This is a genomic window from Comamonas sp. wu1-DMT (assembly GCF_040187805.1).
GTDB lineage: Bacteria > Pseudomonadota > Gammaproteobacteria > Burkholderiales > Burkholderiaceae_C > Comamonas > Comamonas thiooxydans.
In genome coordinates this window covers 621430-678257 of record NZ_JBANEM010000001.1, presented here as the reverse complement: position 1 = coordinate 678257, position 56828 = coordinate 621430, and the positions used below count along the sequence as shown (strand labels likewise).

Genomic DNA, 56828 nt, shown 5'->3' with positions numbered 1-56828 from the left:
CAGAAGTCGCTGCGCCTCAAGCCCGAGGCGGCAAGCAAGCTGCTGGCGCTGGATTTGCGCAAGGACATGGATCTGGCACGCAGCCATTTTCTGCACCGTCTGAGACTGCTCGGCATTGACTGGGCGTTCGCGCCACCGATGCCCAGCGCAACCGGGGCACTTTCCGCGAAAGCTGGCAGCTGCAGTGGGAGCCCGAGCTGGCGGTGCGCATCATCGAGGCCAGCGTGCACGGAGCGACCGTGGCCCAGGCCGCCACGGCCAGGCTGCGCTCCAGCCTGACCCCCGAGACCTCGCTGCCCGAAATCGCGCAGGCCATCGATGATGCGCTGCTGGCCGATTTGCCGCAGCTGGTCGAGGCCCTGATTGCCACACTGGCCCAGCGTGCAGCCACCACGGGTGATGTGGCCCAGTTGCTGCAGGCCTTGCCGCCACTGGCCAATGTCTATCGCTATGGCAGTGTGCGCCAGACGGATACAGCCCTGCTGGCCGGCGTGATCGATTCGCTGATGCTGCGCGCCGCCATCGGCCTGCCTGTCGCCTGCATGGCCATGGACGAGGATGCTGCGGTCGCCATGAAGACCAAGGTGCTGGCGGCCCACGAGGCACTGCGGTTGCGCACCAGCAACGGCGAGGCGCAGCAAGCGGTGGATGCCTGGCGCCTGGCACTGCGCAGCTTGGCCATGGGGGATGCCGCAGCGGCACTGCTGCGCGGCATGGCTTGCCGTTTGCTGCTGGACGAGCAGTTGCTGGAAAGCGCCGAGATCGTGCGCCAGTTCAACCGCAATCTTTCACTGGGTGCGGCGCCCATGGATGTGGCGGCCTGGCTGGACGGTTTTCTGAACCAGCAGGCGCTGGTGTTGCTGCATGACGAGTCCATCTGGGGTGCTGTCGATGCCTGGCTCAGTGGTCTGGGCGAGGTGCAGTTTGCCCAGATTCTGCCGCTGGTGCGGCGTAGCTTCTCGAGCTTCAGCAATCACGAGCGCCAAAGCCTGGGCGACAAGGTCAAGCGAACGCCTGTGGGAGGCGTTGCGGCACCCGATCCTGCCGTAGGTGCTGCGGACGATGCCGCGCCCTGGGATGAGTCGCGTGCCTTGCTGGCCTTGCCCGTGCTCAATGAGTTGCTGGGCTTGAATCTGCCACAGGCGCTGATGGGGCAAGCCCAGGCAGCTACCGAATTTGATGCGGCCGCGGCCAAGGTGTGACGATGAAGCAAACAGCAAACTTGGCGACCGAGCCGCAACAGGAGTCCGAAGAGCTGCAGCCCACTACGCGGCTGCAGCGCTGGCGCATGGTGCTGGGTAGCCCCGCTGACGCCAGTTGCGGCGGTGTGACGGGCCGCTTGCAGGAGATGGACCAGGCGCTGGCCGCCTTGTATGAGGAAGACAGCAAGCTGGCATCGCGCAAGGGCGGACGCGGCAACTCCTCGCCTTCGGTATCGCGCTGGCTGGGCGATATCCGCAAATACTTTCCGAGCCAGGTCGTGCAGGTCATGCAGCGCGATGCCATGGAGCGCCTGAATCTGCGCGAGCTGCTGCTGCAGCCCGAGATGCTGGAGAACGTGCAGCCCGATGTGCATCTGGTGGCGGACCTGATTTCGCTGGGCTCGGTGATTCCGCAGAACACCAAGGCCACGGCGCGGCTGGTGGTGCGCAAGGTGGTGGACGAGCTGATGAAAAAGCTCGAGGAGCCCATGCGCAGTGCCGTGGCCGGGGCGCTGGATCGCAGCCAGCGCAACCGACGCCCGCGGCATGCAGAAATCGACTGGAATCGCACCATACGCGCCAACCTGCGCCATTGGCAGCCCGAGTACAAGACCATTGTTCCAGAGACGCTGATCGGTTATGGGCGCAAGGCGCGCCGCCCGCAGCGCGAGGTGATTCTGTGCATTGACCAGAGCGGCTCCATGGCTAACTCGGTGGTCTATTCCAGCATCTTTGGTGCGGTGATGGCCAGCCTGCCGGCCGTAGCCACCAAGCTGGTGGTGTTTGATACGGCCGTGGTTGATCTGACGGAAAAGCTCGACGACCCCGTGGATGTGCTGTTTGGCGTGCAACTGGGCGGCGGCACCGATATCAATGGTGCGGTCGGCTATTGCCAGGGACTGATCAGCGAGCCGCGCAACAGCATTCTGGTGCTGATCTCCGACCTCTACGAGGGCGGTGTGGAGTCGGGCCTGCTGCGCCGCGCCAACGAGCTGGTGGAAGCAGGCGTGCAGTTCATTACGCTGCTGGCGCTCAGCGACGAGGGCGCACCGGCCTATGACGCGGAACTGGCGGCCAAGCTGGCGGCACTGGGCGTGCCCTCGTTTGCCTGTACCCCCGATGCCTTTCCACAGCTTATGGCTGCGGCCATCCGTCGCGACGATGTGGCAGCCTGGGCGGCGACACAGGGCTTCAAGATCAGCAAATAAGAGGACTGCCCGAAGAAGGCTGCTTGTTGGGGCTCAGCCCGGCAGAACGACGCCGAGTTTGGCCAGCCTGGCGGCCATCACATCACGGCGGCGCGCGGCCTTGGCAGCGGTTTCGCTGACCGTTGCAATGGTCTTGGGGCCTTTGCCTGCGGCGGCCTTGACCAGCGCGGCCTTCTTGGCGGCCTCTGCGGCAAGTTTGCGGTAGCTGGCAATCAGTTCGGCATGAGCGATGGCTTGAGTCACAGGGTTTCCGTTCGATGAGGGCGCTCATTGTCGCTGCAAAGCCTTGGCCGTGCTGATCGCGTAGGCGATTGGCAACTTCCTGTCGCAATCGTGGCACGGTTTGCAGGCATGATGGCGATTTTGCAAACCAGCGGGAGAAGCGATGGCAGGTGCCGGCCTTTTGATGTTGCTAGACGATATTGCTAGCTTGCTCGACGACGTGGCCTTGATGACCAAGACCGCGGCAGGCAAGAGCACGGCAATTCTGGACGATGTGGCTACCCAGACCAAGGTTGCGGTGCAGAAGACGGCCGGCGTGCTGGGCGATGACCTGGCTCTCAATGCCGAGCAGGTCACGGGAGTGAAGGCCAACCGGGAGCTGCCCGTGGTCTGGGCAGTGGCCAAAGGTTCATTGATGAACAAGGCCATCCTGGTGCCGGCGGCGCTGTTGATCAGCGCTTTTGTGCCCTGGTTGATCACGCCCTTGCTGATGGTGGGGGGCGCTTTTCTGTGCTTTGAAGGCGTGGAGAAGATCCTTGAGCTGTTTCACAAGCATCAAAAGCATGATGCGCATGATGCCGTGGTGGATGCCGAGGAGGCGGCCCATAAAGGTGTTGCGCCTTCATCGGTGCGTGCCGCGCGTGAAAAGCAGATGGACCCGATGGAGTACGAGAAGCAGAAGGTCAAGGGGGCCGTGCGCACGGACTTTATCTTGTCGGCCGAAATCATGGCGATTGCGCTGGGTACGGTGTCCGCCAAACCCATCTGGGAGCAGGCCTCGGTGCTGATCGCTGTAGCTCTGGCCATCACCGTGTTCGTCTATGGACTGGTGGCCGGGATCGTGCGCATGGATGACGTGGGCGGCTGGCTGATGGCCAAGAGTAGCAGCACTGCCAAGGCCATGGGCCGTGGTCTGATTGCTTTTACCCCGTGGCTGATGCGCGGGCTGTCCATCGTGGGCACGGCTGCCATGTTCATGGTGGGAGGTAGCTTGCTGGCGCACGGCATAGAGCCGGTCGAACATTGGATAGAGCAGGTGATTGTGCCCACGGGCGGTATTGTTGCAGCGCTGGGACCGGTGTTGGTGCATGTGCTGGTTGGGGCCGTCATTGGCGGTGCGGTTGTGGTGTGCGTGGAGTTGTGGCACAAGCTGCGACCAGCCAGGGTGGCTCATCCGAATTGACGACTACCATCACTGCTGACGCAAATTTTTGCGCTTCATCAGTATCCTGGGCGGACGTGGCCGATGGGCAACGTCCGCTTTTTTCTTTGCGGTGTTGGTGTGCGGGTTGACCTGGGACAAACCCGTGTGGCAGTGGCTTTGTTTCAATGGATGCCAAGGGATGCAAAGCATTGCTCTCACCCAATTCTTCAAGGAAAGAACCCATGAAAAAGACTCTGATCGCGATTGCTGCTGTTGCCAGCGCCCTGACGGCCGGTACCGCTTTTGCCCAATCTTCGTTTGACGGCTCCAGCCCTTGGCAGGTTCGCGTGCGTGCTCTGCATCTGGATAGCGACAACGGTGGCGCTGCCGGAGACGCAGGCGTGAGCATCAACAACAAGTGGATGCCTGAGCTGGACGTGTCCTACTTCTTCACGCCCAACATCGCGGCAGAACTGGTGCTGACCTATCCTCAAAAGCATGATGTGCGCCTGAATGGCGGCAAGATCGGTTCGCTCAAGCATCTGCCCCCCACCTTGCTGGCGCAGTACCACTTCACCAACTTTGGGGCCTTCAAGCCTTATGTGGGGGCTGGCGTGAACTACACACGCTTCTCGAACGTGGACATCCTGGATGGTGCCGTGACCGTGAAGAAGAACAGCTTTGGCGGCGCGCTGCAGGTTGGCTTCGACTATGCGCTGGACAAGAACTGGTCACTGAACTTCGACATCAAGAAGGTGTATCTGGGTACCAAGATCACAGGTGCAGGCGTGTTTGAAAACACCAAGTTCAAGGTTGACCCATGGCTGGTGGGCGTGGGCGTGGGCTATCGCTTCTGATAGCTTCACGGCAAAGAGTGTTCTTGTCTGCGGCCTTCTTCCCGCAGGCGAGGCACGCACCGCAGGCTCTGCGGTGCATCGGAGTCAGCAGGTCGGCATGGCCTGATGACTTCGGAGGCTAGGGTGTATGTTTAGATCGGTATTCCGCCAGCGCGGGGTACCGATTTTTTTTGCTGAATTCTTTGACCAGTATTGACTTTGTCAGCATTGCTGCATGTGCATGCAGTAAAAGGATCGCTGGCTTCAGTCCTACTTCTGCCGATTGCCGGCCGCGCTAGGCTGAGGGTCTAAAGCAGGCTTGGCAGTGATGGCGCGGGCAATGGCTGCATCGCGCGATCAGCTCATCAGGAGGATCAGCATGCGCGCGACACCGGACAGGCAGGCAGCATCGATAGAGTTTGCATCACGCGCAGGGCGCATTCCATTGCCTCTGGCGTCCTCGTTGAGACCTCCACCGCTTCAGGACGAGGGTTGCAGCTTCATGGACGCGTATACCCCCCCCGACGCATCTGCGCTATGAGCTGGCGCAGGGGCTGATGCAGCGGCAGGCGCAGATTTCTCCCAAGTTCCTATATGACGCGCATGGCTGCGCCCTGTTTGAGCAGATAACCGAGCTGCCCGAGTACTACCCCACAAGAACCGAGGCTGCCATCATGGCTCGCTATGACCTGGAGATCGCCCAAGCCATGGCGGGTTGCCAGGTGTTGATAGAGCTGGGAGCGGGCAATTGCGAAAAAGTGCGGCGCCTGTGCCGCAGCGTGGGGCCGCAGCAGTTTCTGGGAGTGGATATTGCGGTCGAGTTTCTGCAGGCCGCTGTGGCCAGGCTGGAGCACGACTTCCCGCGACTTACGGCTCGTGCAGTTGCGGCGGATTTCACGGGGGACTGGCATTTGCCGTCAGGCGTGCCACAGACGCGGCGTGAGCTGTTCTATCCTGGCTCCTCGATCGGCAACTTCGATACGCAGCAGGCTTTGCATATGCTCGGACATATGCATTCACTTCTGGGGGGCGACGGCGGGCTGCTGATTGGCATTGATCTGCCCAAGCCGGTACCGGTTCTGATAGCCGCTTACGACGATGAGCAGGGCGTCACAGCCGAATTCAATCTCAATGTGCTCAATCATGTGAACCGTCTGCTGGGCAGCGATTTCAATCTTCAGGACTGGGCGCATGAGGCGCGCTTCGACAGCCGGACATCGCGGATAGAGATGCATTTGCGCGCCCGTCGCCCCGTCATGGTGTGCTGGCCTCAGGGCCTGCGCTATTTTGCTCAGGGCGAGACCATCCATACGGAGAACAGCTACAAATACCCGCTGTCCGATTTCCTCTCCATGCTGGCTTGCGCGGGATTTGCCGCGCCCAGGGTCTGGACCGATGAGCAGCAATGGTTTGCCGTCATTCATGCCCATGCCTGAAACCATGGCGCTGCCATTTTTCATGACACCTGCTGCCGGGGACTGGATAGTGCTGGCGCAGCAGTTCGAGCGGGTGAGGGCCTGCACGCAAAAGCTGGCTGCGCCCTTGTCTGCAGAAGATGCCTGCGTGCAATCCATGCCGGATGCCAGTCCTGCCAAATGGCATCTGGCCCATACCAGCTGGTTCTTCGAAACCTTTGTACTGGCCGTGCACCAGCCAGGGCATCAGGCTTTTGACGGCAGTTTTCGCATGCTATTCAACTCCTATTACCAGCAGGTGGGTGCACGCCATCCCAGAGCCCAGAGGGGCTTGTTGACCAGACCGGCTCTGGCGCAGGTCATGGCCTATCGCGCTGTGGTGGATGAGCAGATGCTGGCGCTGATGGCCGCCATGAAAGAGAAAAGTCCGACGACTCAGCAGGCCGTTGCTCAGCTCGTCGCATTGGGCTTGCAGCACGAGCAGCAGCATCAGGAGTTGATGCTCACCGATATCAAGCATTTGCTTTCTTGTCACCCGCTCTGGCCTGCTTATGCGTCAGATGGGGTGGCAGAGGAGAATTGCGTGCAGGCCTATGCTGATCTCACATGGCTGCCGCTTGAGGCGGGCATCTACAGCATGGGTCATGGCGGCGGCAGCTTTGCGTTTGACAATGAAATGCCTAGGCACAGTGTCTATGTGCAAGCTGCGCAGATTGCATCGAGGCCCGTGAACAATGGCGAGTTTCTGCGCTTTGTGCTGGATGGCGGCTACAGCCAGCCTCAATGGTGGTTGGCCGAAGGCTGGGACTGGTGCCAGGCCCAGCAACTGAGCCACCCCTGGTACTGGAGGCAAGCTGAAGATGCTGCGGGCTGGCAGGAGTTCAGCCTGTATGGCGTGACGGCTCTGCATGCACTGAGGCCTGCCTGCCATATCTCCTATTTCGAGGCTGATGCCTATGCGCGCTGGGCCGGTGCGCGCCTGCCGACGGAGATGGAGTGGGAGGTGGCAATGGGCAGGCTGGCCTGGCCTGCGTCCCGCTTCGGCGAGCCTGGCCGTCTGCACCCCGAGGTTGCAGGCACCCGTGCGGGAGCCGCAATCGGCCAGGTCTGGGAGTGGACGCATTCGTCCTATGCCGCCTACCCGGGCTTTCGTGTGGCTGAGGGGGCTGTGGGGGAGTACAACGGCAAGTTCATGGTCAACCAGTATGTGCTGCGCGGCGGCTCCTGCCTCACGCCTGCCGGTCATGCGCGGCTGACCTATCGCAACTTCTTTCCCGCAATGGCTCGCTGGCAGATGACGGGGCTGCGACTGGCGCGCGATGCCTGAAGTCGCGCGCCGGAGTCTCAGCCCGCTTCAGACCTGTTTCAACGCCTGGTTCAGGTCGGCCAGCAGATCGTCAATATGCTCAATGCCCACGGACAGGCGCACCATGCCTTCGGTCACGCCGGCCTTGGCCAGTTCGTCCGCATCCAGCTGACGGTGCGTGGTTGAAGCGGGGTGGGTGGCCAGCGACTTGGCATCGCCGATATTGACCAGGCGCGTGAACAGCTGCAAGGCGTCCAGGAAGCGTGCTCCGGCCGCACGGCCTTCGCTGCCCTTGAGGCTGAACGACAGAATGCCCGATGCGCGGCCGCCAGACTGTTTTTGCACGATGGCATGGTCGGGGTGGTCTTTCAGGCCTGCATAGCGCACCCATTCCACCTTGGGGTGTTTTTGCAGCGTTTCTGCAATCTTCTGCGTGTTTTCGCAGATGCGGTCCATACGCAGGGCCAGGGTTTCGATGCCTTGCAGAATCTGGAAGGCGTTCTGCGGCGAGATGGCGGCGCCCATATTGCGCAGCGGAACGACGCGGGCGCGGCCGATGAAGGCGGCGGGGCCCAGTGCTTCAGTGTAGACCACGCCGTGATAGCTGACGTCGGGTTCGTTCAGGCGCTTGAAGCGGGCCTTGTGCTCCGCCCAGGGGAACTTGCCGCTGTCCACGATCGCCCCGCCAACGCTGGTGCCGTGGCCGCCCAGGTATTTGGTCAGCGAATGCACGACGATGTCAGCGCCATGCTCGAACGGGCGCAACAGATAGGGAGAGGGCACGGTGTTGTCGACGATCAGCGGCACGCCGTGCCGGTGGGCCACATCGGCCAGAGCGCGGATATCGGTCACATTGCCCAGCGGGTTGCCGATGGACTCGATGAATACCGCCTTGGTCCTTGCATCGATCAGCTTGCCGAAGCTGGCCGGATCGCGCGGATCGGCAAAGCGCACCTCGATGCCTTGCTGCGGGAAGGTGTGGGCAAACAGGTTGTAGGTGCCGCCGTAGAGCGTGCTGGCCGACACGATGTTGTCACCCGTTTCGGCCAGGGTCTGGATGGCGGCGGTGATGGCAGCCATGCCCGATGCCACGGCCAGTGCGGCAATGCCGCCTTCGAGCGCCGCGACGCGCTTTTCCAGCACGTCGGTGGTGGGATTCATGATGCGCGTGTAGATATTGCCCGGGACCTTCAGATCAAACAGATCGGCGCCATGCTGGGCGCTGTCAAACGCGTAGGCCACCGTCTGGTAGATGGGCACGGCCACAGCCTTGGTGGTGGGGTCGGGGGAATAGCCGGCATGTACGGCGAGTGTCTCTATGCGCATGTGTGTGTCTCTTTGGCAAGTTATTCGAACGCCACAGCCCGGGCTTTGGCGTCATTGATTATGGGCAGGACGTTGACTCAGGAGAACGACCTAATGGCTATGTGCTTATGCCAGAGTGAAAGCGAGCGCTGTATTGGAATATTGGAGATACTTCTCGCCGGAGAATGGACGACGTTGAATTCACAGTTTCCTGCGCGGAGAACCTAAATTGGGCCAGCCTGCAGATTTGTACTTTGCCTTGATTGCGCCGGCTTGCGTGGTGTTGTTCGGGTTTGCCTTGTTGGCTTGCTGGTATGTGCAGCGCCGACAGCCGCGTGCGCTGTTCCTGCTCTGGCTGGTGGGCGGTTATGTGTTGCTTGCGACGGCTCTGGCTGCGCAAAGCCTGATGAGCAATGCGCAGCTGAGCCAGTTTGCAATCGCCACGGCATGTCTGTATCTGCTGGGGACCTGGTCGCTGGCGCAAGGGGTGTCCCTGAGGCAGGGGGCTGCAGGGGCGAGTGTGCCCTGCGGCCTGTTGATCGCTGTCGCCGCCCTGTCCGCGCTGTTCTATTTTTCCCGGATCGAGAATGATTTGTGGGTCCGCGTGCAGTGCCTGGCTCTGGCCATGGCCTTGCAGCTGGCCCTGGCCATGCCGGCATTTCTCAAGGCCGATTCGTCAAAGGACTGGCTGGAGCGTGGCGTGCGCTGGGCCTATGGGCTCAACGTCTGTTATGCCTTGTTCAGGCCGGCGGCCGTAAGTCTGTTGCCCGTTCACGAAGTGCAGGAGCTGACCCGATCTGGATACTGGTTGCTCACCCAGGCCATAGCGCTTCTGTTTGCGATGTGGTTTGCGGTAGGACTGCTGGCCTGCTCGGTCAGGGATGTGATGACGACATTGCGCGAAGAGCGCAACCGTGACTCTTTGACGCGCCTGCTCAATCGCCGCGCCTTCATGGAGGCCGCAGAGTCGCGCTTGGCCGATCAGCGGCTGGTGCCCTGGGCCGTGGTTGCCGTGGACATCGATCATTTCAAATACATCAACGACAACTGGGGCCATGCGGCCGGCGATCAGGTGCTACAGCAACTGGCACAGTTGCTGACTCAGCAGGTCAGAGACTGCGATCTGGTTGCCCGCTTCGGCGGAGAGGAGTTTGTCTTGCTGCTCTCCCGAGTGCAGCTGTTCGAAGCGCAAGCCATTGTGGAGCGTGTGCGTGAGCGCTTGCAAAGCCAGGTGCTCGGAGGATTGGCTGCGCAACTCAGGGTAACAGCCAGTTTTGGCATCGCTGCACTCAGTTCCGCACAGGATCTCGAGCAGGCACTGGCTCGGGCCGATGCGCTGCTATACCAGGCCAAGAAGGCAGGGCGGGATTGTGTCATGAGTTCTGCGCAGGACGAGAGCGAGCTGCAATGGAAAATGTTTGCCTGAATCCCGCTGTCGGGCGCAGAGTCTATGGTGCTTTGACGATTGGCTTCTTTTCGCGATCTGAGGGCTGAACGTTCACGACCTCGGACTCCTGGGGCCGCGTCGGGCAAGGACGGGTTGTGTGCTTTCCCAGGCGGGCAGGCGGGCATAGATCACGACCGGAGCATGGGCGTCATTGGCGGCATAACGCCGCTGGGCCGGGCTGAGTTCTGTGGCAGCCCAGTTGGAGGTGGTGGTGCGCTTGGACTTGCGAAAGCTCTGCTGGAGTACCAGCGCTGCGGCGGCGCGCACACCCACTGATGGGCCATAGCCTAGCCGCTTGAAGCGGCTGTCCAGATCCTGAATATTGATCAGCGGCGCCCCCAGCCTGCGGGGCAGGGAGTGTTTATCGTTATCGAGCCCGAAGCCGACCTTGCAGATATGTTCTGCAGCCAGCACCATGCGCGACACCTCCAGAGCCATGGGCCTATGCAGTTGCAGCAGCCAGACCTGACTGGCCGTGGCAAGCTGCACCAGATGAGGGCCGCTGTCTTGCTGGCCAATATTGAAGATGGGTTTGCTTTCCGTGTCAAAGCCGAGCACGGGCTCGGCATTCATGGCCTTGAAGGCGGCTTCAAATTCGGTTTCGGACTGCGGTATGTGGATTGCATGTTCGGGCAATTCCAGAAACGGAGGGAGCAGGGCACTTTCGTCCTTGCTGGGTGCAATCAATCGGGGCATGTCGGTGATTACACACCAGCTTCGTGCTTATCCCCAGAACATGTGGTCTGGCCTGTGGGTAAATATCGGAATAAATGCGCAAAGCCTTGACTGGCAAGGCTTTGCCTGTTGCGCCTAAAAAACAGGCAAACGATTCAGCGACGCTGAAAAACGGGCTTGCGCTTTTGCAAAAAGGCAGTCACGCCTTCGAGGCTGTTGCCTGAGCGGGCGCAGGCCAGCATGGCTTCGCGCTCGGCACTCAGTTGCTGCTGAAGATCTTGCCGATGTGCCGAGTCACAGAGGCTTTTGATGCCCGCCAGGGAGTTGGTGGGACCGCCGGCAAGCTCTTCGGCCAGCGCGGTTGCCGCCGTGAGCAGTTGTTCGGGCTCGTGCAGCTCGTCGACCAGGCCCATGCGCAGACAGTCCTCGGCCGCGACGGCGCGGTTGCTCATCAGAATGTATTTGGCCCTGGCAGCACCGGCACGGCGGGTGAGATAGCCCGATACACCAAGATCCGGGCTCAGGCCGATGGCGGAGTACCCTCCGCGCAAAAACATGTGACGGCTGGCCAGTACCAGGTCCGCACACAGTGCGAGCCCGATGCCGCCACCTCCGACAGGGCCTTGCACGGCACTGATGACTGGCAGCGGCAAGCTGGCCAGCTGATGCATGACAGGGTTGAGCAGATCAAGCATGGCGCCGATCAGCGGTGCCAGTCGCTCGCGATGTTCGCCAAACTCGCTGATATCGCCCCCGACGCAGAATTGCTTACCGCTTGCGGAAATGAGCAGGGCACCGATATCCGCGTTGCAGGCCCGCTCTACCACTGCCTTCAGGTTGTGAGCCATGGCCGTGCTGATCACGTTGCCCCGCTCGGGCTGGTTCAGGACCATATGACCTACGCCGTTACGAACTTCCCAGAGAACCAGATCAGACATCAGGTGACCTTTCTTTCATGATGGGCCCAGAACGGGGCCCGCAAGCTGGTTTTGAGGATCTTGCCTGCACCGGATAGCGGCATGGCCTCGACAAAGGAAACATCACGGGGACATTTGTAGCCGGCGATGCGCTCCTTGCAGAAATGGATCAGCTCCTGGGCTTCCAGGCTCTGTCCGGGCTTAAGCACGATGAAGACATGGACCTGCTCGCCCCAATGCTCATGGGGAATGCCTATGACGGCGCACGAGGCCACGGCAGGATGGGTGGCAATAACGCTCTCCACCTCGATGCTGTAGACGTTCTCGCCACCGGTAACGATCATGTCCTTGATGCGGTCCACGACAAAGACGTAGCCTTCGTCATCCATGCGGCCGCCATCGCCCGTATGCATCCAGCCATCACGGATGGCGGCTTCGGTTTCGGCGGGCTTGTTCCAGTAGCCCAGCATCACTCCGGGGCCCCGAACCACAATTTCACCGACCTCGCCACGTGGCACCTCCCGCCCTTCGGGATCGACGATGCGCACCTCGGTGCAGGCAGTGGCGCGTCCGGCGCTGCGGTGGCGGCCCTTGGCTCGGCCTGGCTCGCGGTGCATCTCGGGGGAAAGAATGGTGGCGATGGGGGATACCTCCGTCATGCCATAGGCCTGCACAAAATCCACGTCGGGGATGGTCCGCATGGCCCGGTCCAGCAGGCCCTCGGAGATGGGTGAGGCTCCATAAGCCATCTGACGCAGCGACTTCAGATCATATTTGTGCAGATCGGGGTGGTCCACCAGCATTTGAATCATGGTGGGCACCAGCAGCGTATCGGTCACGCCGGTGCTGGCGATGGCCTGCAGTACCGCGAGAGGATCGAAGCGCGGCACCATGACATGGCAGCCGCCTGCGGCGAACAGGGCATTCATGAACGCACCGTCAGCCAGATGGAACATGGGGGCTGCGTGCAGGCCAATGCTGCCTGCGCGCACGATCTGTGACGACACACCCGAAATGGCATTGGTATAGAGATTGCGATGGCAGAGCATGACCCCCTTGGGAGAGCCAGTGGTGCCACCGGTATAGAAGACGCCGGCCAGATCGTCGCCGCTGCGCATGGAGTCTTCAACCGGGCTGCTGTCTGCCACCAGCGCTTCATAGGAGAGCATGTTCTGCGGGGCAGGGCCATCGCCCAGATGGATCAGCGTCTGCAGAGAGCGGGACAGCTTGAGGAGCTCCGGTGTCAAAGGCGCAAAACTGTCATCCACCAGCAGAAGGCGGGTGTCGCAATCATCGAGGGAGTAGGCGATCTCGTTGGCGCTCCAGCGGATATTGATGGGGTTGACGGCCACGCCTGCCCAGTAGCAGGCCATGTAGTACTCCAGATACCAGTCTGAGTTGAGGCTCAGAATCCCGACCCGGTCCCCGGCCTGGGCGCCCAGCGCCTGCAGCGCACCAGCGAAGCGGGCGACCCGCTCCCCCAGTTGCGCAAAACTGCGTTTGCGACCGTTGTAGATGCTGGCTGTGGCATGGGGCGTCTGCTGCATGGCGCGACGCAAGCTTTGCGTGAGATACATGGCTGGTCTTTCTTGAAACAGAGAAAGCGATCAATGCGAGAGCTATTGGGCGAAAAGGCGTCTGGCGATCAGGTCCTTCATGATTTCGTTAGCGCCGCCGTAGATCTTCTGGATCCGGGCATCGGTGTACAGGCGCGCGATGGGGTATTCCTCCATATAGCCGTAGCCGCCGAACAGCTGCAGGCATTCATCCATCACCTTGCACTGCTGCTCGCTGCACCACCACTTGGCCATATAGGCGGCCTCGTTATCCAGAGTGCCGTCGAGCAGGCGCTGTATGCAGTCGTTGACAAAGCTGCGCACCACATGGGCCGTGGTGGCGCATTCGGCCAGCTTGAAGCGCGTGTTCTGGAAATCTGCAATCGTCTGGCCGAATGCCTTGCGTTGCTGGGTGTAGTCCACGGTCAGTGCAACAGCCATCTCGATGGCTGCAGCGGCGCTGACCCCCAGTAGCATGCGTTCATAGGGCAATTGGCTCATCAGTTGCTTGAAGCCTTGCCCCTCGGTGCCTCCCAGCAGGTGGCTGACGGGTATGCGCAGGTCTTCAAAGAACAGCTCGGCAGTGTCCGAAATATGTTGACCGATCTTGCCTAGCCTGCGGCCCACGCGAAAGCCGGGCAGGTTTTCCGTCTCCAGCACCACCAGCGATACGCCGCCGCTTCCGGCATCTCCGGTGCGCACGGCCACCACCAGCAAATTGGCCGTGTAGCCATTGGTGATGAAGGTCTTGGAGCCATTGATGACGTAGTGCTCGCCATCGCGCTGGGCCCGTGTGCGCATGGCCTTGAGGTCGGAGCCCACGCTGGGTTCGGTCATGGCGATGCCGGCCAGCAATTCGCCGCTGCAAAGCCTGGGCAACCAGCGCTGCTTTTGTTCCTCGGTTCCATAGGCCAGCAGGTAGTGCGAGGCGATGGTGTGCACGCTGGTGATGGCATGTACCTCGGCCTTGGTCAGCTCTTCCTGTACCACCAACTGATAGGCCAGATTGCCGCCACCGCCACCCCATTGCTCGTCCATCTCGGGCAGCAGAAAGCCATATGTGCCAAAGCCGCGCCAGATCTCGCGCGGCACGTAACCCTGAGCGCGCCAGGCGGGTACATGGGGTGCCAGTTCGCGCTCTATGTAGCGGCTTACCTGCTCTCTGAAAGCATCGATATCTGCATTCATCCAGGCATGTTGAAAGGGTTTGGGCAGCAGCATGTTCAGACCCCTGTCAGGCCGCCGGTACACATCAAGGTCTGGCCGCTGATGTAGTCCGACTCGGGTTGGCAAAAGAGGTAGACCGCACCCGCCGCTTCGTCGGGCGTGCCGGCGCGACCCAGGGGAATCGTCTGTTCCATGGCTGCCATCAGGCCGGGGTTCACGCCTACCTTGATGTCGCGGCCTTCGATGTGGGCCGTCTCGCCATTGGCAGCGGAGTTGGTCAGCCTGGTCTTGATGAGTCCGAATGCCACGCAGTTCACATTGACGTTCATGCGTCCCCACTCTTTGGCCAGCGTCATGGTCATGCCCGTGATTCCGGCCTTGGCCACGGAGTAGTTGGTCTGGCCCGCATTGCCGAACAGGCCCGCTACCGATGAGATATTGACCACCTTGCGCATGACGCGCTGGCCAGCTTCCAGCTCGGTCTTGGATAAGGTCCTGATAACAGGCTGGGCCGCACGCAGTATGCGAAACGGTGCCGTCAGATGGCAGTCGAGAATGGCGTACCACTGCTCGTCGCTCATCTTCTGGATGACGTTGTCCCAGGTGTAGCCGGCGTTGTTGACGATGATGTCCAGTCCCTGGTATTGCTGGACGGCGGCGCCAACAAAGCGCTCGGCAAAGTCGGTGTGGGTGACATTGCCCACGCAGGCAACGGCCTCGCCGCCCATCTCGCGTATCAGGGCCAGGGTCTCATTGGCGGGTTCGGCATCGAGGTCGTTGATGACCAGGCGTGCGCCTTCGCTGGCCAGCTTGAGGGCGATGCTGCGGCCTATGCCGCGGCCCGATCCTGAAACCAGGGCTACCTTGCCGTCGAGTTTTCCTGTCATTGCTGTCTCCTTGGGCGAATCAATACGTTCTCAGGGCAGGCTGATCCAGGCATCGCCCGCGATCTTGGTCTGGCCATGCTGGTTGCTGCTTTGCACCTCGACGCGGACGCTGCGGTCCGCATCGCGTTTTTCCATAACGCGGCCCGTGCACGAGATCGCATTGGCCAGATGGGTAATGCCCTGAAAGCGCACGTCGAAGCGGCGCAGCCTGGATTGCGGCGCCCAGTTGGTCAGCAGCCGCCCCAGCCAGGCCATGCCCAGCATGCCGTGGGCAAACACATCGGGCATGCCGGCCTTGCGCGCAAAGTCGGTGTCGATATGAATCGGGTTGTGGTCGCCCGAGGCTCCGGCAAACAAGGCCAGCGTGGTGCGGCTGATCGGGGGCAGTTCGAGGGTCGGCAGTGCATCTCCAACCTGGACCTTGTCGTAGCGAGGGGTGTTCATTGCCGGCCCTTTCTAGTTGCGAACCACGATGACGGAGCGCATCTCGGCCACCAACTCGTTGTCCTGATTGACAGCGCGCGATGACTTCACGACAAATTCCAGTGCGCCGTTCTTCTTGCTGTAGATGTCATCGATCCTGGACTGCACTGTGATGCGGTCTCCGGCGCAGGCGCTCCGGTGATAGCAGAAGCTCTGCTCGCCATGCAGGATCTTGGCGATCGGGATGTTCAGGGTTTGCAGGAGCAGGTCGGACGCGCCGCTGTCCATCTCCGCCGCAAACAAAAAGGTGGGGGGCGCGGGCAGGTCCGGGTAGCCCGCTGCGCGGGCGGCTTCCAGATCGGTATAGATGGCGTTGTTTTCACCGATGGCCTTGGCAAAGAAGCGCAGGCGGCTGCGGTCCAGGCTGAGCTCGGAAGAGGGCAGGGCATGCCCTATCCATTGGGTGTCAATCATTGGCCACTCCTTCAGACGCGCTCGTAGAGGGTGACCACGCAGGCGCCACCGAGGCCGAGGTTGTGCTGCAGCGCCAGGCGGGCATTGGCAACCTGGCGCTGATCGGCGCGGCCGCGCAGTTGCTGCACCAGCTCCGTGCACTGGGCAAGGCCGGTGGCGCCCAGCGGGTGGCCCTTGGACAGTAGGCCGCCCGAGGGATTGGTCACAAACTTGCCGCCATAGGTGTTGTCGCCGTCACAGACAAACTTTTCCGCGCCGCCCACAGGGCACAGGCCCAGGGCCTCGTAGGTCAGCAATTCGTTCTGTGCAAAGCAGTCATGCAGCTCCACTACGTCCACGTCCTGGGGGCTGATGCCGGCCTGTTCATAGACCTGGCGCGCAGCGTCCTGTGCCATGCTGAAGCCCACCACTTCGCGCATGTCGTGGGCCTCGAAGGTTCTGGGACTGTCCGTGGTCATGGATTGGGCGCGGATGCGCACGCTGTGGTCCAGGCCATGCTTGAGCGCATAGGCTTCCGACACCAGCAGGGCCGCCGCCGCGCCGCAGGTCGGTGGGCAGGCCATGAGCCGGGTCATGACGCCCGGCCACATCACGGGAGAGGCCATGACCTCCTCCTCTGACACCTCGGTGCGGAACAGGGCCAGGGGATTGCGCGCTGCATGGCGGCTGGCCTTGGCGCGGATCTTGGCAAAGGTGGAAAGCTGCGTGCCGTACTGATCCATATGCGCCTTGCCTGCTCCGCCGAAGTAGCGCAGGGCCAGTGGCACGCCGTTATCGCCGACCAGGGCATCGGTTTCCGCTTCGAATCGGTCAAAGGGGCTGGGCCGGTCGCTGAAGACCGAGCCCAGTGCGCCAGGGGTCATCTGCTCGAACCCCAGGGCCAGCACACAGTCGGCAGCGCCGCTGGCCACGGCTTGACGTGCCAGGAACAGTGCGGTGGAGCCGGTGGAGCAGTTGTTGTTGACATTGATGATGGGAATGCCGGACATGCCCACCTCATACAGCGCTCTCTGCCCGGCGGTGGAGTCACCGTAGACATAGCCCACATAGGCTTGCTGTACTGCGTCATACGCGAGGCCTGCATCTGCCAGCGCCAGGGACGTGGCGCTGGAGCCCATCTGGAAGTAGGGATCACTCTTTCCGGGCTTGGCAAATGGAATCATGCCTACGCCGGCAACAAACACATTGCGACTCATGGGGGCTCCTTGGGAAAGTGGCAAACAGGTGTTGGGCAATGAGAGCCATCGTAGGAATTACCGATGCGCAAACCCATTGCCGAGCGCATCTTTCGTATGTCAAAAGACCTCAATGTGATCTGTTCATGGCTGCTGCTTCCATCATTCCTTTCACGATCTCCATGGCGTTGGTGCGGGGTATTGCTGCCGGGGTGAGAAGACGCGGCCATGACTGCGAGGAGCTGCTGCTGCGTGCCGGCATAGCCCCTTTGCTGCTGGCGCAGGACGGCGCCAGAGTCACGGCAGACCAGTATGTGGCGCTGATGTGGCGAGTGGTGGAGATGCTGGGGGATGAGGCCATGTGCCAGTTCTCCAGACCGCTCAAGCGCGGCAGCCTGGAGCTGATTGCGCGTCAGGCCCTGTCAGGGCATGGAATGGAGACCGCGTTGCAGCGCATGTGCCAGGCCCATGCGCTGCTGCAGGATCAGGTGGATGTGCAACTGGTGCGTGATGGAGCGCTGGCGGGCATTGTGCTGCGCCCTGTGGGCGATGAGCCCTTGCCCAATTTCCTCTATGAGTTTTCCCTGCGCGTGCTGTGGCGGCTTACTGCCTGGCTGATGGGCGGAACGCTCAAGGTGCAGCACTTCGACTTTGCCTTCGGCCAGCCTGATTACGCCAACGACTACGGCGATACCTTTCCTGCGCCCTTGCATTTCGGTCTGCCGTTTTCGGCATTCTGGTTTGATGCGCGCAAGCTCGCCCGTGTCTGCAGTCGCGACGAGCAGGCACTGCAGACCTTTGTGGCCAGCTGGCCGGCGGCAGCCATCATGCCGCCGCGTACGGGAGAAGGTGTGGATGCCCGTGTGCATGCCCATTTGCTGCAGTCGCGTCCGCAGTGGGCGGGGCTGGAAGCCACGGCCGCCGAGCTGAACATGTCGGCCCCTACGCTGCAGCGCAAGCTGGCGGCTGCGGGCACCTCCTTTCAGGCCATCAAGGATGAGCTACGCCGAGACATCGCGGTCTCCCGTCTGGGAACCAGCAAAGTCAGTTTTACGGAGCTAGCGGCAGACCTGGGGTTTGCCGACGCAGCGGCGTTTCAGCGTGCCTTCAAGGGCTGGACGGGCAGCTCGCCAGGCCTTTACCGTGCCAGGCCGGTTGAGAGCTGATTGCTTGAAAACCCTTGCGTACAAGCCCTAGTTATTTTTGCAAATCAAATGATTGGTAAAAATAGCAAAGGCCGATATGCTGCGTCTCATGCAAACAAGTCATGAAGCAGTCATAGCAAAAAAGCGCGGTCGCGGCAGGCCACCCAAATCGGCCGATGAGCGCAATGAAAGCATGCGTCGTGGCGAGCTGGTGAAGGTCGCGGCGCAGCTGTTCAGACAGCGCGGATTTCACGGCACCAGCACACGCGACATCGCCGCAGCCGCAGGCATGCAGCCAGGCTCCCTGTTCTATTTTTTCGAGAGCAAGGAGGCCATCCTGCATGCGGTCATGCGTGACGGAATGGCGCAGGCTGCAGCGAGTCAGGCCGCCGCGCTCGATGGGCTGACAGCGCGTGCCAGCGGTGTGCAGCGCCTGCGGGCCCTGGTGCGCAATCACCTGCAGATCATGGTCGGCCCAGAGAGCGACTTTATCCCCGTCATGCTTTACGAATGGCGGCTGCTCAGCGAGGAGCAGCGTGTGGATGTGGGGGCGCAAAAAGACGAATACGAGGCGCAGTGGATGCCTGCACTGCAGGCGCTGCATCACACGGGAAAGCTCAAGGCCAGTCCCGAGATTGCGCGCCTGTTGATCTTCGGTGCGTTGAACTGGACGGCTCAATGGTTTACCGAGGGCCGCGGGCTGACGCTGGATGAGTTGACCGAGCAAGCCCTGGCCTTATTCATTGGAGAGCGCTGATGTACCGATCCGTATTCCGTGCCGCATTGTTTGCGGGGCAGGTGGTTGTGGTGACCGGTAGCGGCTCGGGCATCGGCCGCTGTGTTGCGCACGAGCTGGCATCCCTGGGCGCCACAGTTGCCTTGGTGGGACGCAATCAGGACAAGCTGGCTGCTGTTCAAGCCGAGCTGCAGCAGGCCGGAGTATCGGAAGATAGAGTCAGCCGGCACAGAGCGGATATACGGGATGAGGCTGCCGTCAAAGCCCTGGTGACCGAGGTTCTGGCCCGCCACGGGCGCATCGACGCCCTGGTCAATAACGCGGGTGGGCAATACATCGCACCTCTGGCCAGCATCGGAGCCAAGGGCTGGCAGGCCGTGCTGGACACCAATCTCACAGGCGGCTTCCTCATGGCGCGCGAATGCTTTGTGCAACACATGGCAGAGCATGGTGGCTCCATCGTCAACATGGTGGCCGATATGTGGGGCTCCATGCCGGGCATGGGGCACAGCGGTGCGGCGCGAGCAGGCATGGTCAGCTTGACCGAGACGGCTGCTGCGGAATGGGCGCCCCATGGCGTGCGTGTGAATGCGATAGCTCCAGGCTACATCGCCTCCAGCGGCATGGATCATTACCCACCCGAAGCGGCAGCCATGCTGCGCAAGATGCCCGCTACTGTGCCGGCGGGGCGCTTTGGCAACGAGGCCGAGGTTTCCGCCTCCATCGTGTTTTTGCTCAGTCCCGCAGCCAGTTTCATCAGCGGCACGGTGCTGCGCGTCGATGGCGCCCGTCCCCAGGTGCGCATGGGCATGGGGCCGGTGGCCGCCAGTGCCGAGGTGCAGCAACGCGGCGCAGTGCGTGCATTTGACGGCTTTTCTCTCTACCAGACTCCCAAGGTGTTTCAGTCATGAGCGTCTTTGCATCGCAATGGAATGCAGCCGGCGAGCAGGCGCAGCAGCGCCGGGCCGCCACGCTGGCGCGCATCGCCGCGCTGCGTGAGCTGGAGCAGCGCGCAGCGCAGGCATCGCAGCGCTCCAAGCCGCAGTTTGAAAAGCGCGGCCAGTTGCTGCCGCGCGAGCGCGTGGCCTTGCTGCTGGACCCGGGTGCCCCCTGGTTGCCGCTGTGCTCACTGGCAGGCTATCTGCAGGACAGGGCAGACCCTGAAAAATCCGTGCCCGGCGGCGGCATGTTGGCGGGCATCGGCTTTGTCAGCGGCGTGCGCTGCATGGTCGTGGCCAGCGACTCGGGCATCGAGGCGGGAGCCATCCAGGAAAAAGGCCTGGACAAGATGCTGCGCGTGCAGGAGATCGCGCTGCAGAACAAGCTGCCCTTTATTCATTTGGTGGAGAGTGCAGGCGCCAATCTCATGCGCTACCGCGTCGAGGGCTTTGTGATGGGCGGTGCCTTGTTTCGCAACCTGGCGCGGTTGTCGGCCGCAGGTTTGCCTGTCATCACCGTGCAGCATGGCTCGGGCACGGCTGGCGGTGCCTATATGCCGGGGTTGTCGGATGTGGTCATCATGGTGCGCGGTCGCTCGCGTGCCTTTCTGGCCGGGCCGCCCTTGCTCAAGGCGGCGACCGGTGAAATTGCGACCGAGGAAGAGCTGGGTGGTGCCGAGATGCACACCAGTGTCTCGGGGCTGGGCGAGTATCTCGCGGAGGACGACCGCCAAGCCCTGGGCATGGCACGCGCTGTGGTGTCTCAGCTGTCTCAGTGGAAAAGGCCTGAAGCGCTTGATATATCCAAACGGGAGGCTATTGGCTCAGGAATCGTCGAGCCGCTTTACCAGGCCGATGAGCTCTTGGGGCTGATGCCGGCACACCATCGCGAGCCAGTGGATATGCACGAAGTCATGGCGCGGCTGGTCGATGGTTCCGAGCTGCTGCTGTTCAAGTCCGGCTACGGTGCGGCCACGCTGTGTGCGCAGGCGCATATCGGGGGCCATGCCGTGGGCCTGATCTCCAACAACGGTCCCATCGATGTGGCTGGTGCCAACAAGGCTGCGCATTTCATCCAATGGATGTGCCAGCTCGGTCATCCCATCATCTATCTGCAGAACACCACGGGCTATATGGTGGGCAAGGACAGCGAGCAGGCCGGCATGATCAAGCACGGCAGCAAGATGATCCAGGCCGTGACCAATGCCACCGTGCCGCAGATCACCATCCAGTGCGGGGCCAGCTTCGGTGCGGGCAACTACGGAATGTGCGGCCGCGGCTATGCGCCGCGCTTTCTTTTCAGCTGGCCCGGCGCCAAGACGGCAGTGATGGGCGGCGAGCAGGCCGCCAGCACCATGCGTCAGGTCACCGAGGCCGCCATGGCACGCAAGGGGCTGCCTGTGGATGCCGAGCTGATGCAAAAGCAGTACGACCAGATCGTGGCCATGTTCGAGGCCCAGGCCGATGCGCTGGTGACCAGCGGGCTGCTGCTGGATGACGGCGTGATCGACCCGCGCGACACCCGCGAAGTGCTCTCGTTCTGCCTGCAGACCTTGCACGAAGCGCAGCAGCGCACGGTGCGCCCCATGCAGTTCGGGGTCGCGCGCATGTAGTGCCGCACCTTTTCCCTTTTCTTCCAAACAGGACTCGACGGAGACAAGCCATGCAATGGACCCATGAACATCTGGAAGTGCGCAAGACCCTCAAGCGCTATATCGACGAGAAGATCAATCCTCATGTCGATGAATGGGAGCAGGAGGAGATCTTCCCGGCGCACCAGGTGTTCAAGGGGCTGGGCGATCTGGGCCTGCTGGGCCTGACCAAGCCAGAAGCCTATGGCGGCTCGGGGCTGGATTACTCTTACAGCCTGATGATGGCCGAGACTCTGGGCCATATCCGCTGCGGCGGCGTGCCCATGGCCATTGGCGTGCAGACCGATATGTGCACGCCCGCACTGGCACGCTTTGGCAGCGATGCCTTGCGCGATCAGTTTCTGGCGCCCGCCATCGCGGGCGATATGGTGGGCTGCATAGGCGTGAGCGAGCCCGGTGCGGGCAGCGATGTGTCGGGTATCAAAAGCCATGCCCGCAAGGATGGCGACGACTACGTCATCAGCGGCCAGAAGATGTGGATCACCAACAGCATTCAGGCGGACTGGATGTGCATGCTGGTCAACACCGGCGATGGACCGGTGCACAAGAACAAAAGTCTCATCATGGTGCCGCTGCGGGAGGGCCCGCGCGGCAAGCTGACCAGAGGCGTGGAAGTGGCGCAGAAGCTGCGCAAGATCGGCATGAACTCCTCGGACACGGGCCTGCTGTTCTTTGACGAGGTGCGCGTGCCGCAGCGCTATCTGGTTGGGCAGGAGGGGCAGGGCTTCATCTATCAGATGCAGCAGTTTCAGGAGGAGCGGCTCTGGGCCTCGGCCAGCGGCCTGCTCGCCATGGAGGACTGCATTCAGCAGACCATCGAGTGGGCACAGCAGCGGCAGATGTTCGGCAGCACCCTGATCGATCAGCAATGGGTGCAGTTCAAGCTGGCCGAGCTGCAGACCGAAGTCGAGGCGCTGCGAGCACTGACCTATCGTGCCGCTCAGATATATATGGCGGGCCAGGATGCGCTGCAACTGGCCAGCATGGCCAAGCTCAAGTCGGGGCGGCTGACGCGTGAAGTGGCCGATACCTGTCTGCAGTTCTGGGGTGGCATGGGCTTTACCTGGGACAACCGCGTCTCGCGCCTGTACCGCGACGGGCGTCTGGGCTCGATAGGCGGCGGTGCCGACGAGGTCATGCTGGGCATCATCGGCAAGACCATGGGGCTGATCAAGCGCCAGGCGCACTGAGGAGCGGCGCATGACCCAGGTGCTTGAAATCGAACGTCTTCCCTTGGGCAGCGGCTTTGTGGAATGGTGGCGACTGAACTCGCCGCAAACCCGCAATGCACTGACTGATGAGGTGGTGCAAGCCTTGCGCGATCACGCCGCCAGAGCGCAGAAGGATTCACTGCTGCGCGTGGTGGTGCTGTTCGGCAACGGCGGGCATTTCTGCGCGGGTGGGAGCCTGGGAGGCTTTGCCAGCAGCATAGGCTCGCCGCTGCCTGCGGGCGCACAGGACCCGCTGGTTCAGGTCAACCGCGAGTTTGGTCATCTGCTGCAGCAACTGGCAGAGTTGCCCCAGTTGCTGATCGCTGCCGTGCAGGGCGCAGCCATGGGCGGCGGTGTGGGGCTGGTCTGCGTGGCCGACTGGGTGGTGGCGGATCAGCAGGCCGTCTTTGCCACACCCGAGGTGACGCTGGGCATTGTGCCCGCGCAGATCGCGCCGTTTGTGCTGCGCAGGCTGGGCGACGGTTCTGGGCGTCAATGGCTGCTGGGCGGTCAGCGCTGGTCCGCAAGCCAGGCGCAGGAGGTTGGCCTGGTGCAGACCGTGATCCAGGCCACAGACGCTGCCCATTGGCGCGAGCAGTTGCAGCATCAGCTTGAAATCTGCGTGCAGACCGCACCGCAGGCGGTGGCTGCCACCAAAAAATTGCTGGCAGCGATTGGCGGGCAAAGTCTGGATGCATCGCTGAACCAGGGCGCGCAGGTCTTTGCCAGTGCACTGCGCAGCGCTGAGGCAGGGGCGGGGCTCAAGGCCTTTTCCAGCAAGCAGCCCGCTCCCTGGACCTGCATTGCAGGAGGCACATCATGAAGCGCATTCTGATTGCCAATCGTGGCGAGATTGCGCTGCGCATCATGGCTACGGCCAGGCGCATGGGCATAGATACCGTGGCGGTGTACTCGGATGCGGATGCAGGAAGCCTCCATGTGCAACAGTCCACACAGGCCTATGCACTGGGCGGGCTGACATCGGCACAGAGCTATCTGGACATGCACAAGCTGCTGGCGGCTGCCAAGGCAACAGGGGCCGATGCCGTGCACCCCGGCTACGGCTTTCTCAGTGAGGATGCCGGCTTTGCCCAGGCCGTCCAGGAAGCGGGCCTGATATGGATTGGCCCGCCGCCGGCGGCGATTCGCCAGCTCGGCAGCAAGGCCGCCGCCAAGCAACTGGCCAAGGCCCATGGCGTGCCCTGTCTGCCGGGCTACGAAGGCGATGACCAGTGTGACGCGCGCTTTGCCGACGAAGCCGCCATGATTGGCTACCCCGTCATGGTCAAGGCCGTGGCCGGTGGGGGAGGACGCGGCATGCGGCTGGTGGAAAGTGCCCAGCAATTGCATGCCGCTCTGAACAGCGCACGTTCCGAAGCATTGGCTGGTTTCGGCAATGGTGACTTGCTGGTGGAGCGTGCCGTCATGCATCCGCGCCATGTGGAGGTGCAGGTGTTTGCCGACGGGCATGGCCATGTGATTCATCTGGGGGAGCGCGACTGCTCGGTTCAGCGCCGCCACCAGAAGATCATCGAGGAATCCCCCAGTCCGGCCGTCAATGTCGAGCTGCGAGAGCAGATGGGCAACTGCGCCGTGGCCTTGGCCAAGGCCGCAGGCTATGTGGGTGCGGGTACGGTGGAATTCCTGGTCGAAGGCCGGCAGTTCTATCTGATGGAGATGAATACCAGGCTGCAGGTCGAGCATCCTGTGACCGAGGCCTTGACGGGCCTGGATCTGGTCGAGTGGCAGATTCGCGTGGCGCGTGGCGAAGCCTTGCCGTTGACGCAGCAGCAGGTTCGGCTCGACGGCCACGCCATCGAGGTGCGGCTGTGCGCCGAAGACGAGAACTTTCAGCCACATGCCGGCGTGGTGCGGCATTTCTCGCCCCCCGAGGCTGCCATCTTCAGCCGCGCGCCGCTGCGCTTTGACCACGCATTGCACATCGGCAGCGAAGTCACGCCCTATTACGACGCCATGCTGGGCAAGCTGATCGTCCATGCGCCAACGCGGGAGCAAGCCATCGACCGGCTGATTCATGCGCTGGGCCGGCTCAGGGTGCTGGGCTTGCCGACCAACCGCGCCTTTCTGATTGAATGCCTGAACGACGAGGTGTTCAGGCGCGGTCAGGCTCTGATCTCCTATCTGGCGGGCGATGCGCCACGCTTGCAGCAGCAGCTGCGAGAAAAGGAAGCTCTGGCGCACCAGCACTGGGGAGCGCTGTGCGCCGTGGGCCAAAGGCCGGGGCCGCTGGCTTGCAGTTATGCCCAGTTGCGCAAGCTGCAGCACCGGGGCCGGACACAGGAGCTGACCCTGAGGCCCGAGACCGCACAAAGCTGGCTGCTGCAGTGGCATGGCGCCGAGCCTGCGCTGCTGCAGGTGGACGAGTTGTTGGGCGATGGCTGGCGAGCGAGATGTGAGGGCCTGACCCAAACCGTGCAGGCCGTGCAACTGCCCGCCGGGCAGGGCGGCTCGCGCTGGCATCTGCAGGCCGGCGGCGTGGACTGGTGGCTCGAAGATGTGAGCTATGCCCCGCCCGAGAATGCGGCAGCAGCGGGCCAGACTGCAGAACTGCGCGCGCCGTTCAACGGCCGTGTGGTGCAACTGGGGGCGGTGGCCGGGCAGGCGCTCAAGGCCGGCGATGTGGTCGTGGTCATCGAATCCATGAAGCTGGAGCACAGTCTGAGCGTGAAGGCCGACTGTCGGGTCGAGGCCGTGCTGGTCAATGCCGGCCAGCAGGTGGCGCCGGGTCAGGTGCTGCTGAAACTGGCGCCCATGTCTGGAGGTCCTGCATGACGGATGCTGCTGAACGTGAAATGCTCTATGACCTGGTGCGTCGCTTTGCGCGCGAGCAAATCGCCCCCCATGTCACGGCCTGGGACGAGGCGGGCGAGTTCCCGCGCCAGCTCTATCGCCAGGCCGCCGAGCTGGGGCTGCTCGGCATTGGCTACCCCGAGGAGCTCGGTGGTACTGCGGCTACACACAGCCTGCGCGCAGCTCTGTGGCTGGCGCTGTGCCGCTACGGCGGCAGTGGCGGCGTGCTGGCCAGTCTGCTGTCGCACAACATCGGCCTGCCGCCCGTGGTGGCTCTGGGTAGTGATGCGCTCAAGCAGCAGGTGGTGCCCGATGTGCTCTTGGGCCGCAAGATCGCGGCGCTGGCGATTACCGAGCCAGGCGGCGGATCGGACGTAGCGGCGCTGCGTACCAGGGCCAGGCGCGATGGCCACGAGTATGTGATCGAGGGCGAGAAGACCTTCATCACTTCGGGCATGCGTGCGGACTGGATCACGGTGGCGGTGCGCACGGGCGAGGAAAGAGGTGCATCCGGCATCTCCCTGATCCTGGTGCCTGGCGGCAGCGAGGGTTTGAGACGCAGCCCGTTGCACAAGATGGGCTGGCAATGCTCGGACACGGCCCACCTGTTGTTTGATGGCGTGCGCGTGCCGGCCAGCAATTTGCTCGGCGCCGAGGGCGAGGGTTTTCGCGCCATCATGCAGAACTTCAACGGCGAGCGCCTGGGCATTGCCTGTGGTGCACTGGGCTTTGCCCAGGCCTGCTATGACGAGGCGCTGGCCTGGGCCCAGCAGCGCCAGACCTTTGGCGTGACGCTCAATCAGCATCAGGTCATACGCCACAAGCTGGTGGACATGCAGCAGCGCCTGCGCAGTACCGAAGCCTGGCTCAACGCCGTCTGCGCACGTGCCGATGGCGGCGACAGCGGTGCGGATTGGGTGGGCGAGGTCTGCGTGCTCAAGAACCACGCCACCCAGACCATGCAGTTCTGCGCCGATACGGCGGTGCAGATTCTGGGTGGCATGGGCTTTATGCGCGGCACGCTGAGCGAGCGCATCTACCGCGAAGTCAAGGTGCTGACGATTGGCGGCGGCACCGAGGAAATCATGAAAGAGCTGGCCGCGCGCCAGTGGCGTATCTAGCGCGGCTGTTGCAGCGGCCTCAGCCGTTGCCGGGAAATTTGAGCGAAATCAGCCTGAAACGCTTGTGAATGAAGCGTTATCAGCTTCTATCCAAGGAGCGATATGTCCGACAAAGCCATTATTACCTGTTCCATTACCGGGGTACTGACCGATCCGAATCAGCATCATGTGCCCGTGACGCCAGAGCAACTGGCGCAAGAGGCGCGCCGAGCCTACGACGCAGGCGCATCGGTGGTTCATGTCCACTTCAGGCGCCAGGAGGAGGGCAAGGGTCATCTGCCCAGCTGGGATCCGGCAGTGGCCAGGGCCTGCGTGGATGCCATGCGTGCAGCCTGCCCCGAGCTCATCATCAATCAGACCACTGGCGTGGTCGGCCCCGACTACCAGGGACCGTTGGATTGTTTACGTGCCACGCGGCCAGAGATGGCGGCCTGCAATGCGGGCTCGCTCAACTATCTCAAGACCCGCAGCAATGGAAGCTGGGCCTGGCCGCCCATGCTGTTCGACAATCAGCCCGCCAAGGTGCAGGACTTTCTCGATGTGATGGCAGAGACCGGCACATTGCCCGAGTTCGAGTGCTTTGACGTGGGCATCGTGCGCTGCGTGGGCATGTATGTGGAAACCGGCATGTACCGAGGCCTGCCCGAATACAACTTCGTGATGGGGGTGGAGTCCGGCATGCCGGCAGACCCCGATCTGCTGCCCATACTGCTCAGGCTCAAGATCAAGGATGCGCCCTGGCAGACCACGCTGATTGGGCGCAGCGAGATCTGGCCCACCCATTTGCGCACAGCCGAGCTCGGCGGACATCTGCGCAGCGGACTGGAAGACACTTTCTATCTGCCCGACGGCAGCAAGGTCACATCCAACGCTCCGCTGATAGAGCAGCTGGCTCGCTATGCGCGTGATGTGGGCCGTGAAGTCGCCACTCCCAGGGAGGCCAGGCAGATGCTGCACCTGGCGGCCTGAATCGGGGAGAAGTCACAGATGAACGCTTGTACTCCTCCTCGGACCGTGGCGCAGGCACTGGCGCAGACCGTAGCCGACCATCCCCACAGGAATGCCTATATCGACCAGGGGCGCAGCTACAGCTGGCAGCAGGTGGATGTCATGGCCAGCGCCTGGGCTGCCCATCTGTCCTCGCTGGGCCTGCGACCCGGTGATCGCATCGGCATCATCCTGCCCAACGGTCTGCCCTGGGTGCTGAGCTATCTTGCGGCGGCGAAGACGGGGCTGGTCGTGGTGGGCCTCAGCGTCCGATACCGCGATGCCGAGCTGGACTTCATGCTGCAGGACAGCCAGGTCAAGGCCGTGCTTGCGCCGCGCGAGTTTGCCGGCTTCGACTACCAGAACACTCTGGCGCAGGCCCGTCGGCGTTTTGCGGCGCTGGAGCATCTGCTGTGGGTGGATGAAGGATTCGAGCAAGCGCTGCGGTCCGGCGCGAAAGCCTTGCATGAAGGCGACGGTCCTGCATCGGATGACCTGCTGATGATCATCTACACATCCGGCACCACGGGCAGGCCCAAGGCAGCGGGGCTGACGCATCGCTCTCAATTGGGCTCAGCGCTGGCGCAGCATGCGCATGTGAAGGCTGCGGCGGAGGATATGGTGCAACTGGCCATGCCGCTCAACCATGTGGGCGGCATTACCTGCGGCGTGCTGACCATGTTGCTGGCGGGCGGCTGCTGCGAACTGGTGCCCATGTTCAGCCCCGAATCCGTGTTGAGGATGGCGCAAAAGCGTCCGCCGACCTGGCTGGTGGGCGTGCCCACCATGCTGACGCTGCTGCTCATGCATCCGCTTCTGGCAGAGGTGGATATGAGCCGGCTGCGCCTGATTGTGGTGGGCGGATCGAATGTGGAGCCGGTGTTGCTGCAGCGGCTGCAGCAGCAGTTTCCGGGCGTGAACATCATGAATCTCTATGGTCTGTCCGAGACTTCCGGGGCCATCGCGATGACACCCTGGCAGGCGGATCAGCAAGCCCTGCTGCACAGCATAGGCAAGCCGCTGCAAGGGGCGCAGCTGCGCGTGGCCGGGGCCGATGGCGAAGAGCTGCGCAGCGGCGAGGTGGGGGAGCTGTGGTTTCGTGGTGCAGGGGTGATTCCGGCCTATGTTGGGCAGCAGCAGGACGAAGATGCTTTTGCCGGCGGCTGGCTTCATTCGGGTGATCTGGGGTTTGTGGATGAGCAGGGCCTGATCCACCTCAAGGGGCGGCAAAAAGACATGTTCATACAGGGCGGCTTCAACGTCTATCCCAGCGAGGTGGAGGGCGTGATTGCCAGTCATGCAGGCGTGCTGATGGTCGCCGGCATAGGCGTGCCGGACCCCGTGCTGGGCGAGGTGGGGCGCTACTACATCGTGATCAGACCTGATGCCAGCGTGAGCGAGGAGGAACTGCTCACGCATTGCCGCCAGCAGCTCGCTGACTACAAGCTGCCGCGCCAGCTGGTGTTTCGCACCGAGTTGCCATTGACCCCGGCAGGAAAGATCCAGAAAGCCTTGTTGCGAGCAGAGGAGTGCTGTTCATGAATGTGCAATTTGATTTTTCGGGCCGCCATGTGATGGTGTTTGGCGGCACCACAGGCATCAACCTGGGCATTGCCCAGCACTACGCGATGGCAGGAGCCCGGGTCTCGGTCGTCAGCCGCAAGCAGGCCAATGTGGACGCGGCCCTGGCGACGCTGGGGGCGCAGGCCTTTGGCGTGGTAGCCGATGTGCGCGATGAACAGGCGGTGGCAGCGGCGCTGGCGCAGGCCGTGGCTTGCCACGGGCCGCTCGACGTGCTGGTATCTGGTGCGGCAGGCAACTTTCTCGCGCCTGCCCAGCAGATGTCGTCCAACGCTTTCAGGGTGGTGGTGGACATTGATCTGCTGGGCAGCTTTCATGTCGCGCGTCAGGCACTGGCGCACTTGCGGCAGCCCGGGGCGAGCCTGATCTTCATCACCGCGCCGCAGTCCACCGTCCCCATGATGTACCAGGCCCATGTCTGCGCCGCCAAGGCGGGAGTGGACCATCTGGCGCGGGTACTGGCGCTGGAGTGGGGCGCCAAGGGCATTCGTGTGAACGCCATTTCTCCCGGCCCCATCGAGGGCACGGAAGGCATGCGCCGGCTGGCCCCGCAGGGAGCTGAAGGAGACGCTCTGGTACGCAGCATGGTGCCGCTGGGGCGCATGGGAACGACCGCGGACATTGCCCAGCTGGCCCTGTTTCTGGGCAGCGATGCGGCCAGCTATATCTCCGGCACGGTCATTGCCTGTGACGGCGGGGCGCAGGGCCAGCTTTCGCCCATGGTTGCTGCCGCCGCGATGGCCATGCCGCAGCAGGATTAGAGACACAACAAGAAAAAGCGTGGGTTATGGGTTCCGGGTTGCACACTATCAAGGAGACAAACCATGATCGAGATGAGTCTGACGAAGGAGGCACGGGGCATCCGGCGCATTGCGCTGGGTGATCTGCTCTACCGCAGTGCGCGCAAGTCTGGCAGCCGCACTGCGCTGGTCGATGGTGCTGAGCGCATCAGCTATGCCGAGCTGGATGCGCGAAGTTCGCGCTTCGCGCATTACTTGCTGTCGACGCTGGGTACGGGCAAGCAGATCGGCATGCTGTGCGCCAATTCCATAGACATGGTGGTGGCCTGCAATGCCATTCACAAGGCGGGGCAGGTGTGGGTACCTGTCAATATCAAGCTGGAGGTATCGAGCATCGACTACATCCTGCGGCATGCTGAGGTGTCGGCAGTGGTGCTCGATCAGGAGTTGCTGGCCCTGCCCGGACTGGCCGAAATTCTGCAGCAATTGCAAGTGCCTCTCATCATCACGCGCCTGCAAATGCATCAAGTGCAGCAAGGACTGCCGGGCATATCGCTGATACAGGCCGAGGCAGGCCAGTCCGATGCTATGCCCGAGGTTGATATTGACGACAACCAGGCGGCCTTGCTCATGTATACCAGCGGCACCACGGGCAATCCCAAGGGTGTAGTGCATTCCCATCTGTCGGTATATGCGGCGGTCAAGGGCAATATCGACGAGATGAAATATGGCGAGGCCGATGTGCTCAGCGGCTGGTTGCCTCTGTTTCATTGCGCCCAGCATGCGCTGGTGCAGACTGCGCTGGCGGCAGGCGCTTGCACCGTGCTCACGCGGCAGTTTGTGCCGGCGGAGGTAGGGCAACTAGTGATGAAGGAAGGTGTGACGATCTTTGTCGGACTGCCCCTGATGTATGCCGCGGTGCTGGCCGATCCGGGTTTCGCGCCCAGCACCATCCGGCAGTGCATCTATGCCATGGCGCCCATTCCCAAACCCTTGATCGCCCAGATTGCGCAGCGCATGTGCCGCAATATCTCTCTAGCCACGGGGCAGACCGAGATATATCCGGCCACCATGACTTTCCACCCCTTGCTCAACGCCGAATGCGATGCCAATTTCTGGGGGCGCTCTCTGAGCACTTGTGAGACCGCCGTTATGGATGACGATGGCAATCTGCTGGGAGCGGGTCAGGTCGGCGAGATCGTGCATCGCGGCCCCAATGTCATGCTGGGTTATTTCAAGGACCCCAAGGCGACGGCAGAGGCACAGAAGTTCGGCTGGCACCATACCGGCGACCTGGGCATGTGGGACGCACAGGGACGGATGGAGTTCATAGATCGCAAGAAGGACATGATCAAGACCGGCGGCGAGAACGTGGCCAGCGTGAAGGTTGAAGCCGTGGTGCTGGCGCATCCGGAGGTGGCGGCCGCCGCCGTGTTCGGACTGCCGCACCCCCACTGGAGCGAGGCGGTCTGTGCCTTTGTCATGCGCAAGCCGGGGGCTCAGGTGGATTCGGAGTCGATACTGGCCCATTGCCGGAATCATCTCAGCGGCTTTGAAGTGCCAAAACTGGTCCATTTTGTGGAGGCCTTCCCGTCCACGGCGACGGGCAAGGTGCAGAAAAACGTGATGCGACGCCAGTTCGAGCAGGTGGCCAGAGAGCTTTGGGGCACCTGATATCCGGGTGTGCCCCGCAAATGCTGCCAGGGCCTGCAAAAGCAGGCTCTGGTTTCACTCTGCGGTCTCCTGCGTCCAGGACAGTACTGGGTCGGCTCGCGTCTCGATGAGCTTGTTGCGGGCCTTGAGCAGCGGGTCCAACATTTCCGGCTGAGGCACGATCCAGTATTCACCACGGTCAATGGCAGCAAAGACGCGGTTGGCGAACTCCTCGGTGTCCATGCCGTTTTCGTCGAGCAAATGGGTCATCATGCCGTGAAATTTTGCCGACGCCGCGTCAGGTGCTTCTCGGAAGATGGCTGTCCTGACGGGGCCTGGTGCCAGCAGCGAGACCTTGATTTGCGGATCAATGGCCGCGAGTTCGCCAGCCAGACCTTCGGTCAGCGCGACCACTGCGAACTTGGTGGCGGAGTAGGGGGCCATCATGGCACTGGGCAGAAAACCGCCTACCGATGCTGTGTTGATGATGCGGGCAGGCCGGTTGGCCTTGAGCAGACGCGGCACAAAAGCGCGCAGGCCATTGACAATGCCGTTGACGTTGACTTGCCAGGCCTGCTGCCACTTGGCATCGCTGATCTCCCAGCTATTGCCGGTGCTGAGAACGCCTGCGTTGTTGAACAGCAGATCGACCTGACCGAAAGCTGCATAGGCCTTGTCGGCCAGTGTATCCAGCGACGCCTGGCTGGTGACATCGGTGGCCACGGCCAATGCCTGATCTCCCAGTTCCAGCGCGACTTTCTCAAGACCCGCCTGGTCGCGGTCTGCAACCACGACCTTCATTCCAAGAGTGACTGCCTTTTTGGCAAGGCCTGCACCAATTCCACTGGCTGCACCGGTGATGACTGCAACTTTCATGATTTCCTCATTGGCTAAATACGAATGGATTAAAGCATTTTCGGCTTATCTATATTTCTCACGAATTCCCGCTTGACAGTTATTGAAGGTGTTTACAGTCTTTATTGATTGATTAAATGGGAAGACCTGCTTGACATATAAAAAATCCGGGCACAGTACGTCCGAATGAATTAATGGTTTCCACTAGGGACTGTAAACACAAACTTATTTTGTAAAGAGGAGAAATCAGAGTGATTTGAATTTGAAAAGAACAAAGAATCTCAATCCTCATCGCCAATTGGTGGCGGTCAGCCAGTATTGAGGTTTGAAAATGAATCCATTCATCAGTGGTTTGGAAGGAAAAGTGGTTCTGGTTACAGGTGGTGCCTCGGGCATAGGCCTGGCCAGCGCCCAGGCCCTGGCAGCCAGCGGAGCCAAGGTTGTGTGTGCCGATCTTCAGCAAAGCCAGGATTTGCCGCAGGGCTGCGAATTTCGCAAGCTTGACGTGAGCAGCGAGAAGCTGACCAATGAGTTGGTTGCTTACATGCTGGACCGCTATGGGCAGATTGATGGGCTGGTGACTTCTGCTGGCATTTCCCGCGTGGGTGATCTGGAGAGCATGCCCTTGCAGGAGTGGGAGCAGGTACTGCAGGTCAATTTGACGGGGACCATGCTCAGTGCTCGTGCTGTGGCCAGCCACATGAAACAGCGTGGTCAGGGCTCCATCGTCACCATCGCCAGCATCAACGGAATGCTGGGCAACCCGACCAATCTGGCCTATTGCACCTCCAAGGGGGCTGTGATCCAGATGGTGCGCAGTCTGGCATCGGATCTCGGTCCTTACGGCGTGCGGGTCAACAGCATCAGCCCCGGCTATATCCATACACCCATGACCACCATGCTTGATGAACTGCCTGTAGGCCGGGCTTTCGAGGCCATGCATTTGCTCAAGCGGGCGGGCAGGTCGCAAGAGGTGGGTAATGCCGTGGCATTTTTGCTTTCCGATATTTCTTCATTTATTACCGGGGTCAATCTTCCGGTAGATGGTGGATTCTCTGCAGCAAAAGTAATTAATATTTAAGGAATTCCAATGAAATATGACGTCATAGTGATTGGTTGCGGAATGTCCGGAATTCTGGCTGGTATTCATCTGAAGAATAGCGGGAAGAAATTCATTATTCTGGAGAAGGCCGGGACATTGGGGGGGACCTGGCGGGATAATACTTATCCAGGCCTGACTTGCGATGTGCCATCGCACGCCTATACCTATTCTTTCGAGCCCAACCCCGAATGGTCTCGGGTACTTCCGCCCGGAGCCGAGATTCAGCAGTATTTCGAAGGCGTGTTCAAAAAATACGGTATTGCCGATTTTTCGCAGTTCGGCACCGAAATCACGCGTGCCGAATGGACGTGCGATGCATGGACGCTGCAGGATCAGCATGGCAAGCAATACCAGGGCAAGGTGGTGGTTGCCGCCACAGGTGTGCTGCACCACCCCAACTATCCGCAGATCAAGGGCCTGGAGGAGTTCGAGGGGGACACGATTCACAGTGCACGCTGGGATCATTCTGTACCGCTGGACGGCAAGAGGATCGCCGTCATCGGCACGGGATCAACGGGCGTGCAAATTGTCTCCGCACTGGCGTCGCGTGCCAGGGTGCGGCATTTTCAGCGCACGGCCCAGTGGATTTTCCCGGTCGAGAATCCGGCTTTCAGCGAAGAGCAGCGTGCCGAATTCCGCAGCAACCGCGATCTGCTGGTTTATCTGCAGCGCGAACCCACTTATGTAGCCAATGTGGAGCGCTTTACCGAGGGTGTGCTGGACCCGAATTCGGAGCAGATTCAGGAAATTCAGAAAATCTGCCAGGATAACCTGGACGGCTCTGTTGCAGACGCAGCCTTGCGTGAAAAACTGCAGCCTCATTACCGGGCTGGTTGCAAGCGCCTGATTTATTCACCCGACTATTACAAGGCGATCCAGCACCCCGATTCCGAGTTGATCACCGAAGCTATTGCCAAGGTCGAGAAAAAGGGAATGCGTACCAGCGACGGCGTGCTGCATGAGGTGGACATCATCGTCCTGGCCACGGGATTCAAGACCGACCGCTATGTGCGCCCCATGAATGTGACGGGCCTGAACGGAGCCACGCTGGAGCAGGCCTGGAGCGATGTGCCCACGGCATACAAGTCCATCTCGGTGCCGGGCTTTCCCAACTTTTACTTCATGAACGGGCCGACTTCTCCCGTGGGCAACTTCTCGCTGATCGATACCTCGGAAATGCAGTGGGGCTACATCTCGCAACTGATAGAGCGTGGTCAACAAGCCGGTGTAGCAGGGCTTTCGGCCAGGCCCGAAGCCCTGGCTCAGTACGACCAGGAGCGCTTGCAGGCCGCCAAAGGCTCGGTCTTCGGCTCGGGCTGCAACAGCTGGTACCTGGATAGAAACGGTGTGCCCAACACATGGCCTTGGTCGCAGTCGCGCTTCAGGCAGGAGATGAGTGCGCCGGTATGGCAGGACTATATCCACCACCAGACCGAAGAGCTTGTGGCCTGAGTGCCGTCTTGCGCCCGTCCTGGCCTGTCCTAGTCGGGCGCGCTCCATCAACTTCAAGGAGTCCCAATGCAGATACACCCAGAAATGGCTGCCGTGCTGGAGCAGTTCAAGGATGCTCCGCCCATGGATTTTGTGGCCACTCCGGTGCCCGAAATCCGCAAGCTCATGGACCACATGGCCTTCCCGCCTGCCGACCTGCCCATGCATGAGGTGCGCGAAATCGACATTCCCGGTGGCGATGGCCAGCCGCTCAAGCTGCGCCTGTACCGTCCCGGCACCGCGCAGGCAGCGCCGGTCATGGTCTATTTTCACGGCGGCGGCTGGTGCATAGGCACGCTGGAAACGCATGACAATCTGTGCCGCCACCTGGCGCGTATTACCGGCATGAATATTGTGTCGGTCGATTACCGGCTGGCTCCCGAGCATGTCTTTCCCGCCGCGCTGGACGACGCCTATGCTGCCACGCGCTGGGTGGCACTGCATGCGGCCGAGCTGCATTGCGATGCGCGGCAGCTGATGGTGGCGGGCGACAGCGCGGGGGGCAATCTGGCCGTCGCCACCTGCCTGCGCGCCAAGGAAGACGGCTGGAGAGGCATATCCCGGCAACTGCTGTTCTATCCGGTCTGCGATGCGCATATGGATGCGCCATCGCATGCGCTTTATGGGCAGATGCCGTTTCTCACCACCGAAGCCATGGCCGCGATGTGGCGTCACTATCACCCTGCCATGCCTGCACATCCACTGGCCTCCATCATGCAGTACCCCGATCTCGCTGGTTTGCCGGCAGCAGTGCTGGTGACGGCGGAGCTGGACATATTGCGCGACGAAGGAGAGGCCTTTGGCCTGCGCCTGCAGCAGGCCGGCGTACCCGTTTCCAGCCTTCGTGCGCAAGGCATGCTGCATGGGTTTGCCAACTTCAGCACCCTGGTGCCGACAGTGGCAAAGTTGCTGCAAGAGGCTTGTTCAAAGCTGTCTTTCGGCAAGACATCGGCTGTTGGACAAGCCTGATACATGCAACTGTTCATGTATACAGTTGTGTGTGATGGATGCCTCAGTTTTATCCCCGCATCATGTGGACGCTCTTGTGGAAAACTATGCTTTCAATCCTTGAAACCCGCGCCAGATGGTGATTTGCACGGATTGCCTAAAAAATAGACGATTTGAGTAAAGGGACTGAATCGAGGGTTTTTACCAGTGGTTCTGAGGTTGTAAAAAAGCCCGCCAACCGTTGCCGGTAGCGGGCTTTTTTGTGGGCTCAAACGTGCTCAGGAAAGTTGCTGAGGCATGGGGCGTGTGCGGTAGAACTGCATGGGAGACTCTTTCATTTCCTTGGCATGCTGGTTGAGCACTGACTTCTTCATCTTGCCCACCACATGCATCTCGCAGGGCTTGCAGTCAAAGCGCAGCGTGAGCTTTTCCTTCCCGTTGATCAGCTGCAGCGGCTCTGCCTTGATGGTGCCCTTGACGCCGATCACGCCCTTGGCCTGCTTGGGACACAGGCTCATCGAGAAGCGCACGCAGTGCTTGGTGATCATCAGCGAGACTTCGCCTTCTTCTTCCTTGCTCTCGTAGGCGGCGTCGATGATCTTCACGCCATGCTTCACATAGAAGTCATGGGCCTTCTGGTTGTAGACATTGGCCAGATAGGTCAGCGTGTCCTCAGGAAAAGGCACGGGCGGCTCCACGGGCTTGGCGCGGGGCAGGCGCACAAAGCCGTCGGCGCGGGCCTGCTCCAATGCGGCAACGGCATCGCGACGCAGCTGGTTGAGCACCGAGGCGGGTACAAACCAGGGCTGGCTCAGGCTCAGTGAAATATCGTTCACCTCGAAAACCGTCGCGCCAAAGCGTCCCAGTTGCTCGCGCAGCGTGGCTTCTGCCTTGGCTGGGTCGGTGGCGCTCTGGTGCTCGTGCGCGATGGCGGCAGCCCCGACAAATCCGTCCTCGTCGGTCAGCGTCAGCGCAAAGCCGGCAGCAGCTTCCTTGAACTCGGCCCATAGACCGATGCGGCGCTCGCTGGATTTTTTCTCCAGCGTGCGCACCCAGTCCATATCGCGGTTGCGGTTGATTTCCAGGCCCTTGCGCAGATCCTTGAATTCGGCAATCTCGTTTTTGGGGAAGACGCGCCAGATGCCTTTTTTGGCGCTCACGCATTCGGCACGGTTGATGTGCACGCCCACCAGTTCCTTTTGCAGATCGTAGTAGCACAGACCGTCGCCGTTGTGCAGCTCGGCGGTCTTGTCGCTGGTTTCGATCTCGAACCATTTGTCGCCGACCTGTGTCACCCAGCCTATGGCACGACCCGGTGTCTTGGGCGTGTCGAAGGCGCCGATGTCATCCTTGCGGCCGTTGACGAAGTAGTCTGTGAACTCGCGGTTGAAATTCTGATCCGGATCGGGTTCGAACGAGAAAGTGGTGCGGCCTGACGACGAGCGCGCCAGCGGCTGATCGGAGAACTCGCGCTCCTCGATGATTTCGTCGAGCAGCTTGCGGTAATGGGCCGTGATGTTCTTCACATAGCCCATGTCCTTGTAGCGGCCCTCGATCTTGAAGCTGCGCACGCCGGCGTCGATCAGCGCGCGCAGGTTATCGCTCTGGTTGTTGTCCTTCATGGACAGCACGTGCTTTTCGTGCGCGATGATGCGGCCGCTGGCGTCTGTCACCTCATAAGGCAGGCGGCAGGCCTGGTTGCAGTCGCCACGGTTGGCGCTGCGTCCGGTATGGGCATGGCTGATGAAGCACTGGCCCGAGTAGGCCACGCACAGTGCGCCATGCACAAAGTATTCGATGGTGGTGCGGCTCGGGTCTGTCGCGGCGCGCACGGCGGCAATCTGTTTCAGATCCAGCTCGCGCGCCAGCACGATCTGCGACAGGCCGGCGTCCTGCAGAAAGCGGGCCTTCTCGGGCGTGCGGATATCGGTCTGGGTGGACGCGTGCAGCTGGATGGGTGGCAGATCGAGTTCCAGCAGACCCATGTCCTGAATGATCAGCGCATCGGCGCCGGCGTTGTAGATCTGCCAGGCCATATCGCGTGCGCCCTGCAGTTCATCGTCGCGCAAGATGGTGTTGAGCGTGATGAAGATGCGGCTGCCAAAGCGGTGGGCATGCTTGATGAGCCGCTCCAGATCGCGGATGTCGTTGCCTGCAGTCGCTCGCGCGCCAAAGGCCGGTCCGCCGATATAGACGGCGTCCGCGCCATGATTGACGGCTTCGATGCCGATATCGGCGTCGCGCGCCGGGGACAGGAGTTCGAGCTGGTGGGGCAGGAGAGACATAGGGGCAGGATTATCTCAGCAAGCCCCGGTTTCGGCACAGCGGCGGGTAATCGCCTGTATCAATGGCCGCGTGGGCTGAATGTGCGCGGAAATACCACGGGCCCGCTGCGGTCCGCCAGCCGGTAGCCCATGGCGGGGCGGTTCGACACGCCTTCCACATGGCCGGCTTCGACCAGAAAGTTCGCTGCCAGCATGCGGGTGCGAAAGCCGCTTTTGTCCACGCTGCGACCCAGCACGGTTTCATAGACTTGCTGCAACTGAGGCAGGGTGAAGGGCTCGTTCAGCAAAAAAGCGGGCAGCGAGGTGTATTCGACCTTGCTGCGCAGTCTCTCCACCGCCGCCTGCAAGATGCTGCCATGGTCAAACGCCAGTGCGGGCCGGCGCAGCAATTCATCCACTTCGAACCAGGCCACATCGGCCGCATTGGCGCCTTTGGTCAGTTGCAGTTCATGGGCGGGAATCAGCGCAAAGTACACATGGGTGGCCGACCAGCCACGCGGATCACGTGCCGCGCCGCCCCAGCTGCCAAGCTGTTCCAGATAAGGGCTGTCCACACCCGTCTTCTCCTTGAGCTTGCGCGCGGCGCAGGCCTGCAGATCGGCATCGAGATCCACATTCACAAACCCTCCGGGCAGAGCCCAGAGGCCGGGAAATGGATCGTCTTCATGGCCTGGGCGTTGCACCAGCAATACATTCAAGCGGGCTTGCGCAATCGTGAAGATCACCACATCCACCGTGGTGTAGGGACGGGGAAAGTCCGGCGCTGGCTTGGAGTGACGCTGTGTAACGGTCATGAATCAGGCTTGACTGGATGAATGTTGGGTTGTATTGTACAACTTGCACAAGTTGTTCAATACAACTTATATCTGTAGCTGGAGCACAGTCCAAGCATGCAGACGAATGCCGACAAAGCCGGGTCCGGGTTTGCAACCAGGCTGTGGCACCGCGGAAAGTACGCCCAGGTCGGGCCTCGGCAGCGCTAGAACCTGTCATGAGCCAGGTCGACAGCTTCAAACATAGAGAACAAGAAAATGAAAAATCAAAACACCACCGCACGCAGCAAGTTCCTCAGCCTGGTGCTGAGACACAGTCCCGAGACCATAGGCCTCAAACTCGACGATGCGGGTTGGGCCCACACCGATGAACTGCTGGCCTGTCTGGCGCGCTCCGGCCGACCCACCAGTCTGGAGGATTTGCAGATCATGGTGGCCAATAACAACAAGCAACGCTATTCCTTCAGCGCAGATGGCAAGCGCATACGCGCCAATCAGGGCCACTCCATCAAGGTCGAACTGGGTCTTGAGGCAAGACGCCCTCCTGCAGTGCTCTACCACGGCACGGCCACGCGTTTTCTGGATGCGATCTTTCATGAGGGCCTGAACCGGCAGTCACGCCATCATGTCCACTTGTCGGAAAGCCAGGCAGTGGCTGCTCAGGTCGGCAGTCGTCACGGCAAGCTGGCCTTGCTGCAGGTGGACGCCGCGCGTATGCAGGGCGAGGGCCATGTGTTCTACCGCTCCGACAACGGCGTGTGGCTGACCGATGTCGTCCCGGCCCGGTATCTGCTGAAGCTACCGTCATGAAAGTTTCAAAAATCATAGCTATCGACGCAGATGGCGTGCTGCTGGACTACAACCTCGCCTATGCCTCAGCCTGGGAGCGGGTGTTTGGCGAGCGTCCGGTGTTGAAGCAGCCTGACGCCTACTGGGCCATGGAGCGATGGGGGGGTCGCCAACTTGCAGGGCGAGGCTCTGAACCGTTTTCGCGCCAGTTTTGATGCGCAGTTCTGGTCCGGTATTCCCGCGATTGCAGGAGCGCTACAGGCTTGCGAGCAGCTGTGCGCCGCCGGTTACGAGCTGGTCTGTGTGTCGGCGATCAAGCCGCAGTTCGCCGAGGCTCGGCAGACCAATCTGCGCAAGCTGGGCTTTCCCATATCGCGTGTGATCGCCATCAGCAGCCGTACTGATCCGGGCCTCAGCCCCAAGGCTCAAGCCCTGGCCCAGTTGCAGCCCTTGGCATTTGTCGATGACTTTCTGCCGTATTTCGAAGGCGTGGGCGAGAGGATTCACAAGGCACTGGTGCTGCGCGAGCAAGGCGGGTCGCCCAATACCGGGCCGGGTCTGCAGGCCATTGACTCCACTCACGCCACGCTGGCGGGCTTCTCCCGTTGGTGGCTGAACCATTATCAAGAAGAACAGACATGAACCGAGATTACGAAATTCGATCCGTACCCGATCTGGTGGCCCAGCTCGACCAAGGCTACCGCCCCAAATACCTTTGCTTCTGGGGCCATCAGCCCGAGAAGAATGGCTCAGCGGGAAAAGGCTGCCTGAGCCAGTGGTTTCCTGCTCCATTCACCGTCGAAGGAGACCGCTTTGCCACGGCAGAGCATTTCATGATGGCAGCCAAGGCGCGGCTGTTCGGGGATGAAGAGGCGCGCGCTCAGGTGCTGGCTGCGCCGTCTCCGGCCAGTGCCAAGCAGATAGGGCGCAGCGTGCGAAATTTTGACGAGGCACGCTGGAAGGCGGAGTGCTTCGATATCGTGGTGCGCGCCAGTGTGGCCAAGTTCTCGCAGAACCCGGCCATGGGGGAGTTTCTGCTGAGAACTGGTGAGCGTGTACTGGTCGAGGCCAGTCCGCGCGACCGCATCTGGGGCATCGGCATGGGCGCGGCCAATCCCGACGCCGAGCAGCCGCGCAAATGGCGCGGACAGAACCTGCTGGGTTTCGCGCTGATGGCCGCGCGTGCGCAGCTGAGGGGCGGACAATGAGCACGCTGGACCGTTTTGAAGGCGCTCTGCTGGGCCTGGCCTGCGGCGATGCCGTGGGCACGACGCTGGAGTTTCGGACGCGCGGCAGCTTTGCGCCGCTGACCGATATGGTGGGGGGCGGGCCGTTTTCACTGAGGGCCGGACAATGGACGGATGACACGTCCATGGCTTTGTGCCTGGCCGAGAGCCTGGTCGTCAAGGAAGGTTGCGACTCCGGGGACCAGATGACGCGCTACGCCAACTGGTATCAGTGGGGTTACTGGAGCTCCACCGGGCACTGCTTTGATATCGGCATGGCAACACGCGAGGCGATACAGCAATACCTACGCACCGGCAATGCGCTGGCGGGAAGCGAAGATGCGCGCAGCGCCGGCAATGGCTCGCTGATGCGGCTGGCCCCGGTGGCCATGGCGTATGCCCATGACGAGCAAGAGGTGCAGGAGCGGGCGGCGCTGAGCTCTCGCACCACGCACGCGGCTGCGGAGTGCCTGGATGCCTGCCGTCTGTTTGCCGTGGCATTAAGCCGTGCCCTGCTGGGCGCCAACAAGGCGCAGGTGCTGGATCTGGCCGCGCTGCCGTTTGGCAGCCCACGCATTGCCGAGATTGCACAAGGCAGCTGGCGCGGCAAAAGCCGCGAGCAGATCCAGAGCTCGGGCTATGTGGTGCACAGTCTGGAAGCAGCTTTGTGGTGTTTTGACAGGCTTGAGAGCTTTGAAGCCGTCGTTCTGGAGGCAGCCAATCTGGGTGACGATGCCGACACCACAGCGGCCATTGCCGGCCAGATCGCGGGGGCGTTCTGGGGGCGCAGAGGCATTCCTGCGCACTGGCTGGAAAGACTGTATCAGCAGGCTGATATTCGCGCGCTGGCGCAATCGATTTATGCGCTGAATCAGGTGCTGGCCCGATAGATTGCGCGTGGCCATGCTCCCACCACGGGACCTGCTCACACCGTGCAGGCAGGTCACAGATCCTTGGTTGTCGTCGCGGAGGTCGGGCTTGCACGGTCTGGGGGTGTCTGTGGCCGTGGTGAACTTGCCGGCCTTCAAAAAAAAGGCTTTCCCTGCAGCCAGGAAAGTCCGGCGCAGCGTGCACCATCCCTGTCAACGCGGCACAATCAAGGCGCTGAGTCGAGTCGGCGATGGTGCAAGAGCATGGTCGGCAGCTTCAGCCGAAATCCGAAATATCCCCAGCAGCCGGAGTCTGTGCTCAACGCAGGAAGAGTCGGGCCTGCTCGGGCTTGCTAGCAATTGCTCCAATGGAGTTCTGGTCCTTAGACTCCAGGGTTTGCCCCTTCGCTTGCACATCGAGCTGGTATCGCAGGCTTTGCCGCTACGCTTGAGGCTTTGGCCTGGCGTAGGCTTGCGTGCCACAGCCTTCCGCTTCATCAAGGAGAAAGCATGTCCATGACTGATCGCTCGGCCCAGCGCCGCTGTGTTCGCACCTCGTCTGCCCTGAGCCTGGCCCTGGTCGCCGCATCCCTGTCGTCCGCTTACGCTGCGGATGCGGAAAAGCCTCTGGTGGTGCGCATTGCCCATGGCGGCCCGGTCTCCGGTCCCATCGCAGCCCTGGGCAAGGATGAGGAGAACGGCGTGCGCATGGCGATTGACGAGCTCAACGCCCGCAAGCTGCAACTGGGCGGCCGTCCCGTGCACTGGAAGCTGGAGGCCGGCGACGATGTGGGCGACCCCGGTCAGGCCACGGCGCTGGCACGTCGCTTCTGCGACAAGAAGGTGGCGGCGGTGGTGGGGCATCTTCAGTCGGGCACAACCTTGCCGGCGGCCAAGATCTACAACGACTGCGGTATTCCCAATATCACGCCCGCAGCCACCAACCCCGCGATTACCGAGGCAGGCTATGACGACACCTTCCGCGTCATCGCCAATGACCGGGCCATGGTCAATGCCCTGCTGGACTATGCCGTCAAGCATCAGGGCGTCAAACGCATCGCGATCGTGGACGATCGCACGGCCTATGGGCAAGGCATCGTCAAGCTGTTTGAAGCCGCAGCGGCCGAGCGCGATGTGCAGATCGTCGACAAGCAGTACACCAGCGACAAGGCCACTCAGTTCTCGTCCATCCTGACCGCCATCAAAGGCCGCAAGCCCGATGCGATCTTCTTCGGCGGGCTCGATGCACAGGCCGGTCTCATGCTGCGCCAGATGTCGCAGCTGGCCATGAATCAGGTGAAGTTCCTGGGCGGCGATGCGCAATGTTCGGAGCGCCTGCCTGCCATGGCCGACAAGGTGCCGGCGCTCAAGAACGTGGTTTGCGTGATGAGCGGCAGCTCCCTGGGCAATATGCCCGGCGGTCTGCTCTGGAAGCAGAAGTACGATCAGCATTTTCCCGGCCAGTATCAGGTCTACAGCCCTTACGCGTATGACGCGACCATGGTGCTGGCCAAGGCCATGCTGAGTGCCGATTCAGCCCAGGCCGAGGCTTATCTGCCCCGCTTGCGCCAGATGCGCTACGAGGGGGTGACGGGCACGATTGCCTTTGATTCGCAGGGCGAGTTGCAAAGCCCGCGGGTCACGCTCTACGGCTATGACTCCGGCGAGCGCAAGGAACTGGTGATCAGCGGTCATTGAGCGGTATCGGTGTTTCTTGAAGGAATATCCGTCAAGCCTTTGTCTGTCAGGTGCATATAGCTATGGATTTTGATGCTTCCGTGCACGAGCACTTCATGCACCAGGCGCTGGAGCAGGCGCGCCGCGCCGCCGCCTGTGGCGAGGTGCCGGTGGGGGCTGTGGTCGTCAAGGACGGGCAGGTCATAGGCCGCGGTCATAACAGCCCGCTCTCTGCCCAGGACCCAACGGCCCATGCCGAGGTGCTGGCCCTGCGCGAAGCGGCTCGGACTCTGGGCAATTACCGGCTTGAGGGCTGCACGCTGTATGTGACGCTGGAGCCCTGCACCATGTGCAGCGGTGCCATGCTGCATGCGCGTGTGGATGCCGTGGTCTATGGTGCGGCCGAACCCAGGACCGGTGCGGCAGGTTCGGTGCTCGATGTCTTCGACTACCCCGCCATCAATCACCAGACGCGGGTGCTGCGTGGCGTGCTGGCCGCGCAATGCTCGGCGCTGATGGCCGAGTTCTTCCAGCAGCGACGCCAGGAAAAAAAAAGCGCAGCAGCCGCACCCGCTCAGGGACTGGGCGCTGCGCAATGCCGATGAGGCGTTTGCCGACCTGCCCGCCTGGCCCTGGCGGCCGCAGTGGCGCAGCGACCTGCCGGCGCTGCAGGGCCTGCGTCTGGCGGTGGTCGATGAAGGGCCTGAGGATGCAGCACTGACCTGGCTGTGCCTGCATGGCAGCCCGGGCTGGGGCTATGGCTTTCGGCATCTGCTACCCGATTTGCTGGCCGCCGGTTATCGTGTGGTGGTGCCCGATCTGCCAGGGTTCGGGCGCAGCGACCAGCCCAAGAAAGACAAACGACACAGCGCGCAGTGGCATTTGCAGGTCATCACCGAGCTGATCGAAGCGCTCAACCTGCGGCGGCTGGTCCTGGTCGGGCAGGGCGATGGCGGCCGCCTGGGTCTGGCTGCAGCGCAAGCCCTGCCAGAGCGCTTTGCCGGCGCGTGGCTGATCGATACCTGGCCGCTGAATGCGCAGCCAGAGCCGCGTCGGCAATGGTTTGAGCAGGCAGCGCGCAAGCCCGGCTGGGATGTGGCCAGGGCCATGGCCGAATTGGAAGGGTGCAGCAATGCCGAAGAGGACCGCGCCTGGAATGCACCGTTTGCGCAGCCCGGCCATCGGGCCGCGCTCAAGGCCTGGCCGCGTCTGCAGACCGAGCTGGCTGCGCCGCCCGCCGATCTGCTGCAGCAATGGGCGCAGGCCGGCAGGCTGTGGCTGCAGCCCGCAGCCACGCAGCAGCCCGTGTCTGCTGCGCAATGGCAGGCAGCCTGGCTGCAGGCCGTTCCGCAACTGGCGGTGCAGGCCGGGGTCTGGCGGCAAACCCGGCCTGGCGCTCCGGTTCCTGCAGCACAGCAGGGCGGTGGTGCAGCGGCTGTGGAATACTTTGCGCCGTAGCCCGATCGGTCAGACCGGCGGAGCAAGAATCTGAACTAGGACTTACGCAAACAAGAATGCAACAAGGGCTCGCCTTCTGAGGCAGTCGCCCGGCCTGAACCTGTTTTGCGGAAGTCGTATGAACTTCTGAATCTGCGGATTCACCCACTTTTCACGGAGCATGCGGCCGACGGTCGCATGAAAAGGCTTTGGCAACCTCGCGCAAATCCCCTGGATCCACTACAGCGCCCCAGCAGCAAGATCCCCACCACGCCCACTCGCACGGGCAGGAGTTGGTCCACCAGGCTCATGTGCATGACGAGCACTGCAGCCATGAGCACGGTCACCACGATCATCACGACCATGTGCATAGCGCCGATGGCAGCTGCTGCGGCCATGATCACAGCCATGGCGGCAAGCATGTCTATATCTATTCGCCCTCGGGGGCGGTGCGCGACAAGGCAGCCTTCAAACGCGGCATCAAGCAGCTGGAGGCCCTGGGCCACGAGGTGGAGGTCGATGCCGATGCGCTGGCCAGCAGCCAGCGCTTTGCGGGTGACGACGCTACCCGTCTGGCTGCTATCCACCGTGCAGCGGCCAGCGGAGCCGATGTGGCGCTGATTTCGCGCGGCGGCTACGGTCTCACGCGCATCCTGCCGGGCATCAAGTACAAGACCGTGGCGAAGGCGATTGCGGGCGGTACCAAGTTTGTCGGCCTCAGCGACTTCACGGCTTTTCAGCTGGCCATGCTGGCACAGACCGGTTCGGTCACCTGGGCGGGTCCCGCGCTTAACGCCGACTTCGGTGTGGACAGCAAAAAGACCGGCGAGCCCGTGGACGACATCATGCTGGACTGCTTCGAGGACCTGCTCAGCGGCCAGGGCGAGGGCGCGGGCTGGCAGATGCCCAGGATTGGCGAGCTGCCCAATGGCAAGCCGCAACTCAAGGACTTCTATGTTCCTGGCGGGGCCACCTTGTGGGGCGGCAACCTGGCGGTGCTGGTGTCCTTGCTGGGCACGCCTTACTTCCCGCAGGTCGACGGCGGCATTCTGTTCATCGAAGACGTGGGCGAGCACCCCTACAAGATCGAGCGCATGCTGACGCAGCTGCTGCTGGCGGGCGTGCTGCAAAAGCAAAAAGCCATCATCTTTGGCCAGTTCACCGATTTCAAGCTCACCACCCACGACAAGGGCTTCAAGCTGCAGACCGTTGTCGACTGGCTGCGCATGCAGCTCAAGCGTCCCGTGCTGCAAGGCCTGCCCTTCGGCCATGTGCCCACCAAGGTGCTGCTGCCCGTGGGCGCACAGGTATCGCTGTCTGTGGAAGGCCGGGATGCGCTGATCTACTGGGGACATGTCTGACGACAGACTGCCGCTGAGGTTGAGCCGCCAGCATGGCCTGCGCCTCGTGTATGTGCCTAAGAAGATTCAGTTTTAATAGCTGTTAACGTAGGCTGCATATGGGCTGAATGCCAATCTGGCTTGTATTTTTGAGATCTGGAAGGACGCACGCATGGGCAAGGCTGCACTGCCGTGGACCGAGGAAATGCTGGCCCTGCTGGGCCAGGAAAAAGACGCCGTGCTGGCCCAGCGCTGGGGCACATCGGCCAAGACGGTCAACCTCAAGCGCAATGCGCTGGGCATTCCCGCCTTCGGGCATTTCCAGTGGACACAGCCAGCGCTGGCTCTGCTGGGCCGGGAAGCGGACGCCGAGGTGGCGAAGCAGCTGGGCATCAGCAAGGCCAGCGTGGTGGCCAAGCGCACCGAGCTCGGTATTGACTCGGTGACAGGAGCTGCTGCCAGCAGCGCTTTCGACTGGAGCAACGAGGCTGTGGCTTTGCTCGGCACCGCATCCGACGCCAAGATTGCCGGGCAACTGGGCCTGAGCCGCCTCACGGTCTACAACGCGCGCATCGCCAGGGGGATTGCTGCTGCAGGCCGTGGGGCAGCGGGCAAGAGCCGCGAACCATGAACCGTGCTGGCGCGCCAGCGACCAAGCTTGGGCCGACCCGGCCGCGGACTCTGCTGCGTGCGGTACTGCTGGGCTGGCTGTGGCTGGCGGCCCTGGCCGGCTTTTCCCATCTGCTGACGCGCTTGCCGCCCTGGGGCTGGCTGTTCGCAGTCCTGTTGCTGGTGCTGTTGCCAGCCTGGGGGCATTGGCTGCTCCTGATGCTGCGCAAAAAGCTGCTGCGCTTGCAGTTCGCGCCGCAGGGGCATATCGGCCGCTGGCTTGGCGGCGGTTGGTGGCCGGCCTGCAAGGCATTGGCACTGGCCTTGCTGCTGTGCACCAGCTCACTCTGGCAGGCCTGGTTTCTGGCGCCCTGGGAATGGGCGCTGCTGGCGCTGGCACCCTTGCTTTATGTCTTGCTGGCCTGTGGCATGCAGGCGGGCCTGAAGCGAGAGTTTTCATCGCCGGCCTTTGCCTGGGCCTGGGCTCAGCGCGCTGCCACCTGGCTGCTGTTGGTGCTTTGGGGCGGCAGCTGGCTCTGTGCCATGGCCAGCCAGCAGGATCTGGGGCGGGGGCTGGCCCCAGGCATGGAGCCCGAGGCATTGAATCATGCGCTGGCCCAGATTCACGCAGCGCCCTCGGGGCTGGTGCGCTGGGGGCTGGATGCCCTGCTGGCCGTGCAACTGGCGAGTGGCGCCATGGCCGACCTGCCTCAGTTGCCCGTGCTGCGCCTGTTGCTGCTGGCGCTGTTCGGCCCGGTAGGCGTGTTGCTGTGCCTGGGGCGCGCCATGCAGGGGGCATCGGCTTCCTCGGCGCTGCTGCTGCAGGCCAGGCCTTCGGGGGCAGTGCGCAATGCCGCGCCTTCGCCGGCCGCTCCTTTGCTGGCCCTGGTTGCCGTGCTGGTGCTGGGCATTCTGGTGCAGACCACGGCCGCCCTTGACGGTCTGGCGCGTGCGCAGGAGAGCCCGCTGGCGCTCAAGCGTCTGCCCGAGTGCGAGCGCATCGGGCAGCAACTCTATCGCCTCGGCACGCTGAACGCCACACGTCAGCAGGTCCTGCAACTGCTGGGGCGGGCCCAGGCCGGGCAGGCCCTGTGCCAGAGCATCCCGCAGATGAACCGGCAGCTGGATGCCGCCGTCGAGCGCTATCTGGACTGGTATTTCAGTCTGGGGGCGGAGTGGGGCCGCATCCTCAGTCTGCTCACGGGCGATGTGAGCCAGTTTCTGCAGAACAAGCTGAGCGAAACCCTGGGAGCCACGCCAGGGCTGGAGGGCTGGGTGCAGACTCTGCAGAAGCAGGCACTGACCAGCGGCGCTGCTCTGGCCGAGGGCCAGCAGCGCATCGAGGAAACCCTGACGCGTCATCATCTGGCCCTGAGTCCCGAGCAATGTCTGGTGCGTGCCGAGGTTGCCAGTCTGCCTGCGTTGGAGCTGCTGGGCGATGCACGCCAGCGGCTGACGGCCAGTGCCCTGGTGGGCACGGGGGGCGGTGCTTTTGCCGCAGCCGTCGCGGGCAAAGCCATGGCCAAGGCCTCGATGAAGGCCGCCAGCAAGGTGCTGGCCAAGGCCGCTGCCAAGCAGGGTCTGGGCAAGGCCGGGGCAGCGGTAGCCGGTGCGGTCGTGGGCTCTGTCGTTCCTGGTGTCGGCACGGCCGCGGGGGCGGTGGCGGGAGCGGTCGCTGGTGTGGTGCTGGGCGTGGGGATTGACTGGGCGGCACTTTATGCCGAAGAACTGCTGACACGCGATGCCATGCGCGCCGATCTGCGTGCCGCGCTGGGCGAGCAGATGCAGAGCCTGAGCCGGGCCATGGGCTGCCAGTAGGCGAATCAGTCGCGTTTCAGCAAGTCCGTACAGAGCGGCGGCAAGAGCCGAGGAAAACCTGTGCTGCGGGTGCTGTCTAGGGCTGCATTCCCGCGAGCGCAGGCGTACAGTGAAGTTTCGCTGCAGGAGTTGCATATGCTCAATTACTCCCTCATGAAACCCGAAGGCATCTTGCTGCTGGAGCCCCATGGGCCCCTGACCGAGCAGGATTTCGACGGCGTCAGCCAGGATGTGGACGAATTCCTGGCCGAGCATCCCAAACTGCATGGGGTGATGATTCAGTCCAAGGACTTTCCCGGCTGGGAAAACTGGGCCGGCTTCAGCGCCCATATGGGCTTTGTCAGAGATCATCGCCATCAGGTGGAGCAGATCGCTCTGGTGACCGACAGTCATCTGGCGGGCATGGCCGAGTTTGTCGGCAGGCATATCACGCATGCCGAGGTCAGGCATTTCCCCTTTACCGAAGATGCCATGGCCATGCAGTGGCTGCATGCGGCCTGAGTCGTCTGTCTGAACCCGCCCGGCAACTCTGCCGCCGAGCCGCGGCAAAGTTGCCTGGATCCGCCTAGCCCTGTTTTCGGTGACCGGTCGTCGCGGTCGCTGCGGCTACTGCCTGCTGGGGGGCCTGTGCGTAGCGCTTGAACTCCATGGTGTAGGTGGCGCGGCCCTGAGTCATGGAGCGCAGATGCGTGGCATAGCCGAACATTTCCGATAGCGGTACCTCGGCCCTGATGGTCTTGCCGTCGCCTGCGATATCGTCCATGCCCTGCACGGCGCCGCGGCGCGAGGACAGATTGCCCATCACGGCGCCTGCGTATTCCTCGGGCGTCTCCACCTCGACGGCCATGATGGGCTCCAGAATCACAGGGTCGGCTTTCTTGCAGGCTTCCTTGAAGCCCAGGATGGCGGCCATGCGGAAGGCCTGCTCCGAGGAGTCCACATCGTGGTAGGAGCCGAAGGTCAGCCGCACCCGCACATCGACCACGGGGTAGCCGGCCAGAACGCCCGAGTTCATGGCTTCACGCAGGCCTTTTTCCACGGCAGGAATGAACTCGCGCGGAATCACGCCGCCCTTGATTTCATCGACAAATTCAAAGCCCTTGCCCGATTCCAGCGGCTCCACGCTCAGCACCACATGGCCGTACTGGCCTTTGCCACCGGACTGGCGCACGAACTTGCCGTCCACATCGTTGACTGTTTTGCGAATGGTTTCGCGGTAGGCCACCTGGGGCTTGCCCACATTGGCGGCCACATTGAATTCCCGTTTCATGCGGTCAACGATGATTTCCAGGTGCAACTCGCCCATGCCGGCAATGATGGTCTGGCCCGATTCCTCGTCGGTGCTGACTCTGAAGGACGGGTCTTCGGCCGCGAGGCGCGCCAGTGCCAGGCCCATTTTTTCCTGGTCGGCCTTGCTCCTAGGTTCCACGGCCTGGGCGATCACGGGTTCGGGGAAGGAGATTTTTTCGAGCACGATGGGCGCTTGCGGATCGCACAGCGTCTCGCCCGTGCTCACGTCCTTGAGGCCCACGCAGGCCGCAATGTCGCCGGCGCGGATTTCGTCGATCTCCTGGCGTGCATTGGCATGCATCTGCACGATACGGCCTATGCGCTCCTTTTTACCCCGGGTCGGGTTGTAGACCAGATCGCCCTTGGTCAATACGCCCGAGTAAACGCGTACAAAGGTCAACTGGCCCACGAAGGGGTCGGTCATGAGCTTGAAGGCCAGGGCGGCGAATCTCTCATCATCGCTGGCATGGCGTATCAGCGTGGTGCTGGCGCTGTCGTCCTCGCTATGCCCTTCGATGGCAGGAACATCGAGCGGCGAGGGCATGAGCTCGACAATCGCATCGAGCAGGCGCTGCACGCCCCGGTTCTTGAAGGCCGAGCCGCAGAGCATGGGCTGAATTTCGGTGGCGATGGTGCGCAGGCGCAGGCCGGTGATGATGTCCTCGGCATCGAGGTCGCCGCTGTCCAGGTATTTCTCGGTCAGGACTTCATTGGCCTCGGCAGCGGCCTCCACCATTTTCTGGCGCCATTCCTGTGCGCTGGCCAGAAGCGCAGCGGGGATCTCCTGGTACTCGAACTTCACCCCCTGCGACTCGTCGTCCCAGAAGATGGCTTTCATCTTGATGAGGTCGACCAGACCATGAAAATCGGCTTCGGCTCCGATGGGGATGACGATGGGAACCGGATGGGCCTTGAGGCGGTCCACCATCATCTGGCGCACACGAAAGAAATCGGCGCCCACGCGGTCCATCTTGTTGACGAAGGCCAGGCGCGGCACCTTGTACTTGTTGGCCTGGCGCCAGACGGTCTCCGACTGTGGTTGCACGCCGCCCACGGAGTCGTAGACCATGACTGCGCCGTCGAGAACGCGCATGGAACGCTCGACCTCGATGGTGAAGTCCACGTGGCCAGGGGTGTCGATGATGTTGATGCGATGGGCCGGGAAATTGTGTTCCATGCCCGACCAGAAGGCCGTGGTGGCTGCCGATGTGATGGTGATACCGCGTTCCTGCTCCTGCTCCATCCAGTCCATGGTGGCAGCGCCGTCATGGACTTCGCCCAGCTTGTGGTTGACCCCGGTATAGAACAGTATGCGCTCGGTGGTGGTGGTCTTGCCGGCATCGATATGCGCGGAGATGCCGATATTGCGATAGCGTTCTATGGGCGTGTGGCGAGCCATGATGACCTCCCTGAAACACAGTTCTGAAACTGAAGTGCCGGCGCCATGGTTGCGGAGCCGGCAAGCAGAGGAAACGCATCGGAAATACTAGAGAGATGGCTACAAACTCACTGCCAGAGTGGGTATGGCCCGCGGCATAAAACACAAGCCGCAGGCCAGGGCGCAAGGCCTGGAGCCTGGCGGGCATCCGGCTTTCCCTTCATTCAAGAACAAGGACTTGTGAACATGACAGAGCAGAGCATTCAGATCGCAGCCTACAAGATGGTCTACATCCTGGTGGTGGAGCAAAGCTTGCGTGCCGGTGAAGGAATGAGCGAGAAAGCGCTTGCTGCCGACCTGCAAAAGCATGGCATCTTCGACGGCGAGCGTCAGTCTGCGCTGGACTGGGCCGTCGCGAGGGGCTGGCTGCAAAAAGCAGGCGGCGAGGTGCGCTTGACCGAAGCCGGCTTTGACATGAACTTCACTCAGTAGCGGCAGGCGTCGGGCAGCCGCCGCCCCGGCGCCTATTCCAGATAAACGCCTTTTTCCTTTTTGCGCGCCCGCATGCCGGTGCGTAGGAACAGCTCGCTGCCGCCCTGCACGGCCAGGGGCTGGCCGGGCTTGCCGCCGTCCTGGGCCAGGTGGGCATCGGCGCGCGTATTCCAGTGCTCCAGCAGATCCTGCAGGGCAAGGCGCTCTGCTTCGGTCAACTGCGGATGCTGCTCCAGGAACTCCTGCAGATACTGGCGCGCATCCAGCTCAAGCTGCTCGCGCGTGGTGGCCAGCGAGATATAGCTGATGTCATCGTCGCGCCCGCTGGTATGCGTGCCCAGCAGATAGCAGCCGATATAGTCGCCCCGGGGCTGACCCACGGCCGGGTCCTGGCTGAGTTTCTTGAACAGACTGAAGGGCCACATGCATTGAATTCCTTGGGACTGACGCAAACAGGAAAGCACGACAGGCATGGAGCGCCATGCCTGATCCGAATCTGCGTAAGTCGTTTTCCTAACACCGGGCCGGGGCCCAAACAGGTATTGTCGCCCATGGCTGGACGCGATCAGCATGTGGATGTTGCGCACCGGACGCATGACAAGAGGCGATATGGGAGACATCACTTTGGCGGCAGAGTCCTCTGCCCGTCTCTGGCTCAGGCGCACATTGCATCTGGCGGTTGCGGCCACCGGGCTGGTTTTGCTGGCAGGGGCCGCGTTGGCGGTCTATGGCGTGCGGGCCCAGCCGCGCATGGACGGCAAGCTGGTCCTCGCCGGGCTTGAGCGCAGCGTGTGGGTCAGGCGCGACGAGTCCGATGTCACGCATATCAGCGCCCAGTCGCCGCAGGATGTCTGGCGGGCCCTGGGCTTTGTCCATGCGCAGGAGCGCGGCTGGCAGCTCGAGTTCAACCGCCGTCTCATGCAGGGACGGCTGTCGGAGATTCTGGGCCCGGCCACGCTGGAGCTGGACAAGCTGATGCGTGCTCTCGATATCCATGGTGCGGCGCGTCGCCAGTACGCGGCGCTGCCGCCCTCGGTGCAGGAGGCCTTGCAGGCCTATAGCCAGGGTATCGCCGCCTTTTACGCCAGGCCTTCGCAGGCTGCAGCGCCGGAGTTCCTGCTGTTGGGCACCAGGGCCGGAGCAGGAGGGCCATCGACCTGGGAGCCTGAAGACACCGTGGGCTGGGCGCTGATGATGGCGCTGGATCTGGGCGGCAACTGGGGCAACGAGTTCGCACGGCTGAATCTGCTGCAGGTCCTGAGCACCGAGCAGCTGTGGCAGCTGATGCCGGCCTATCCGGGCGAGCAGCCCGCGACGGCGGTGGATCTCGCCAGCCTGTACCGCCAGCTCGGTGTTTACCGGGAGACGAATGCCCAGCCCAAGGCTTCGGCGCCGGCCGGGCAGATTCAATCAGTCTTACAGCAATGGGCGGCCTCCATGGCGAAGGATATGGGCACGAATGACGGACTGGGCAGCAATAACTGGGTGGTGGCCGGCAGCAAGACCCGAAGCGGCAAGCCCTTGCTGGCCAACGATCCGCATCTGGGGCTGAGCGCTCCGGCCATCTGGTACTTCGCGCGTCTTCAGTCGCCAGAGGGCCGGGCCGGTGACGGCAGTGCCCTGAGCGAGCTGGATGTGACAGGGGCCACCTTGCCCGGCATGCCCTTTGTGGTGCTGGGCCGCACGGCGCAGGTGGCCTGGGGCTTTACCAACACCAACCCCGATGTGCAGGATCTGTATCTGGAGCAGATCAACCCGGCCGATGCCAGCCAATACCGCACGCCGACGGGCTGGGAAAAGTTTGTCGTGCGCGAGGAAATCTTCAAGGTCAAGGGCCAGAGCGATGTCAGGGTGACGCTGCGCAGCACGCGCCACGGCCCGGTGATCAGCGACGCGCAGCAGCAATATGGCAAGGTCATCAACACCGATCGCTATGCGCTGGCCCTGCGCTGGGCGGCGCTGGATACGGACAACCGCACGGTGGAGGCCGGCCTCAGGGCCAACGGGGCGCAGACTGTGTCCGAATTGTTCGAGGCATTCTCCATCTACCACTCGCCCATGCAAAGCATTGTGGCGGCCGATGTGCAGGGACATATCGGCTTCAAGGCCGCAGGCAGGGTGCCTGTGCGTGCGCCCGGCAATGACTTGCGCGGCGTGGCGCCGGCGCCCGGCTGGGATGCGCGCTATGACTGGCAGGGCTGGCTGGGGTACGACCAGACGCCGCAGGACGATGGCGGCACGCGAGGCTTTGTGGCCACGGCCAACCAGCGCGTGACGGAAGCCGGCTATGCGCATTTTCTGACCCAGGACTGGAGCCTGCCCTACCGCCACCAGCGCATAGAGCAGTTGCTGGCGGCAGGCAGCGAGCATGACGTGGCCAGCATGGCGGCGATTCAGAACGATGTGCAGTCCCTGGCCACCCGGGCCTTGCTGCCCGTGCTGCGCAAGGCTCAATCGAGCCACGCCCTGGCAGCGCAGGCACAGCAACTGCTGGCGGGCTTTGATGGGCTGATGGAGCGGGACAGGCCCGAGCCGCTGATCTTCTCGGTCTGGGTCGACGAGCTGACGCGCGGCCTGGTGATTCCGCGTATTGGCGAGCAGCGCTTTGTCATGAGCTACGGCAAGCGGGACTTCCGTGCCGGGCTGGAGGGAATGCTGGCGCGCAATGACGCCTGGTGGTGCGCGCCGCTGAGCTGCGAGCAACAGGCCGGACAGGCGCTGACCCGCACGCTGGACAAGCTGCAGTCGGCCTACGGCAATGATCCGCGCCAATGGCGCTGGGGCGCTGCGCACCCGGCGCTCAGCGCGCACAAGCCTCTGGGCTCGGTGGCGGCACTGGCGGGGGTCTTCAATGTGAGCGTGGCCTCGGGCGGCGACACCTATAGCATCAATGTCGGGCAGTACAACGCCAACCCGCCGCCCTCCGATGCCAAGGGACCGCTGGCCGGACGTTTTGTCAGCCGCCACGCGCCCTCGCTGCGCGCCATCTACGACCTCGGCGATCCGGAGTCCTCGCAGTTCATCTACCAGACCGGGCAGAGCGGACTGGCGCTGTCGGCCCGTTATGCGGACATGAGTGCGGAGTGGGTCGATGGCCGCTACCGAAAGCTGCAAATGCAGCCGAGGCGCTGGCGCCATGTGCTGGAGCTGCAGACCGGACAGGGCGTGGGCGGCTATAAATAAGTGAGCTTATAGCGCATGTTGTAAATTGATTTCAGATATAGATAATGCTGAAAATCAATGATTACATGCGCTACAAGCTCCTGTAGAGATAGCAAGCAGCAGTCGCAGTCTCAGCAGTAGCAGTCTTTCAGCGCAGAAAGTCCTCGATCAGCCTGGCCACGGCCTCGGGCTGGTCGTGGTGCAGCATATGGCCTGCGTCCTGCACGCGGGCGATCTCGCATTGTGGGATGTGGCGAATGCGTTCGTGGTATTGCTCCAGCGTGTAACGGCCCTGGTGCCAATGGCCCAGGCTGTCGTCCGAGGCTTCGACCGACAAGGTAGGTGCGCTGATGGCGGCCAGGCAGGCAAGTGCTTCGTCCACGCGATACAGATAGGGGTTGGAGAGCTTGTGTGCGGCGTCGCCCAGAATATGCCAGCGACCCTGGGCATCGGGGGCCGACCAGTGATGAGCCAGCCATAGGGCTTTGTCGCGGGGCAGGCGGCGATTGGTTTTCTGCAGGCGATTGGCCACGGCCTCCACGCTGTCGTAGGGGGCGAGACCCATGGCGCCCGCCCGCTGCTCGCGCAGCTGATCCATCCATTGGGCCAGACGCCCGGGGGCCTGGTCGGGCCTTGTGGGCGCCATGCCGAAGCCCTCGAGATTGACAAAGCGGCGTATACGCTCGGGCCGCGCGCCCGCATACATGCAGGAGATATTGCCGCCCATGCTGTGGCCGACCAGGTCGATGGGCCGATCGGGCGAAATCTGCTCCAGCAGCATGTCCAGGTCGGCCAGGTAGTCGGTGAAGTAGTAGCTGTCGCAGGGCTTGGCGCTGCGGCTCAGGCCGAAGCCGCGCCAGTCGTGAGCAAGGATACGGCGGCCCTGCACAAAGGCGTCGCTGAAGGCGTCGACCACAAACTGGTAGGAGGCGGCCACATCCATCCAGCCATGGGCCAGCACCAGCACGGGCAACTCGGGATCGATTCCCGAAACTGGCTCGGGCTCCCAACTGCGCTGGTAGTAGTGCATATTGCGCACGGGCAGCATCTGCGAGCGCCACTGGCGGCGCGGCTGATAGGGCGGGATATCGGTGAGCTGGCCGGTCAGCGTGGGGTTGTGCGTTGTCATATTGTCTCCGTTGTTTTGATTATTGCTGCGCTTGCAGCATGGCCCGTCGTGCACGGGACAGCTGTGTCAGCAAAAACAAGGAGTCTGCCCTGATCTTGTACTGTCAGGCTCTAAACTTGGAAGCATGACTTCTGCTGCATCCACTTCCCGTCTTTCCATGAATCCCGTCGCTCTGGGGCAGAGCGATCTGCGCGTCAGCCCCATCTGTCTGGGCACCATGACAT

General features: G+C 62.2%; 47 protein-coding genes and 4 pseudogenes (2 of these 51 only partly in view). 35 read left to right on the top strand and 16 right to left on the bottom strand.

Annotated elements, in window-relative coordinates; genetic code table 11:
* Both V8Z78_RS03120 and V8Z78_RS03115 read left to right on the top strand, forming a co-directional pair.
* Window positions 1-1202, top strand: a pseudogene (locus V8Z78_RS03120) (DUF5682 family protein); it begins 1371 nt to the left of the window's first position.
* 2 nt (window positions 1203-1204) lie between these two features.
* Window positions 1205-2410 carry a VWA domain-containing protein gene (locus tag V8Z78_RS03115; RefSeq protein WP_046460714.1) on the top strand — a complete coding sequence of 402 codons (1206 nt, stop codon included), beginning with the start codon at window positions 1205-1207 and terminating at the stop codon, window positions 2408-2410.
* A 33-nt stretch (window positions 2411-2443) separates the two neighbouring features.
* Here the strand turns inward: V8Z78_RS03115 and V8Z78_RS03110 are convergent, their stop codons facing one another.
* Window positions 2444-2653, bottom strand: a complete 210-nt coding sequence (locus V8Z78_RS03110; protein WP_046460715.1) for a hypothetical protein — start codon at window positions 2651-2653, stop codon at window positions 2444-2446.
* 142 nt (window positions 2654-2795) lie between these two features.
* Between V8Z78_RS03110 and V8Z78_RS03105 the strand changes: the two genes are divergently transcribed.
* The 4 genes and pseudogenes from V8Z78_RS03105 (at window position 2796) to egtB (ending at window position 7354) form a co-directional block, all read left to right on the top strand.
* The gene (locus V8Z78_RS03105; RefSeq protein ID WP_046460716.1) at window positions 2796-3815 is read left to right on the top strand and encodes a DUF808 domain-containing protein; all 1020 of its coding nucleotides are present in this window, start codon (window positions 2796-2798) and stop codon (window positions 3813-3815) included.
* A 203-nt stretch (window positions 3816-4018) separates the two neighbouring features.
* Window positions 4019-4633 (top strand): OmpW/AlkL family protein, encoded by a 615-nt coding sequence (locus tag V8Z78_RS03100; protein WP_003069736.1) that lies wholly within the window; start codon window positions 4019-4021, stop codon window positions 4631-4633.
* Between the two features lie 481 nt (window positions 4634-5114).
* A pseudogene (gene egtD / locus V8Z78_RS03095) lies at window positions 5115-6048 on the top strand (L-histidine N(alpha)-methyltransferase).
* Window positions 6035-7354 (top strand): ergothioneine biosynthesis protein EgtB, encoded by a 1320-nt coding sequence (gene egtB / locus V8Z78_RS03090; RefSeq protein WP_279087721.1) that lies wholly within the window; start codon window positions 6035-6037, stop codon window positions 7352-7354. Before egtD ends, egtB begins: the two are co-directional and overlap by 14 nt.
* 27 nt (window positions 7355-7381) lie before the next feature.
* Here egtB and V8Z78_RS03085 read toward each other — a convergent pair whose 3' ends face one another.
* Window positions 7382-8659, bottom strand: a complete 1278-nt coding sequence (locus tag V8Z78_RS03085) for an O-acetylhomoserine aminocarboxypropyltransferase/cysteine synthase family protein (RefSeq protein ID WP_003069743.1) — start codon at window positions 8657-8659, stop codon at window positions 7382-7384.
* A gap of 208 nt (window positions 8660-8867) precedes the next feature.
* Here V8Z78_RS03085 and V8Z78_RS03080 point away from each other — a divergent pair, with 208 nt between their 5' ends.
* Complete coding sequence (locus V8Z78_RS03080; protein WP_003069744.1) at window positions 8868-10064, top strand: GGDEF domain-containing protein; 1197 nt, start codon at window positions 8868-8870, stop codon at window positions 10062-10064.
* Window positions 10065-10136: 72 nt separating this feature from the next.
* Here V8Z78_RS03080 and V8Z78_RS03075 read toward each other — a convergent pair whose 3' ends face one another.
* From V8Z78_RS03075 to V8Z78_RS03040, 8 genes are all read right to left on the bottom strand, one after another.
* Window positions 10137-10781 carry a 3'-5' exonuclease gene (locus V8Z78_RS03075; RefSeq protein ID WP_012837841.1) on the bottom strand — a complete coding sequence of 215 codons (645 nt, stop codon included), beginning with the start codon at window positions 10779-10781 and terminating at the stop codon, window positions 10137-10139.
* Window positions 10782-10915: 134 nt separating this feature from the next.
* The gene (locus V8Z78_RS03070; RefSeq protein WP_003069750.1) at window positions 10916-11698 is read right to left on the bottom strand and encodes an enoyl-CoA hydratase/isomerase family protein; all 783 of its coding nucleotides are present in this window, start codon (window positions 11696-11698) and stop codon (window positions 10916-10918) included.
* Complete coding sequence (locus tag V8Z78_RS03065; RefSeq protein ID WP_046460719.1) at window positions 11698-13254, bottom strand: acyl-CoA synthetase; 1557 nt, start codon at window positions 13252-13254, stop codon at window positions 11698-11700. Before V8Z78_RS03065 ends, V8Z78_RS03070 begins: the two co-directional genes overlap by 1 nt.
* Window positions 13255-13296: 42 nt before the next feature.
* Window positions 13297-14454, bottom strand: coding sequence for an acyl-CoA dehydrogenase family protein (locus V8Z78_RS03060; RefSeq protein ID WP_003069755.1), 1158 nt, complete (start codon window positions 14452-14454; stop codon window positions 13297-13299).
* A gap of 2 nt (window positions 14455-14456) precedes the next feature.
* Window positions 14457-15287: an SDR family NAD(P)-dependent oxidoreductase gene (locus V8Z78_RS03055; protein ID WP_012837845.1), complete on the bottom strand. Its 831-nt coding sequence runs from the start codon at window positions 15285-15287 to the stop codon at window positions 14457-14459.
* Window positions 15288-15317: 30 nt separating this feature from the next.
* Window positions 15318-15731, bottom strand: coding sequence for a MaoC family dehydratase (locus V8Z78_RS03050; protein ID WP_046460720.1), 414 nt, complete (start codon window positions 15729-15731; stop codon window positions 15318-15320).
* A 12-nt stretch (window positions 15732-15743) separates the two neighbouring features.
* A complete protein-coding gene (locus V8Z78_RS03045; protein WP_003069760.1) occupies window positions 15744-16184 on the bottom strand; it encodes a MaoC family dehydratase N-terminal domain-containing protein in 441 nt (146 codons plus the stop codon).
* 11 nt (window positions 16185-16195) lie between these two features.
* The gene (locus tag V8Z78_RS03040) at window positions 16196-17380 is read right to left on the bottom strand and encodes a lipid-transfer protein (RefSeq protein ID WP_046460721.1); all 1185 of its coding nucleotides are present in this window, start codon (window positions 17378-17380) and stop codon (window positions 16196-16198) included.
* Window positions 17381-17505: 125 nt separating this feature from the next.
* Between V8Z78_RS03040 and V8Z78_RS03035 the strand changes: the two genes are divergently transcribed.
* The 12 genes from V8Z78_RS03035 to V8Z78_RS02980 all read left to right on the top strand — a co-directional run bounded on the left by V8Z78_RS03035 (window position 17506) and on the right by V8Z78_RS02980 (window position 31955).
* Entirely contained in the window at window positions 17506-18525 is a 1020-nt protein-coding gene (locus V8Z78_RS03035) for an AraC family transcriptional regulator (protein ID WP_349730857.1), read from the top strand.
* A gap of 88 nt (window positions 18526-18613) precedes the next feature.
* Window positions 18614-19261, top strand: coding sequence for a TetR/AcrR family transcriptional regulator (locus V8Z78_RS03030; RefSeq protein ID WP_223305635.1), 648 nt, complete (start codon window positions 18614-18616; stop codon window positions 19259-19261).
* Window positions 19261-20151, top strand: a complete 891-nt coding sequence (locus V8Z78_RS03025; RefSeq protein WP_046460723.1) for an SDR family oxidoreductase — start codon at window positions 19261-19263, stop codon at window positions 20149-20151. The genes V8Z78_RS03030 and V8Z78_RS03025 overlap by 1 nt, the downstream gene beginning before the upstream one ends.
* On the top strand, window positions 20148-21791 hold the full coding sequence (locus V8Z78_RS03020; protein WP_046460724.1) for an acyl-CoA carboxylase subunit beta: 1644 nt from the start codon (window positions 20148-20150) through the stop codon (window positions 21789-21791). The genes V8Z78_RS03025 and V8Z78_RS03020 overlap by 4 nt, the downstream gene beginning before the upstream one ends.
* Before the next feature lie 50 nt (window positions 21792-21841).
* Window positions 21842-23020 carry an acyl-CoA dehydrogenase family protein gene (locus V8Z78_RS03015; protein ID WP_046460725.1) on the top strand — a complete coding sequence of 393 codons (1179 nt, stop codon included), beginning with the start codon at window positions 21842-21844 and terminating at the stop codon, window positions 23018-23020.
* A 10-nt stretch (window positions 23021-23030) separates the two neighbouring features.
* Window positions 23031-23864, top strand: a complete 834-nt coding sequence (locus V8Z78_RS03010) for an enoyl-CoA hydratase/isomerase family protein (protein ID WP_046460726.1) — start codon at window positions 23031-23033, stop codon at window positions 23862-23864.
* Window positions 23861-25834 carry an acetyl/propionyl/methylcrotonyl-CoA carboxylase subunit alpha gene (locus tag V8Z78_RS03005; RefSeq protein WP_003069774.1) on the top strand — a complete coding sequence of 658 codons (1974 nt, stop codon included), beginning with the start codon at window positions 23861-23863 and terminating at the stop codon, window positions 25832-25834. The genes V8Z78_RS03010 and V8Z78_RS03005 overlap by 4 nt, the downstream gene beginning before the upstream one ends.
* The gene (locus V8Z78_RS03000; RefSeq protein WP_046460727.1) at window positions 25831-26973 is read left to right on the top strand and encodes an acyl-CoA dehydrogenase family protein; all 1143 of its coding nucleotides are present in this window, start codon (window positions 25831-25833) and stop codon (window positions 26971-26973) included. The genes V8Z78_RS03005 and V8Z78_RS03000 overlap by 4 nt, the downstream gene beginning before the upstream one ends.
* Window positions 26974-27075: 102 nt before the next feature.
* On the top strand, window positions 27076-27942 hold the full coding sequence (locus V8Z78_RS02995) for a beta-keto acid cleavage family enzyme (protein WP_003069778.1): 867 nt from the start codon (window positions 27076-27078) through the stop codon (window positions 27940-27942).
* A gap of 18 nt (window positions 27943-27960) precedes the next feature.
* Window positions 27961-29502, top strand: a complete 1542-nt coding sequence (locus V8Z78_RS02990; protein WP_046460728.1) for a class I adenylate-forming enzyme family protein — start codon at window positions 27961-27963, stop codon at window positions 29500-29502.
* Window positions 29499-30302 carry an SDR family oxidoreductase gene (locus tag V8Z78_RS02985; protein WP_003063298.1) on the top strand — a complete coding sequence of 268 codons (804 nt, stop codon included), beginning with the start codon at window positions 29499-29501 and terminating at the stop codon, window positions 30300-30302. Before V8Z78_RS02990 ends, V8Z78_RS02985 begins: the two co-directional genes overlap by 4 nt.
* Before the next feature lie 63 nt (window positions 30303-30365).
* On the top strand, window positions 30366-31955 hold the full coding sequence (locus tag V8Z78_RS02980; protein WP_046460729.1) for a class I adenylate-forming enzyme family protein: 1590 nt from the start codon (window positions 30366-30368) through the stop codon (window positions 31953-31955).
* A 54-nt stretch (window positions 31956-32009) separates the two neighbouring features.
* Here V8Z78_RS02980 and V8Z78_RS02975 read toward each other — a convergent pair whose 3' ends face one another.
* On the bottom strand, window positions 32010-32810 hold the full coding sequence (locus tag V8Z78_RS02975; protein ID WP_046460730.1) for an SDR family oxidoreductase: 801 nt from the start codon (window positions 32808-32810) through the stop codon (window positions 32010-32012).
* Window positions 32811-33120: 310 nt separating this feature from the next.
* Here V8Z78_RS02975 and V8Z78_RS02970 point away from each other — a divergent pair, with 310 nt between their 5' ends.
* The 3 genes from V8Z78_RS02970 (at window position 33121) to V8Z78_RS02960 (ending at window position 36351) form a co-directional block, all read left to right on the top strand.
* The gene (locus tag V8Z78_RS02970; protein ID WP_279087694.1) at window positions 33121-33870 is read left to right on the top strand and encodes an SDR family NAD(P)-dependent oxidoreductase; all 750 of its coding nucleotides are present in this window, start codon (window positions 33121-33123) and stop codon (window positions 33868-33870) included.
* 9 nt (window positions 33871-33879) lie between these two features.
* A complete protein-coding gene (locus V8Z78_RS02965) occupies window positions 33880-35343 on the top strand; it encodes a flavin-containing monooxygenase (RefSeq protein ID WP_279087692.1) in 1464 nt (487 codons plus the stop codon).
* Window positions 35344-35409: 66 nt separating this feature from the next.
* Window positions 35410-36351, top strand: a complete 942-nt coding sequence (locus V8Z78_RS02960; RefSeq protein ID WP_057092055.1) for an alpha/beta hydrolase — start codon at window positions 35410-35412, stop codon at window positions 36349-36351.
* A 257-nt stretch (window positions 36352-36608) separates the two neighbouring features.
* Here the strand turns inward: V8Z78_RS02960 and V8Z78_RS02955 are convergent, their stop codons facing one another.
* Together V8Z78_RS02955 and V8Z78_RS02950 are read right to left on the bottom strand one after the other, a co-directional pair.
* Window positions 36609-38615 (bottom strand): peptidase U32 family protein, encoded by a 2007-nt coding sequence (locus tag V8Z78_RS02955; RefSeq protein WP_057092056.1) that lies wholly within the window; start codon window positions 38613-38615, stop codon window positions 36609-36611.
* Window positions 38616-38674: 59 nt separating this feature from the next.
* On the bottom strand, window positions 38675-39409 hold the full coding sequence (locus V8Z78_RS02950) for an NUDIX hydrolase (RefSeq protein ID WP_039048458.1): 735 nt from the start codon (window positions 39407-39409) through the stop codon (window positions 38675-38677).
* A gap of 237 nt (window positions 39410-39646) precedes the next feature.
* On the opposite strand from V8Z78_RS02950, the gene V8Z78_RS02945 reads away from it, so the two are divergent.
* The 10 genes and pseudogenes from V8Z78_RS02945 to V8Z78_RS02895 all read left to right on the top strand — a co-directional run bounded on the left by V8Z78_RS02945 (window position 39647) and on the right by V8Z78_RS02895 (window position 49654).
* Window positions 39647-40198 carry an RNA 2'-phosphotransferase gene (locus tag V8Z78_RS02945; RefSeq protein ID WP_003063285.1) on the top strand — a complete coding sequence of 184 codons (552 nt, stop codon included), beginning with the start codon at window positions 39647-39649 and terminating at the stop codon, window positions 40196-40198.
* A pseudogene (locus V8Z78_RS02940) lies at window positions 40195-40819 on the top strand (HAD family hydrolase). The gene V8Z78_RS02945 and the pseudogene V8Z78_RS02940 overlap by 4 nt, the downstream one beginning before the upstream one ends.
* Entirely contained in the window at window positions 40816-41385 is a 570-nt protein-coding gene (gene ybiA, locus V8Z78_RS02935) for a riboflavin biosynthesis intermediates N-glycosidase (RefSeq protein ID WP_003063282.1), read from the top strand. Before V8Z78_RS02940 ends, ybiA begins: the two are co-directional and overlap by 4 nt.
* Window positions 41382-42293, top strand: a complete 912-nt coding sequence (locus tag V8Z78_RS02930) for an ADP-ribosylglycohydrolase family protein (protein ID WP_349730856.1) — start codon at window positions 41382-41384, stop codon at window positions 42291-42293. Before ybiA ends, V8Z78_RS02930 begins: the two co-directional genes overlap by 4 nt.
* A gap of 489 nt (window positions 42294-42782) precedes the next feature.
* The gene (locus tag V8Z78_RS02925; protein ID WP_179626010.1) at window positions 42783-43970 is read left to right on the top strand and encodes a branched-chain amino acid ABC transporter substrate-binding protein; all 1188 of its coding nucleotides are present in this window, start codon (window positions 42783-42785) and stop codon (window positions 43968-43970) included.
* 62 nt (window positions 43971-44032) lie between these two features.
* Window positions 44033-45407 (top strand): annotated as a pseudogene (gene tadA, locus V8Z78_RS27110) (tRNA adenosine(34) deaminase TadA).
* Window positions 45408-45697: 290 nt separating this feature from the next.
* Window positions 45698-46747, top strand: a complete 1050-nt coding sequence (locus tag V8Z78_RS02910; RefSeq protein WP_003063276.1) for an LD-carboxypeptidase — start codon at window positions 45698-45700, stop codon at window positions 46745-46747.
* Between the two features lie 151 nt (window positions 46748-46898).
* Window positions 46899-47357, top strand: a complete 459-nt coding sequence (locus V8Z78_RS02905; RefSeq protein WP_202787234.1) for a hypothetical protein — start codon at window positions 46899-46901, stop codon at window positions 47355-47357.
* Window positions 47354-49153 (top strand): hypothetical protein, encoded by a 1800-nt coding sequence (locus tag V8Z78_RS02900; RefSeq protein WP_349730853.1) that lies wholly within the window; start codon window positions 47354-47356, stop codon window positions 49151-49153. Before V8Z78_RS02905 ends, V8Z78_RS02900 begins: the two co-directional genes overlap by 4 nt.
* 135 nt (window positions 49154-49288) lie before the next feature.
* A complete protein-coding gene (locus V8Z78_RS02895; RefSeq protein WP_003063270.1) occupies window positions 49289-49654 on the top strand; it encodes a SpoIIAA family protein in 366 nt (121 codons plus the stop codon).
* A 64-nt stretch (window positions 49655-49718) separates the two neighbouring features.
* On the opposite strand, the gene fusA is transcribed toward V8Z78_RS02895, so the two are convergent.
* Window positions 49719-51842, bottom strand: a complete 2124-nt coding sequence (fusA, locus tag V8Z78_RS02890) for an elongation factor G (RefSeq protein ID WP_046460740.1) — start codon at window positions 51840-51842, stop codon at window positions 49719-49721.
* A gap of 225 nt (window positions 51843-52067) precedes the next feature.
* On the opposite strand from fusA, the gene V8Z78_RS02885 reads away from it, so the two are divergent.
* On the top strand, window positions 52068-52313 hold the full coding sequence (locus V8Z78_RS02885; protein ID WP_349730852.1) for a hypothetical protein: 246 nt from the start codon (window positions 52068-52070) through the stop codon (window positions 52311-52313).
* Between the two features lie 32 nt (window positions 52314-52345).
* On the opposite strand, the gene V8Z78_RS02880 is transcribed toward V8Z78_RS02885, so the two are convergent.
* On the bottom strand, window positions 52346-52738 hold the full coding sequence (locus tag V8Z78_RS02880; RefSeq protein WP_034393061.1) for a hypothetical protein: 393 nt from the start codon (window positions 52736-52738) through the stop codon (window positions 52346-52348).
* 184 nt (window positions 52739-52922) lie between these two features.
* Here V8Z78_RS02880 and V8Z78_RS02875 point away from each other — a divergent pair, with 184 nt between their 5' ends.
* Window positions 52923-55496, top strand: coding sequence for a penicillin acylase family protein (locus V8Z78_RS02875; protein WP_349730851.1), 2574 nt, complete (start codon window positions 52923-52925; stop codon window positions 55494-55496).
* A 127-nt stretch (window positions 55497-55623) separates the two neighbouring features.
* Here V8Z78_RS02875 and V8Z78_RS02870 read toward each other — a convergent pair whose 3' ends face one another.
* Window positions 55624-56604 carry an alpha/beta fold hydrolase gene (locus tag V8Z78_RS02870; protein WP_349730850.1) on the bottom strand — a complete coding sequence of 327 codons (981 nt, stop codon included), beginning with the start codon at window positions 56602-56604 and terminating at the stop codon, window positions 55624-55626.
* A 157-nt stretch (window positions 56605-56761) separates the two neighbouring features.
* Here V8Z78_RS02870 and V8Z78_RS02865 point away from each other — a divergent pair, with 157 nt between their 5' ends.
* On the top strand, window positions 56762-56828 hold the beginning of the coding sequence (locus V8Z78_RS02865) for an aldo/keto reductase (RefSeq protein WP_280007908.1). 995 nt of this gene lie beyond the right edge of the window; 67 of the gene's 1062 nt are visible here — the first part of the coding sequence; it begins with the start codon at window positions 56762-56764; the stop codon falls past the right edge of the window.

What these genes read in the sequence shown, in the direction of transcription:
- V8Z78_RS03115 (WP_046460714.1), top strand. Translation starts at nt 1,205, where the DNA reads ATGAAGCAAACAGCAAACTTGGCGACCGAGCCGCAACAGGAGTCCGAA.
- V8Z78_RS03105 (WP_046460716.1), top strand. Translation starts at nt 2,796, where the DNA reads ATGGCAGGTGCCGGCCTTTTGATGTTGCTAGACGATATTGCTAGCTTG.
- V8Z78_RS03100 (WP_003069736.1), top strand. Translation starts at nt 4,019, where the DNA reads ATGAAAAAGACTCTGATCGCGATTGCTGCTGTTGCCAGCGCCCTGACG.
- egtB (WP_279087721.1), top strand. Translation starts at nt 6,035, where the DNA reads ATGCCCATGCCTGAAACCATGGCGCTGCCATTTTTCATGACACCTGCT.
- V8Z78_RS03085 (WP_003069743.1), bottom strand. Translation starts at nt 8,659, where the DNA reads ATGCGCATAGAGACACTCGCCGTACATGCCGGCTATTCCCCCGACCCC.
- V8Z78_RS03075 (WP_012837841.1), bottom strand. Translation starts at nt 10,781, where the DNA reads ATGCCCCGATTGATTGCACCCAGCAAGGACGAAAGTGCCCTGCTCCCT.
- V8Z78_RS03070 (WP_003069750.1), bottom strand. Translation starts at nt 11,698, where the DNA reads ATGTCTGATCTGGTTCTCTGGGAAGTTCGTAACGGCGTAGGTCATATG.
- V8Z78_RS03065 (WP_046460719.1), bottom strand. Translation starts at nt 13,254, where the DNA reads ATGTATCTCACGCAAAGCTTGCGTCGCGCCATGCAGCAGACGCCCCAT.
- V8Z78_RS03060 (WP_003069755.1), bottom strand. Translation starts at nt 14,454, where the DNA reads ATGCTGCTGCCCAAACCCTTTCAACATGCCTGGATGAATGCAGATATC.
- V8Z78_RS03055 (WP_012837845.1), bottom strand. Translation starts at nt 15,287, where the DNA reads ATGACAGGAAAACTCGACGGCAAGGTAGCCCTGGTTTCAGGATCGGGC.
- V8Z78_RS03050 (WP_046460720.1), bottom strand. Translation starts at nt 15,731, where the DNA reads ATGAACACCCCTCGCTACGACAAGGTCCAGGTTGGAGATGCACTGCCG.
- V8Z78_RS03045 (WP_003069760.1), bottom strand. Translation starts at nt 16,184, where the DNA reads ATGATTGACACCCAATGGATAGGGCATGCCCTGCCCTCTTCCGAGCTC.
- V8Z78_RS03040 (WP_046460721.1), bottom strand. Translation starts at nt 17,380, where the DNA reads ATGAGTCGCAATGTGTTTGTTGCCGGCGTAGGCATGATTCCATTTGCC.
- V8Z78_RS03035 (WP_349730857.1), top strand. Translation starts at nt 17,506, where the DNA reads ATGGCTGCTGCTTCCATCATTCCTTTCACGATCTCCATGGCGTTGGTG.
- V8Z78_RS03030 (WP_223305635.1), top strand. Translation starts at nt 18,614, where the DNA reads ATGCAAACAAGTCATGAAGCAGTCATAGCAAAAAAGCGCGGTCGCGGC.
- V8Z78_RS03025 (WP_046460723.1), top strand. Translation starts at nt 19,261, where the DNA reads ATGTACCGATCCGTATTCCGTGCCGCATTGTTTGCGGGGCAGGTGGTT.
- V8Z78_RS03020 (WP_046460724.1), top strand. Translation starts at nt 20,148, where the DNA reads ATGAGCGTCTTTGCATCGCAATGGAATGCAGCCGGCGAGCAGGCGCAG.
- V8Z78_RS03015 (WP_046460725.1), top strand. Translation starts at nt 21,842, where the DNA reads ATGCAATGGACCCATGAACATCTGGAAGTGCGCAAGACCCTCAAGCGC.
- V8Z78_RS03010 (WP_046460726.1), top strand. Translation starts at nt 23,031, where the DNA reads ATGACCCAGGTGCTTGAAATCGAACGTCTTCCCTTGGGCAGCGGCTTT.
- V8Z78_RS03005 (WP_003069774.1), top strand. Translation starts at nt 23,861, where the DNA reads ATGAAGCGCATTCTGATTGCCAATCGTGGCGAGATTGCGCTGCGCATC.
- V8Z78_RS03000 (WP_046460727.1), top strand. Translation starts at nt 25,831, where the DNA reads ATGACGGATGCTGCTGAACGTGAAATGCTCTATGACCTGGTGCGTCGC.
- V8Z78_RS02995 (WP_003069778.1), top strand. Translation starts at nt 27,076, where the DNA reads ATGTCCGACAAAGCCATTATTACCTGTTCCATTACCGGGGTACTGACC.
- V8Z78_RS02990 (WP_046460728.1), top strand. Translation starts at nt 27,961, where the DNA reads ATGAACGCTTGTACTCCTCCTCGGACCGTGGCGCAGGCACTGGCGCAG.
- V8Z78_RS02985 (WP_003063298.1), top strand. Translation starts at nt 29,499, where the DNA reads ATGAATGTGCAATTTGATTTTTCGGGCCGCCATGTGATGGTGTTTGGC.
- V8Z78_RS02980 (WP_046460729.1), top strand. Translation starts at nt 30,366, where the DNA reads ATGATCGAGATGAGTCTGACGAAGGAGGCACGGGGCATCCGGCGCATT.
- V8Z78_RS02975 (WP_046460730.1), bottom strand. Translation starts at nt 32,810, where the DNA reads ATGAAAGTTGCAGTCATCACCGGTGCAGCCAGTGGAATTGGTGCAGGC.
- V8Z78_RS02970 (WP_279087694.1), top strand. Translation starts at nt 33,121, where the DNA reads ATGAATCCATTCATCAGTGGTTTGGAAGGAAAAGTGGTTCTGGTTACA.
- V8Z78_RS02965 (WP_279087692.1), top strand. Translation starts at nt 33,880, where the DNA reads ATGAAATATGACGTCATAGTGATTGGTTGCGGAATGTCCGGAATTCTG.
- V8Z78_RS02960 (WP_057092055.1), top strand. Translation starts at nt 35,410, where the DNA reads ATGCAGATACACCCAGAAATGGCTGCCGTGCTGGAGCAGTTCAAGGAT.
- V8Z78_RS02955 (WP_057092056.1), bottom strand. Translation starts at nt 38,615, where the DNA reads ATGTCTCTCCTGCCCCACCAGCTCGAACTCCTGTCCCCGGCGCGCGAC.
- V8Z78_RS02950 (WP_039048458.1), bottom strand. Translation starts at nt 39,409, where the DNA reads ATGACCGTTACACAGCGTCACTCCAAGCCAGCGCCGGACTTTCCCCGT.
- V8Z78_RS02945 (WP_003063285.1), top strand. Translation starts at nt 39,647, where the DNA reads ATGAAAAATCAAAACACCACCGCACGCAGCAAGTTCCTCAGCCTGGTG.
- ybiA (WP_003063282.1), top strand. Translation starts at nt 40,816, where the DNA reads ATGAACCGAGATTACGAAATTCGATCCGTACCCGATCTGGTGGCCCAG.
- V8Z78_RS02930 (WP_349730856.1), top strand. Translation starts at nt 41,382, where the DNA reads ATGAGCACGCTGGACCGTTTTGAAGGCGCTCTGCTGGGCCTGGCCTGC.
- V8Z78_RS02925 (WP_179626010.1), top strand. Translation starts at nt 42,783, where the DNA reads ATGTCCATGACTGATCGCTCGGCCCAGCGCCGCTGTGTTCGCACCTCG.
- V8Z78_RS02905 (WP_202787234.1), top strand. Translation starts at nt 46,899, where the DNA reads ATGGGCAAGGCTGCACTGCCGTGGACCGAGGAAATGCTGGCCCTGCTG.
- V8Z78_RS02900 (WP_349730853.1), top strand. Translation starts at nt 47,354, where the DNA reads ATGAACCGTGCTGGCGCGCCAGCGACCAAGCTTGGGCCGACCCGGCCG.
- V8Z78_RS02895 (WP_003063270.1), top strand. Translation starts at nt 49,289, where the DNA reads ATGCTCAATTACTCCCTCATGAAACCCGAAGGCATCTTGCTGCTGGAG.
- fusA (WP_046460740.1), bottom strand. Translation starts at nt 51,842, where the DNA reads ATGGCTCGCCACACGCCCATAGAACGCTATCGCAATATCGGCATCTCC.
- V8Z78_RS02885 (WP_349730852.1), top strand. Translation starts at nt 52,068, where the DNA reads ATGACAGAGCAGAGCATTCAGATCGCAGCCTACAAGATGGTCTACATC.
- V8Z78_RS02880 (WP_034393061.1), bottom strand. Translation starts at nt 52,738, where the DNA reads ATGTGGCCCTTCAGTCTGTTCAAGAAACTCAGCCAGGACCCGGCCGTG.
- V8Z78_RS02875 (WP_349730851.1), top strand. Translation starts at nt 52,923, where the DNA reads ATGGGAGACATCACTTTGGCGGCAGAGTCCTCTGCCCGTCTCTGGCTC.
- V8Z78_RS02870 (WP_349730850.1), bottom strand. Translation starts at nt 56,604, where the DNA reads ATGACAACGCACAACCCCACGCTGACCGGCCAGCTCACCGATATCCCG.